Here is a 41,195-nt window from a genome sequence, read left to right as displayed (position 1 = left end):
TCTATCTCATTCTCTTTATCGACGGTAGTATTAAATCAATTGGATGCATTTATTGATCAAGATAAAGTAGTCTTCAAATTAAAGGAGTTAGGAGAGGCCACTTTCAGAGTAATGGCAACAGATCAAAATGGAGGAAGTGTTCTATTGGAAATTCCAGTAGTCGTTTTAGACAATGAATCAATTGAAAAGCCTACATCTTCTGAATTTGAAAAACTGATGTCAGTAAAGGTTTACCCTAACCCAGCAACAGGTATAATAAATGTAGAATACCCTGTACTGATTTCAGGCATAGAAAATATAAAACTAACATTATTGACTTTAGAAGGTAAAGTCGAAATGACAGAAATAATAAATAATGGAAAAACATCAATAGATGTGTCTAGCTTACCTCAAGGGATTTATATTTTGACTTTAGAGAATAATGCTCAGACCATTATTAAAAAGGTAATCATTAATTAAGTATTTTTTTGACAGCGTATAAGTCGTATTTATTAGTTTGTGTAACTGCTTAACATCCCGCTAAATAAGGTATTTTACCTTTTTAGCGGGTATTTTTTAGCTCTGTTAGTGAACTTTGGTGGAGATTTAATGATTAAATAATAAGACTTTTATGTTCATGTGGGAGTAGGTATAAAAAAACGAAAAGCCAAATTGGACATTTTTAGGTTCTTTTATATACTTTCTACTCAGGAATTGTCTTGTAATCAAATAGCTAGCCTTTCACCAAGATTTCCTTTATAAGATGATTTATTATTTCTCTTTTTTCTGAGAATAAATTCCCATCTTTTGTATGATGCAATACAATGAAGTAATTTAAAAATTTCCTTTAGAGGTAAAAGATACCATTGAACGCCTGTTTTAATTTTATAGAAAATAGCTTTCATTAACTTCCATAAAGGAACTTTAAGCTTTCTTTCTTTTCTATTTTTTGGAATATACTGAGTTACATATTTATTTAGTATTGCTTTATGCATGGTCTGAAGGGATTTGTTTTTTGTGGTAATTAAATATCTCCTTTCAGACCTTTATTTCTAAATGCAATATAAAATATTAAGATCTATTTTTAAATAGCTTTTATACGTTATGCATTGCAAAACAACGAAGACTAATAATTTCTTTTTAATTTTAAACGAAAAATTAAAAAGCTTCCCCTAATGTAAGATACAAACCAGAACTTCCATCAGGTCCTAATCCATAATCAGCTCTCAAAGTTGCCCGATCATCTTTATTTATAAGTAATCTGAATCCTGCTCCTCCTGCAAGTTTAAATTGCCCAATTTGAAAAGAGTTCCAATTTGGTGATACCTGTGCGATGGAAAAAAAAGCTGTCATTCCTATTCTCCAGAACAGATGCTGTCTAAGTTCACTCTGAAAAGCCATTATATGATTATCTCTAAACCTCCCTTGGTAAACTCCTCGCATCATAACAAACCCGCCCATTAGAGATAATTCCCTAAAAGGTACAGTACCATAACTTTGATTTAATATACCTTGAAATGCAAGAACTGTATTATGCGGTTTTCTTGGATTAAGCGAAAAATATTTTCTCATATCAAGTTCTATAGTATTGAATAAATAATTGCTTCCCAACCAATTCGTATAAGTTACTGCCCTTAATTCAATGAAATGACCTTTTGTAGGGGCTAGTACATAGTTTCTTTTATCCCATTTATATACTACTCCAACACCAGAGTTTACACCACCTTGGTACCCTGGTATCTCTTCTAAACTTCCTGTACCATCTGCTCGATTTTCTACACTAATTTCCCAAAAATTAACTATCCTGTATTGTAAACCTAAAAACATCTTGTCATGAAGTTTTTTTAGGAGTTGTTGTCTGAACTCTATTTTTGACCAACTCATTAGTTGCTCATTATCTATAGGTGTATTATTACCTACTCCATAGTATTTCTCTGGGTACTTGGCATAATCCGCCAATCCTTCAAATACCCAATTCTCATCTTTAGTAAATATTGTATGTCTAAGTCTAATGCGCATCTGGTTTTCTAATGTATAAAAACCAACGAAATCCAGATTAGAAGGCCTTGTATTAAAAGTTGCATTTGCTAGCTTAAATTGATAAATACTAACCGCTCCAAATTCCCAACTAGTTTCCTGAGCATAAGCCGGATAAGGGAATACTGTAAATTGGTGTCTGTATATTGTATCTATTTCTGATTGTGCGTTACATTTCACAAAAAAAGACAGTAATAATATTACAAAGGAGAATAGTTTGAAATTCATTTTTAAAAAAAATTATTAACAATATTACGATTAACGGTATTTATAGATGATACCGAAGCAATAGATTAAAAAATGTTGGTCTCATTAAGATGAAGTTTTTAAAGCATCACTTATTTACCGTGATAGTATGTAAAGAGAACATTCTTTAGTAAAGAATTATTGAGCTAGGATAAGTACTAAGACAAAAATAAACGGACATTTTATCTAATCTTTTTCATACTACTCTTCGTTAGATTATTATCGCTTAACTAAGGCTATGCTCTACAAATCTGCCTTGATTAGAATAAAAAATATTAAACTTAAATTAACCCTTTTCTTCTGTCCTAGTACATAAGTACTAGGACAAAAGTAATCGAACATTTGATCTTATCTTTTTTATCCTAATCTTCGTTAGATTTTTATCACGTAACTACGGTTATGCTCTGCAAATCTGCCTCGATTAGAATAAAAAATAACAACCTAAAATTGTCCCATTTCTTTTGTCACAGTACTTAAGCTTTAAAAAAGGACATCAAAAAATCACCTCAATGTATAAGTTAAGTACTTTATTTTTTATGAGTACTTAGCGAAAAAACATTAGACTTGTGTTTCTTCTATTGATCATTTTTTTATGGTAATCACAAAACAATAAAAAAATAGTATCAAATAGTTTTGTCTTTGTTCTTACTCTATACCAAGATTACTCTAAAATTAGAAAAAGTTGTAGTCATAAAATAAAACATATTTCACCTATATACATACAGTTATTAGACCTGTACTATGTTATTATCCACCACTTCCTAATGTTAACAAAGGTTAATTGCGTTATTGTTCTTTAATTTCAAATTACTCTTAGTTAAAATCTTTGAATCACCCATTACATGATAAAAAACTTTTATCCCTGTGGAACCATAAAATTTCGTTACTTATTACCATAGAATTGCTTTTTTCCTCAATTTCTTTTTTAGAATTTTTCCTGTAGCATTCATAGGTAAAGTTTCCAAAAATTCTATTGATCTTGGAGACTTATAAGATGCTATTTTCTGTTTTAGGAAAATTATTAGTTCTTCTTCATTCAGTTTCTGGTTATTTTTTAATACGACATATGCTTTAACATTTTCACCCATTATTTCATCTGGTACACCTATAACAGCCACCATACTTACTGCTTCATGTTTCATAATCACATCTTCAACTTCTCTTGGATAAATATTAACACCCCCACTAATAATAATATCTTTCGCTCTGTCGACAATAAAATAAAAACCATCTTCATCTTTTACCGCAATATCTCCAGAGTGCAACCAGCCGTTTGTAATTGTTTCTGCCGTTGCATTTTGATTTTTATAATACCCCTTCATTACATTATGACCTCGATACCAAAGCTCTCCTTTTGTTCCAATTGGGACTTCATTTCCAGCTTTATCAACAATCTTCACCTCTACTCCATAAACAGGTACTCCAATTGATCCCATTTTTCTTAATTCCTCATTTACATTAAATGTAACAACAGGAGATCCCTCTGACATACCATAACCTTCTATAATTGGCACATTAAATTTTTGTTCAAATTCTTCAATAGCACTAACAGGTAGTGATGCTCCACCAGAAATACATAAGCGTAGCTTTTTTGAAATTAATGCCAAATCTATCTGGCTTGGTTGATATGCTGTTAGCCTCAAATACATAGTAGGAACACCAGCAAAAACTGTCACTTCATGTTTTTGAAAAAGTTGAAGGATTGTTTCCTCTCTAAATTTTGGGACTAAAATATTACAACACCCTGATAAAACACCTGAATTCATCAATACAGTCATTGCAAAAATATGAAACAAAGGCAATACAATAAGCTGAGTATCATTTTCACTAATGTGAAAAAGTTCTTTACAAATTTTTGAGTTCATTAATAGGTTGAAATGGGTTAATTCAGCTCCCTTTGGATTACCTGTAGTACCAGAAGTATAAATAATTACTGCTGTATCATTACTGTGAGTTTCTGAAGTTTCAAAGATTGTTGATTCATCAGCAATTAACTCTTCAAAAGACAGAAAACTATAACTTTTTCTGCTTGGCATTATTGTTATAAACTCAAGGCATTCATCAACTTTCTTAAATGCTTCATAACCCATTTTAGCCATTTCTACTTCATCAGTGCCCGAGAAACAAAAATATACCTTAGACTCACTATTTTTAAGATGATAAATTATTTCTTCTGTTTTTAAATTTATATTTAGTGGAACGACTACTAAACCCGCTTTCAGAATACCGTAATAAATAATAGGAAAGTAGGGTATATTCACACAACTTAGTGCAACTTTATCACCTTTTTTTAAACCTAATTTTGAAAGAGCATTCGCTACTTTATTTGCTGTAGCATTTATTTCTGCAAATGAATATTCTTCATTTCGATATTTAAAAGCTATTTGATCGGGAAATTTTAAAGCTGATGACTCAATTATTGATGATAGATTTAGCATATTCTTTGATTTTATAAGATTAAGTTCATTTACAATTTATTATTTAGTTAGCAGAGTAAATCTTCAAACTTTATTCTAGAAAAATTAACTAGAGTCTAATGAAGAAGTACTCCAAACTATTTGAGTAGAAAATCAACTAGTACGAATGATAAGCATAAGCCATATTCCTACCATACAGGTCATCTTCTGCTAAAAGTAATTTTGGTATTAGGAAAAAAACTCATTGTTGATTTTTTATTTGGATATAAATAAAAATACAAGGAATTAAGTGTTGATAAGTCTGACCTTCATATTCTGAATTATATTATTTAGACTTTCATATTAATAATTACCACCACATAACATTGTTAACAATGATTAATAGTTGATACTATCCTTGAATCAATATATACTTTTTAAGCAAGGATTTACTCTACGGTGTTGATTTTAAACATAAAAGAAGCCCTCTCAGCTTTACATAAAAGACAAGAGGGCATTAAAATATTCGATTAGAAGTAACGTTGAACATTAAACGTTACTCTATTTAATCACTTTAAGGAAGAATAAAAGTTTACTCTCTGATAAATTTGACCACAGACACATTTCCATTACGATCAAAAACCCTTAAGATACCTGCTTTTTGATACTGGGTTTGTAGATTCTGCCATCTGAATAATTCACCATTTTGAAGAGTGAGTGATCCTCGATCAATTAGTTGACCACTAAAATCATACAATTTCCATTCTATTTCTCCAGCCAAATCTGAAATAGACGAACCAGATACGCCTTTTACAGTTTCTGAATTCAGGATTGATCGAGCATTTGCAGAAGAGCAGTGATTTGCTAAATCATTGATAATCCAATTGTAGTGATTTATCAAGTACTGTCTCTCTGCTTCTGCATCACAATACCCCGCTGATACACCTAATTGTACTCCATCTTCTAATTTCGGTAATGCACTCCATCCTTTTAATATGAGATCATAATTGTCCGTTAATAACCCACTGTCTATAAACATATAAGACATATCCGTTACGGAAGAGACATCCCAACTACTTAAATCTCTATTAAAGGAAGTCGCTCCATAAAACATATAAGACATCTCTGTTATGGAAGAGACATCCCAATTACTTAAATCGCTATTAAAGGAAGTCGCTCTATTGAACATCCAATTCATATTCACACCCTTAACGGAAGAGACATCCCAATTACTTAAATCGCTATTAAAGGAAGTCGCTCCATAAAACATAGAACGCATATCCGTGACCGAAGAAACATCCCAACTGCTTAAATCGCTATTAAAGGAAGTCGCTCCTTGGAACATCCAACTCATAATACTAACGGAAGAGACATCCCAATTACTTAAATCACCATTAAAGGAACTTGCATCTACAAACATTAAAGACATATTCGTGACTGAAGAGACATCCCAATTACTTAAATCACCATTAAAGGAACTTGCTCCTCGAAACATAGTGTTCATATCCGTGACGGAAGATAAATCAGGGACGTCTGTGGCTGTGAATTCTTCTATTTTATTGCATTCATAAAACGATGATGACATAGAAGTAAAATGAGTTGATCCCCATTGCACTACATCAATAATACTCTTAGGGGCTGCAAAGTGATTTAAATCGCCTTTGATACGTATTGTATCGGGAGTAGTTGTATAGGAATGTGATAAAGTCCCATTGGTTGTAATTGTTTCCCAATTGTCATTATTTTCCCAATCAATATCAAAGGATGATGCTGTACTCACTGAAGGAAAATTTATTTCGGTTGTGCTTCCATCAACTACAATGACAAAATCTTCTGCTGAAATATCATCTTCACAGAAAAAACCACCATCATTGATTATCCAGCCATAGTTATCAATCAATGACTGTCTTTCTGCTGATGCCTCACAGTACTCCACCGATACACCTAAGTTTACGCCATTTGTTAATACGGGTAATGCACTCCAACCCTTTAATATAAGATCATAATTATCAGTTGATAGCCCACTGTCAATAAACATATCGTTCATATATCCCACGGAAGAAACGTTCCATAAGCTTAAATCACCATTAAAAGAACTAGCTCCTTGAAACATACTATTCATTAGATATACTAAAGAAACATCCCAATTACTTATATCGCCATTAAAGGAACTGGCTCCATTAAACATATGGTCCATACGAGTGACAGAAGATGCATTCCAGGTGCTTAGATCACTATTAAAAGAACTAGCTCCATTAAACATAGAAGACAAATCCGTGACGGAAGATAAATCAGGGACATCTGTTGCTGTAAATTTTTCTATTTTAGCACAGTCCTTAAAACTTGCTGCCATAGAGGTAAAATTAGTCGATCCCCATTGCACTACATCAATAATACTTTTGGGAGCTTCAAAGTGATTTAATTCGCCTCTGATACGTATTGTATTAGGAGTAGCTGTATAGGAATGTGATAAAGTTCCATTAGTCGTAATTGTTTCCCAATTGCCATTATTTTCCCAATCAATAGCAAAGGATGACGCTGTACTCACTGATGGGAAATTTATTTCGGTTGTACTTCCATCAACTACAATGACAAAGTCTTTGGCTAAAACCTCTGAACATATACCTCCATCATTGATTACCCAGCCAAACTTATCGATCAATGACTGTCTTTCTGCAAATGACTCACAATACCCCACTGATACATATAAGTTTATGCCATTTTTTAATGCCGGTAATGCACTCCAACCCTTTAATAAAAGATCATAATTATCCGTTGATAGGCCACTTTCGGTAAACATTCTGTTCATATATCCTACGGAAGAAACGTTCCATAAGCTTAAATCACCATTAAAAGAAGATGCTTCTGAAAACATCCAACTCATACTCGTCACGGAAGAGACATCCCAGTTACTTATATCGCCATTAAAGGAAGCAGCTCTTTCAAACATACCCGCCATACTTACGACAGATGAGACATCCCAACTACTTAAATCACCATTAAAAGAAGATGCTTCATAAAACATCCAAGGCATATTCTCTACAGAAGATAAATCAGGAACATCTGTGGCTGTGAATTTCTCTATTTTGTCGCATTGATAAAATGAATTCGTCATAGACGTGAAATTAGTCGCCCCCCATTGCACTACATCAATAATACTTTTGGGAGCTTGAAAGTGATTCAACTCACCTCTTATGCGAATGGTATCTGGTGCTGTTGTATATGAATGGGATATTGATCCATTGGTTGTAATTGTTTCCCAATTACCATTATTTTCCCAATCAATATCAAAGGATGATGCCGTATTCACTGATGGAAAATTTATTTCAGTTGTACTGCCATCAACTACAATGACAAAATCTTTTGCTACAACCTCTGCACATAGGCCTCCATCATTGATTATCCAGTCAAACCTATCGATCAATGACTGTCTTTCTGCATATGATTCACAATACTCCACAGATACATCCAATTCTACTCCATTTTTTAATTCTGTCAGTTCACTCCAACCCTTTAATAAAAGATCATAATTATCCGTTGATAGGCCACTGTCGGTTAACATATTGACCATTGATGTTACCTTGGATACATCCCAGTTACTTAAATCACAATTAAATAAAGACGCTTGATGAAACATCCAGCCCATATATCCTACGGATGAAACATCCCAGTTACTTAAATCACAATTAAAAGAGGACGCCTGATAAAACATCCTTCCCATAGTGACGACGGAAGAGACATTCCAACTCCTTAAATCACAATTAAAAGAGGATGCTCCTGCAAACATACTTCCCATTTTTACGACAGATGAGACATCCCAAGTACTTAAATCACTATTGAAGGAGGATGCTTCTGCAAACATCTGAGTCATATCTGAAACAGAAGATAAATCAGGGGCGTCTGTGGCAGTGAATTTTTCCAGTTTTTCACAATCATAAAACGATTTTACCATAGAGGTAAAATTAGTCGATCCCCATTGCACTACATCGATAATACTTTTGGGAGCTTGAAAGTGATTTAACTCACCTCTTATGCGAATGGTATCAGGAGCTGTTGTATATGAATGTGCTAAAGTTCCATTAGTCGTAATTGTTTCCCAATTGCCATTATTTTCCCAATCAATAGCAAAGGATGATGCTGTGCTCACTGATGGGAAACTTATTTCGGTTGTGCTTCCATCTACTACAATGACAAAATCTTCTGCTAAAACCTCTTCGCATAGACCTCCATCATTGATAGTCCAGCCAAACTTATCGACCAATGACTGTCTTTCTGCAAATGACTCACAATACTCCGCTGATACATCTAAGTTTACGTTATTTTTTAATGACGGTAATGCACTCCAACCCTTTAATATGCGATCATAATTATCCGTCGATAATCCACTGTCGGTAAACATCCTACTCATACCCGTAACGGAAGAGACATCCCAATTACTTATATCGCTATTAAAGGCAGTCGCTCTATCGAACATATAAGACATATCCGTGACCGAAGAGACATCCCAGGAACTCAAATCTCCATTAAAAGAAGTCGCTAGATAAAACATATAAGACATATCCGTGACCGAAGAGACATCCCATAAGCTTAAATCACCGTTAAAATGGTAAAGAAAGACAAACATCGAGTTCATATCCGTGACCGAAGAAACATCCCAATTACTTAAATCACCATTAAAGGCAGTCGCTCCGCCAAACATCGAGTTCATATCCGTGACCGAAGAAACATCCCAATTACTTAAATCACCATTAAAGGCAGTCGCTCCTTGAAACATAGAAGACATATTCGTGACCGAAGAGACATCCCATAAGCTTAAATTGCCATTAAAGGACAAAGTCTCATAAAACATAGAAGACATATCCGTGACGGAAGATAAATCAGGTAAATCACTAGCTGTAAATTTTTCTATTTTATGGCATTCATAAAACGATGATGACATAGAAGTAAAATTAGTCGCCCCCCATTGCACTACATCGATAATACTTTTGGGAGCTTCAAAGTGATTTAACTCACCTCTTATGCGAATGGTATCTGGTGCTGTTGTATATGAATGAGATATTGTACCATTGGTTGTGATTGTTTCCCAATTACCATTATTTTCCCAATCAATAGCAAAGGATGACGCTGTACTCACTGAAGGGAAATTTATTTCGGTTGTGCTACCATCTACTACAATGACAAAATCTTCTGCTAAAACATCCTCTTCACAGAAAAAACCACCATCATTGATAATCCAGCCATAGTTATCTATCAATGACTGTCTTTCTGCTTGTGCCTCACAATACTCTACTGATGCATCTAAGTTTACGTTATTTTTTAATGACGGTAATGCACTCCAACCCTTTAATATGCGATCATAATTATCCGTTGATAGGCCACTTTCAGTAAACATATTACTCATATTTACAACTGAAGAGACATCCCAGGAACTCAAATCTCCATCAAAGGAATCAGCACCTGAAAACATAGAAGACATATCAGTTACAGAAGAGACATCCCAACTACTTAAATCTCTATTAAAGGAAGTCGCTCTATGAAACATATAAGACATATCAGTTACAGAAGAGACATCCCAACTACTTAAATCTCTATTAAAGGAAGTCGCTCTATGAAACATAAAAGACATATTTGTGACGGAAGAGACATCCCAACTACTTAAATCTCTATTAAAGGAAGTCGCTCCATGAAACATACCAGGCATTTTTATTACTGAAGAAACATCCCAACTACTTAAATCACCATTAAAAGATTTAGCTCCGTTAAACATAAAATACATAAGCGTGACTGAAGAAACATCCCAACTACTTAAATCACCATTAAAAGATGAAGCAACACTAAACATATTAGACATATTCGTTACTGAAGAGACATCCCAATTGCTTAAATTGCCATTAAAGGAAGATGCTCCAGAAAACATAAAATTCATATCCGTTACTGAAGAGACATCCCAATTACTTAGATCACCATTAAAAGAAGATGCCTCATAAAACATATAAGACATATCCGTGACGGAAGATAAATCAGGTAAATCACTAGCTGTGAATTTTTCTATTTTATCACAGTCACTAAATGATGAATTCATAGAGGAAAAATTAGTCGATCCCCATTGCACTACATCAATAATACTTTTTGGAGCTTGAAAGTGATTTAACTCACCTCTTATGCGAATGGTATCTGGGGGTGTTGTATATGAATGAGATATTGTACCATTGGTTGTGATTGTTTCCCAATTGCCATTATTTTCCCAATCAATAGCAAAGGATGACGCTGTGGTCACTGATGGGAAGTTTATTTCAGTTGTGCTTCCATCAACTACAATGACAAAATCTTTTGCTAAAACCTCCTCGCATAGACCTCCATCATTGATAGTCCAGCCATAGTTATCTATCAATGACTGTCTTTCTGCTGATGACTCACAATACTCTACTGATGCATCTAATTGTACTCCATCTTCTAATTTCGGTAATGCACTCCAACCTTTTAATATGCGATCATAATTATCCGTTGATAATCCACTGTCCGTAAACAAACCATTCATAAAATGGATAGAAGATACATCCCAATTACTTATATCGCCATTAAAGGATGTCGCTCCGTTGAACATATTAGGCATAAATGCTACTGAAGAAACATCCCATAAGCTTATATCACCATTAAAAGAAGTCGCTTCCGAAAACATTGAACCTAGGTACTTGACCGAAGATACATCCCATAAGCTTATATCACCATTAAAGGAACTTGCGTCTCGAAACATACTAGTCATATCAGTTACTGAAGAGACATCCCAATTACTTATATCCCCATTAAAAGATGAAGCTTCAGAAAACATACCCCGTATATCCGTGACGGAAGAGACATCCCAACTACTTAAATCGCCATTAAAAGAAGTCGCTTTATAAAACATAGTGTTCATATCCGTGACCGAAGATAAATTAGGGACATCTGTGGCTGTGAATTTTTCTATTTTATCACAGCGTCTAAATGATGATGCCATAGAAGTAAAATGAGTCGACCCCCATTGCACTACATCAATAATACTTTTGGGAGCTTCAAAGTGATTTAACTCACCTCTTATACGAATGGTATCAGGAGCTGTTGTATATGAATGTGCTAAAGTACCATTGGTTGTGATTGTTTCCCAATTGCCATTATTTTCCCAATCAATAACAAAGGATGACGCTGTGGTCACTGATGGGAAGTTTATTTCGGTTGTACTTCCATCTACTACAATGACAAAATCTTTTGCTAAAACCTCTTCGCATAGACCTCCATCATTGATAGTCCAGCCATAGTTATCTATCAATGACTGTCTTTCTGCTTGTGCCTCACAATACTCTACTGATGCATCTAATTGTACTTTATCTTCTAATTCTGGTAATGCACTCCAACCCTTTAATATGCGATCATAATTATCCGTTGATAGGCCACTTTCAGTAAACATATTACTCATATTTACAACTGAAGAGACATCCCAGGAACTCAAATCTCCATCAAAAGAACTCGCTCGATCAAACATATGTCTCATATTGGTTGCTGCGGCAACATTCCAATTACTTAGATCTCCATTAAAATGCCCTGCTCTATAAAAAGCTGACCGAAAGGTTTGGATTGTTGAAACGTCCCATTGACTCAAGTCTCCATTGAAGGATCTACATCCACTGAAAATATAATTCAGGTCGGTAACATCTGATAAATCAGGTAAGTCTTGTGCTGAAAATGATTCCAATAGTAAACAGTGGTGGAAGGCATATTCCATACTTGTAAAATGCACATCTCCCCACTGTACTACATCAATAATATTTTTGGGGGCTTTAAAATGATTCAATTCTCCTCTTATGCGAAGGGTATCCAATACTCCCTCAAATTCATGGGATATTTCTTCCAATCCTGCTGTTGTGATCGTCTCCCAATTCCCATCATTATGCCAGTCTATTTCAAAAGACGACTGGGTGTTTGCACTAAACGTAATCGGTGACTGATCTTGCTGAACTACAATAATAAATTCAGAACTGTTCTCTTGTGCTAAGAGAAATTTTGGTAAGAGGAATAACAAATAAATAAATAAATGTCTCATAGTCTTAGGTTATTTTAATTTAGGATATAAGTACCAAGACAAACATTATTGAATACTAATTCTTATTTACTGTTTCGAAAATACTGTCTTTAAAAAACTAGCAATAGAACCTCTATTCATACATTTTTTAAAGTTATACTTACAAAAAATAGTTACAGAATTATTTATTTTATTATTGTTGGCTTTAGTACTTAGGACAAAAATACCAATACATTAAATGTTGATAAGTTTGTTCTTAAATAGTTTAGATTGAGTTTACATTATTTAGACTCCTAGCATAATATTTATCACCACAAGTAATTGTTAATGTTAATCAACAAAGAAATACTCATTAATAACACATAATTATTTGAGTTGAGCACTTCAAAAAGAAGCCTTCTTGCCTTTGAATACAAAGGCAAGAAGGCTTTGGAATAGTTAATTACTAATAACGTAATTATTCAAACATCATTTATTTAATCAATTTAAGGTAGAATAAAAGTTTACTCTTTGATAAATTTGATCACAGACACATTTCCATTACGATCAAAAACCCTTAAGATACCTGCTTTTTGATACTGGGTTTGTAGATTCTGCCATCTGAATGCTTCCCCATTTTGAAGAGTGAGTGATCCTTTGTCAATTAGTTGACCACTAAAATCATACAGTATCCACTCTATATCTCCAGCCAAATCTGAAATAGACGAACCTGATACTCCTTTTAGAGCTTCTGAATTCATGATTGATCGAGCATTTGTAGAGGAGCAGTTTTCTCCTAGATCATTGATAGTCCAATTGTAGTAATCTATCAAGTACTGTCTTTCTGCTTGTGCAGTACAATACCCCGCTGATACACCTAAGTTTACGAATGTTTTTAATGCCGGTAATGTACTCCACCCTACTAATAAGCTATCATAATTATCCGTTGATAATCCACTACTTATAAACATATTGTCCATCACAGTCACTTTGGATACATCCCATAAGCTTAAATTGCCATTAAAAGAAGTAGCATTATAAAACATATACCCCATACCACTAACGAAAGAGACATCCCAATTACTTATATCGCCATTAAAAGAAGTCGCTCCTTGGAACATAGAACGCATATCCAAGACCGAAGAGACATCCCAATTACTTATATCGCCATTAAAGGAAGTCGCTCCTTGGAACATAGAACGCATATCCGAGACCGAAGAGACATCCCAATTACTTATATCGCCATTAAAAGAAGTCGCTGCATTGAACATAGAACGTATATCCGTTACCGAAGAGACATCCCAATTACTTATATCACCATTAAAAGAGCTCGCATAATCAAACATAGAACTCATATTCGTTACCGAAGAGACATCCCAATTACTTATATCACCATTAAAGGAAGTAGTTCCATAAAAGATAAAAGACATGTTCGTTACCGAAGAGACATCCCAATTACTTATATCACCATTAAAGGAAGTTGCTCCATTGAACATAGAACTCATATTCGTTACCGAAGAGACATCCCAATTACTTATATCACCATTAAAAGAAGTCACTGCATAAAACATAGAGCGCATATCCGTTACCGAAGAGACATCCCAACTGCTTAAATCGCCATTAAAGGAAGTCGCTCCTTGGAACATCCAACTCATACTACTAACGGAGGAGACATCCCATAAGCTTAAATCACCATTAAAGGAACTTGCATCTACAAACATTAAAGACATATTCGTGACTGAAGAAACATCCCATAAGCTTAAATCACCATTAAAAGAACTTGCTCCTCGAAACATAGTATTCATATCCGTGACGGAAGATAAATCAGGGACGTCTGTGGCTGTAAATTTTTCTATTTTATCGCATTCATAAAACGATGTTGACATAGAAGTAAGATGAGTTGATCCCCATTGCACTACATCAATAATACTCTTAGGGGCTGCAAAGTGATTTAACTCGCCTCTGATACGTATTGTATCGGGAGTAGTTGTATAGGAATGTGACAAAGTTCCATTGGTTGTAATTGTTTCCCAATTGTCATTATTTTCCCAATCAATATCAAAAGATGATGCTGTGCTCACTGAAGGGAAATTTATTCTGGTTGTGCTTCCATCAACTACAATGACAAAATCTTCTGCTGAAATATCATCTTCACAGAAAAAACCACCATCATTGATGATCCAGCCATAGTTATCTATCAATGACTGTCTTTCTGCTGACGCCTCACAGTACTCCACCGATACATCTAAGTTTACGCCATTTTTTAATGCCGGTAATGCACTCCAACCCTTTAATAAAAGATCATAATTATCCGTTGATAGCCCACTGTCGGTAAACATCCTGTTCATATATCCCACGGAAGAAACGTTCCATAAGCTTAAATCACCATTAAAGGAAGTAGCTTCTGAAAACATCCAACTCATACTCGTAACGGAGGAGACATCCCAGTTACTTATATCGCCATTAAAGGAAGCAGCTCTTTCAAACATACCCGCCATACTTACGACAGAGGAGACATCCCAACCACTTAAATCACCATTAAAAGAAGATGCCTCATAAAACATCCCAGGCATATTCTCTACAGAAGATAAATCAGGAACATCTGTGGCTGTGAATCTCTCTATTTTGTCACATTTATAAAATGAATTCGACATAGAAGTAAAATTAGTCGACCCCCATTGTACTACATCTATTATACTCACAGGAGCTTGGAAGTGATTTAACTCGCCTCTTAGGCGGATCGTATCAGGAGTAGTTGTATAGGAATGTGCTAAAGTTCCATTAGTTGTAATTGTTTCCCAATTATCATTATTTTCCCAGTCAATAGCAAAGGATGATGCAGTACTCACTGAAGGAAAATTTATTTCAGTTGTACTTCCATCAACTACAATGACCAAGTCTTTGGCTACAACCTCTGCACATATACCTCCATCATTGATTACCCAGCCAAACTTATCGATTAATGACTGCCTTTCTGAATATGACTCACAATACTCCACTGATACATCTAAGTTTACGCCATTTGTTAATGCAGGTAATGCGCTCCAACCCTTTAATAAAAGATCATAATTATCTGTCGATAGGCTACTACCCACAAACATACCAGACATATATCCCACGGAAGAGACATTCCAACTACTTAAATCATCATTAAATGATGTAGCACCATTAAACATAGAAGACATAAATACGACAGATGAGACATCCCAACTACTTAAATTGCCAATAAAGGTGGTGGCTTCACTAAACATATAACCCATCCACTCAACAGAAGAAACGTCCCAGCTACTTAAATCGCCATTAAAAGAGGTAGCTCGGTAAAACATAGAGGTCATATTCTTAACAGAAGAGACATCCCAGGTACTTAGATCTCCATTAAAAGAACTTGCTCTGTCAAACATATAAGACATATCTGTGACAGAGGAGACATCCCAAGTGTTTAAATCTGCATTAACAGAAGTAGCACCATTAAACATGGAAGACATATCTATAACAGAAGAGACATCCCAGGTGCTTAAATCTGCATTAATAGAAGTAGCACCATTAAACATAGAAGACATATCTATGACAGAAGATAAATCGGGTAGATCGCTCGCTGTGAATTTTTGTATTTTATCACAATCCTTAAAACTTGCTGTCATGGAGGTAAAATGGGTTGATCCCCATTGCACTACATCAATAATACTTTTGGGAGCTTGAAAGTGATTTAACTCACCTCTTATGCGAATGGTATCTGGTGCTGTTGTATATGAATGGGATATTGATCCATTGGTTGTAATTGTTACCCAATTACCATTATTTTCCCAATCAATAGCAAAGGATGACGCTGTACTTACTGATGCAAAATTAATTTCAGTTGTACTGCCATCAACTACAATGACAAAATCTTTTGCTACAACCTCTACACATAAGCCTCCATCATTGATGATCCAGCCAAACTTATCGATCAATGACTCCCTTTCTGAATATGACTCACAATATTCCACTGATACATCTAATTGTACTCCGCTTTTTAATTCTGGCAGTTCACTCCAACCTATTAATAAGCGATCATAATTATCCGTTGACAGGCCACTTTCGGTAAACATGTTGACCATCCCGGTTACTTTGGATACATCCCAGTTACTTAAATCACCATTAAATAAAGACGCTTGATGAAACATCCAACCCATATACCCTACGGAAGAGACATCCCAATTACTTATATCGCCATTAAAGGAGGATGCTTGATAAAACATCCTGCCCATAGTGACGACGGAAGAGACATCCCAATTACTTAAATCTCCATTAAAGGAGGATGCTTCAGCAAAAACACTTCCCATTTTTTCGACGGAGGATACGTCCCAATTACTTATATCACCATTAAAGAAGGATGCTTCAGCAAACATCTGGGTCATATCCGTAACATTGGATAAGTCAGGGACATCTGTTGCTGTGAATTTCTCTATTTTGTCGCAATCAAAAAACGATTTTACCATAGAAGTAAAATGGGTCGATCCCCATTGCACTACATCAATAATACTTTTGGGAGCTTCAAAGTGATTTAACTCTCCTCTTATGCGGATGGTATCAGGAGCTGTTATATAGGAATGGGATATTGATCCATTGGTTGTAATAGTCTCCCAATTGCCATTATTTTCCCAATCAATAGCAAAGGATGACGCTGTACTCACTGACGGAAAATTGATTTCGGTTGTACTGCCATCAACTACAATGATAAAATCTTTTGCTACAACTTCTGCACATAAGCCTCCATCATTGATGATCCAGCCAAACTTATCGATCAATGACTGCCTTTCTGAATATGACTCACAATACTCCACTGATGCATCTAATTGTACTCCATTTTCTAATTCCGGTAATGCACTCCAACCCATTAATAGACGATCATAATTATCCGTTGACAGGCCACTGGCCGTAAACATATCACTCATAATTTTAACAGATGAAACGTCCCATGAACTTAAATCGCCGTTAAATGAAGTTGCATTGTGAAACATCCACATCATAGTTGTAACAGAAGATACATCCCATGAACTTAAATCGCTATTAAATGAGGATGTAAAACAAAACATACCAGCCATATCAGTAACAGATGAAACATCCCACGTGCTTAAATCACTATTAAATGAGGAAGACACAAAGCAAAACATATCAGACATATCTGTGACAGAAGAGACATTCCATGAACTTAAATCCCCAGCAAAAGATGAAGCTCCACTAAACATCCCTTCCATAGTCGTAACAGAAGAGACATCCCATAAACTCAGATCGCCATTAAAAGATGAAGCATCCCTAAACATCCATTCCATTCTCATAACAGATGACACATCCCATGAGCTTATATTGCCATTAAAGAATAAAGCTGTAGAAAACATAAAACTCATATCTGTAACGGAGGAAACATCCCATAAACTTAGGTCTCCATTAAAAGAAGTAGCGTCACTAAACATTTCTTTCATTGTAGTGACAGAAGATAAATCTGGTAGGTCAGTCGCTGTGAATTTTTCTATTTTTTCACAATCATAAAACGATTTTGACATGGAAGTAAAATGAGTCGATCCCCATTGCACTACATCAATAATACTTTTGGGAGCTTCAAAGTGATTTAACTCTCCTCTTATGCGGATGGTATCAGGAGCTGTTGTATATGAATGGGATATTGATCCATTGGTTGTAATTGTTTCCCAATTGCCATTATTTTCCCAATCAATAGCAAAGGATGACCCTGTACTCACTGACGGAAAACTTATTTCGGTTGTACTGCCATCAACTACAATGACAAAATCTTTTGCAAAAAGATTCTCGTCACAATAAAATCCGCCATCATTAATAATCCAGCCAAAATTATCGATCAATGACTGTCTTTCTGCTTGTGCTTCACAATACTCTACTGATGCATCTAATTGTACTCCTTCTATTAATTCGGGTAATGCACTCCATCCCTTTAATAAGCGATCATAGTTATCAGATGATAGGCCACTATTCGTAAACATAACTCTCATATCTGCTACTGAGGATACATTCCATAAACTTAAATCATTATTAAAGGATGTGTTTCCTCGAAACATACCATACATATTCGTAACTGAAGAAACATCCCATGAACTTATATCTCCATTAAAGGATTCGGCTTTTTCAAACATCCATTCCATATTTGTGACAGAAGAGACATCCCAAGAGCTTAAATCTCCATTAAAAGAAATCGCTCTACTAAATAATCCACTCAGTTTACGGACTGAAGACACATCCCATAAACTCAGATCTCCATTAAAAGAAATCGCTCTATTAAACATTGAACGCATTTCTGTGACAGAAGATAAATCAGGTAGATCACTTGCTGTGAATTTTTCTATTTTAACACAATCCTTAAAACTTTCTGTCAATGAAGTAAAATTAGTTGCCCCCCATTGTACTACATCAATAATACTTTTAGGAGCTTCAAAGTGATTTAACTCACCTCGTATACGGATGGTATCTGGTGCTGTTGTATATGTATGGGATATAGTACCATTGGTTGTGATGGTTTCCCAATTACCATTATTTTCCCAATCAATATCAAAGGATGATGCTGTACTTACAGATGGGAAAATTATTTCATTTGTACTGCCATCAACCACAATGACAAAATGTTCTGATAAAACTTCTTCGCATTGGCCACCATCATTAATAACCCAGCCAAAGTCGTCTATTAATGTCTGTCTTTCTGTGGCCGCTTCACAATACTCAGCTGATGCATCTAATTGAACACCATTGGATAAATTAGGTAGTTTACTCCAACTCTTTAAAAGGCGATCATAATTATCCGTTGATAGACCACTGTCGACAAACATATCTATCATGTTTACAACTGAAGATACATCCCAAGAGCTTAAATCTCCATTAAAAGAAGTCGCTTGATCAAACATATGTCTCATATTGGTTGCAGAGGAAACATTCCAATTACTTAGATCTCCATTAAAATTCGTTGCTCTATAAAAAGCAGATCGAAATGTTTGGATTGTTGAAACATCCCATTGACTCAAATCTCCATTGAAAACTTGACTCCCACTGAAAATAAAATTCATGTTGGCAACATCAGATAAATCAGGTAAGTCTTGTGCCGAAAATGATTCCAGCAGTAAACAATGTTGAAAAGAATGTTCCATACTTGTAAAATGTACATCTCCCCATTGAACTACATCAACAATATTTCTAGGTGCATATAAATGATTCAACTCACCTCTTATGCGGAGGGTATCCAATATTCCCTCAAATTCATGGGATATTTCTTCCATCCCTGCTGTTGTGATCGTCTCCCAATTCCCATCATTATGCCAGTCTATTTCAAAAGACGACTGGGTATTTGCACTAAACGTAATCGGTGACTGATCTTGCTGAACTACAATAATAAATTCAGAATTGTTTTCATGCCCAAAGAGAAATTTTGGCAGGAGGAGCAACAAATAAATTAATAAATGTCTCATAGTCATGGTTATTTTAATTTAGGATATAAGTACCAAGACAAACATTATTGAATACTAATTCTTATATTATTGTTTCGCGTTTTCACCTTAAAAATATAAGAAATAGAACCTCTAATCATACATTTTTTTAAGTTATACTCACAAAAAATAGTTACAGAATTATTTATTTTGTTATTGTTGGCTTTAGTACTTAGGACAAAAATATCAATACGTTAAGTGTTGATAAGTTTGTTCGTAATAGTTAGATTGAGTTAACATTATTTAGACTCCAAGTATAATATTTATCACCACACACAACTGTTAATATTTTACAACACAACACGAATCGACACAAACAAGACGACACTCATTAACAACATTTGATTTATATTCTTGATTTGGGAACATCAAAGAAGCCCTCTTGCTTTTGAATACAAAGTCAAGAGGGCTTTAGAATAGTCCAATATTAACTAACGGTATTTAATATACATTAAATGTTTCATCATTTTAAACTAGAATAAAATTTTAGTCTTTAACAAATTTGATTACAGACACATTTCCATTACGATCAAAAACCCTTAAGATTCCTGCTTTTTGATACTGATTTTGCAGATTTTGCCACCTGAATAATTCCCCATTTTGAAGAGTGAGTAATCCTCTATCTATTAGTTGTCCGCTAAAATCATACAATTTCCACTCTATATCCCCTGCCAAATCTGAAATAGATGAACCTGATACACCTTTTAGAGCATCTGACTTCATGATTGATCGAGCATTTGAAGAGGAGTTAATTTCTCCATGATCATTAATCTTCCAATTAAAATCATCGATTAATTTTTGTCTTCCAGTCTCTCCACTACTACTATAATGTGACGGCACATCTAACTCAACATTATTCTGTAATCTAGACAACATACTCCATTCCTCTAACAACTTATCATAATTTTCGGTAGACAAATCACTTCCTTCAAACATACTGACCATAGACTTTACTTTAAAAATCTCCCACTGGCTTAAATCGTCATTAAAGGACGAAGCTTGATTAAACATCCAACCCATATACCCGACGGAAGAGACATCCCAATTACTTATATCACTATTAAAGGAATAAGCTTTAAAAAACATCCAACCCATATACCCGACGGAAGAGACATCCCAATTACTTAAATTGCCATTAAAGGACGACGCTTCAGCAAACATCCTACCCATAGTGACAACAGATGAGACATCCCAATCATTTAAATCGCCATTAAAGGACGACGCTCTAGAAAACATACTTCCCATTTTTACAATGGAAGAGACATCCCAATTACTTAAATCGCCATTAAAGGACGTTGCTCCATAAAACATCTGCGTCATATCTGTAACAGAGGATAAATCAGGTACATCTGTAGCTGAGAATTTCTTCAGTTTAGTACAGCTTTTAAATGTTTTAAACATCGATGTAAAATGAACACCCCCCCATTGAACTACATCAACAATATTTCTAGGTGCATAAAAATGATTCAATTCACCTCTTATGCGGATGGTATCCAATTCACCTTCAAATTCATGTGATATCTCTTCCATCCCTGTAGTTGTGACCTTTTCCCAAACTCCATCATTATGCCAGTCAACTTCAAAAGATGATTGGGTGTTTGCACTAAACGTAATCGGTGACCGATCTTGCGACACAACAATAATAAATTCAGAATTGTTTTCATGTGCCAATAGTGGTTTTGATATGAAGAGTACTAAAAAAAAGTATAAATATTTCATAGTCAAGGTTATTTAAAGTGTTAATTTATATAAACAAAATACATGACGCTCTCAATAAAAAGAGTTGAGTAAGTTTGTCTTTTTCTTTTAACATTTAGACTTCCATCATAAATATTTGTCACCATTTAAAATTGTTAATGTTGATTAACGGACAACCCAGCCCACAAACTACTAAATCATGCTGCACTGAAAATAGTGGCTATTTCTTTCCTAATCAAGGCAGTTGGATTTGCAATATTTTTCGGATAAAAAGTCAAGCCACCTTTTGATTATATAGTTCCATAAATTGTTTTGAGTGATCTTTATCCAACTTTTGTTGCTGTCCCAATTAAACTGTTACTGTAATAAGAAAAAGTAATGTTTTAATATATTAACAATACTATGTGGTTATGCTTTTAAGGTTTTATCATCTAAATAGATAAATAAGCTTGTATGCTAAAAAGTTATTTGGTTACTGCTTGTCAAAATTTATAATTTGACTAAGAGCATGTTTTAAAATATCTCTTTTGGTAATAACACCCTTTCAGAACGCGAGTTTATTAATTTCGTTGACTATAGAACCACTATTTTCTTTAAAATTAATTTCCTCAAGTACTAAGACAAAATTATATAACACTAATTCATATTATTTTTTCCGATTACTGCCTTTCAAAAACTTTAAATAGAACCACTATTTATACGTTTTTGAGGATTTTACTCACAAAAATAATTAAGAATTAATTATCATTTATTTTTGGCTTAGTACTTACTACCAAAAACAACTCCTTTTCTTCTGTCCTATTTAACATACATGCTTTAAGTAAAAGGTTAACGATAAGTACGAGTAAATTTATAAATCATATTAGTTAACCAAAATAAGATTTTCTTAGCAATTAATTAGTAACACTAGCTATTCATAGAAAAGCTATTATGTAAATAAGATCTTGAAAAGATACCAACATTAGCGTGTTGACAAACACATTATTGGGCTTGGTAAATTGATCCTTTACGAAGCTTAACCAACTAAGAAATTAAAACTATATTTTTTTTTAATATTTAAATTTCTATAAAAATGAGTAATCTATGGAGATTTGTACGATCCAAGTACAATCTTATTTTATTGATCAACTTAATTCTAACTTCTTCTTTGTACTCACAAACTTCGCAAGAAACTAAAAAAGGTACTATTAGAGTTAAAATTAAATCTAATGAGATTGATTTTTTTAATCATCAATTACAAAAAATCGACAACAAGCAACTTTCAATTTACTCCACAGGATATCAAAAATTTGATCGTTTAAATGATAAATTTCATACGACAAAAATCAGGAGAGTTTTTCGTAATGCAGGAAAGTTTGAAGAACGTCACAAATCATATGGTTTTCATCAGTGGTATGAGATCGAAACAGATTCATTAAATGAATTTGGAGAGCTTTTGACATCATACAGTGAATTAGATATCATTGAGTTCGCGGAGCCAAAAACGGTATATAAAGTATTTGGTGATACCTCGAAAGAGCCTCCCAATGATCCTTTTTTTGATTTACAGTGGCATTATCATAACACAGGACAAAATTATGGAACCGAAGGAGCAGACATAAGTTTATTGGATGCTTGGAAGATAGAAACGGGTTTGCCTGATGTAGTTGTCGGTGTTATTGATGGCGGAATTGACACAGAACATCCTGATTTAAAGAACCGTTTATGGATCAATGTAGGTGAAATACCAGGTAACGGGATAGATGATGATGGCAATGGATATGTTGATGATTATTATGGTTGGAATTATGCCGATAATATGCCAACAATAATTCCTGATTCTCATGGAACACATGTAGCAGGTACTATTGGTGCTGAAAATAATAATGGCAAGGGAGTGTCAGGTATAGCAGGTGGTTCTGATTCTGAAAACGGCATAAGAATGATGTCTTTGCAGGTGTTCTCTCATCATATGGGTACCCCTACAGCAGGAGGTTTTGAAGAAGCTTTTGTTTATGCAGCCGATATGGGTGCTGTCATTACAAACAACTCTTGGGGTGGAGGGGTTGAATCAGAACTTCAGAAGGAGACCATCAGGTATTTTGTAGAAAATGCTGGTAAAGATGAAAACGGGCAACAGGTGGGACCTGTTGATGGTGGTGTTGCAGTTTTCGCTGCTGGCAATTTCGGATCGCTAAGTAATATTTACACAAGTCCAGCATTTTCATTTCCAGCAGTAATGGATGAAGTAATCAGTGTTGCTAACACTGATAATACCGATAAAAAAGCACTTTCTTCTTACTTTCATGAAACAGTTGACATTGCCGCACCAGGAACAGAAATTTATTCTACACTTCCTGGAGGGAAATATGGATTAATGTCCGGAACTTCAATGGCTGCGCCTCATGTAACTGGTGTAGCAGCATTAATTGCTTCTAGCAATGCTTATTCAATTAGTGCTGACCAAATCAAAGATCGATTGATAAATTATTCTACGAATATAGATCATATAAATGCTTCAATCATTGGTTATATTGGTAAAGGAAGATTAAATGCTTATAGTTCCCTGTTAAAAGACATTGCAGCTAAGCCTCAGATCGTATCTGATTGGGGCTTTCAATATATACAATCTACTGAAGTTAGAATAGGATGGGCTTTTGTTAATGATAATTTTGGTTTGACAACAAAAAAATATGAAATTCTTTTAGCTGAAGGAGAGTTTGATACCAAAACTGATTTTGATTCAGTGGCTAGTACTCAGATATTCGAAGCGGTAACAGGTAATGAATTTGCAAACTATGTCATAAAAAATTTATCTCCTTCAACTAAATATTCTTTAGGTATAAAATCAGTGGATCAATTTGGTAATAGATCAGAATTATCGGAAGTTTTTGTATTTACCACTTTTGAAGTTACAGATTTAGAATGGACTAATGAAGAGGAAGCCGAATTAGAATTAGATGTTTCTAATTATAATAACCCTACGACTTCGATATCTATTGTAAATCATAGCTCAAAACTCACGCAACTACAATATGTACTTAATGATTATGAAAATGATGATAAGTTATTACCATTGTCTAATCAAAGAAGTTTTTCTACTGTTCTACCGTTTACTTCTAGTGGTAGTCTAACCTTAAAACCATTTAGGTCAACTTACGTCTCTACTGAACCGACAAATGAGGAAAAAGAGTTAACATTATTACCTAGCAGTAAAATTATTGATTCGGTTTATCATGAACTTGGAGCTCTACCCCATGAAATGGTGGGGTATGATGGAGTAAGCTCTGAATATGCTAATAAATTTGTTGCTGAAAGGGATATTGAAATTGGAATGGTAAAAGCGTTTCTTTCTAGTGAAATGTATGAAAGTGTTCCCTATAGTGCATCAATTTTCATTGGAGGAGAAAATCAGCCTTCTGGTAGAGCTTTATCAACAGTAAACTTTTATGTAACAGATAAAAAAGATGGAGGATGGGTTGAAATATATTTCAAATCACCTATAAAAGTAAATGCTGGAGAAACTTTTTGGATTTCAATAGCAGCTCCTCAGGGAATATTTTCCCCAATCGGTGCTGATGATAACCTATCATGGTTAAATTCAGGAAAATCATTTTCAAGAGCTACTGATCAAATTCATAAAGAATATACAGATCTAACAAAATTGATGAGAGTATTATTAAAAATTAGAGCTTATGAAATAACAGAGAAGGCGGAATTAATAAGCTTCTCAAAGTCAATACATACTATTTCTAATGGAGAAGAGGCCAAAACAGATATTGTTTTGACAAATTCAAAAAAATGGAAAAATGGGAGGTATAAATTGCAGGTGCTTGGTGTACATGACGAACCAAGCAAAAGCCCTTTAGTGAAAAATGTATTTGTAAATGTCACAGGTAATACTCCTGCACTGACTTATGATATTGATGAAGTTTATTTTGGAACTCTCTTTGAAAACCAATCTCAGAATCAAAAGATATATATTAAAAATGAGGGAAATGCATCTTCTGAGCCGTTTAATATCAATATTTCTGAAGAAGAATATTTTGAGGTGTACCCAAATGAAGTGCCATCGATTGAACCGGGAAGTAGGTTTGAGGTAACTGTAAGTGCTAAGGCAACTGATGAAGTAATAGAAGTGGAAGATGAGATTACTTTTACTAATTCTTCTAAAAAAATACCTCTGAAGGTTAATAGAAAAATAGGTCCTAAGATTATTTCAAGTATTAATACAATTCAGTTTTTGGGAGATAGTGCTTTTAATATTACAGAGACGAGAGTTGCGGAATTTAGTTTGACAAATACTGGTGATGAACCTACTTTAGTAGTCTTTGAAAGTATTGAAGAGAGAGGTTATACAAGTTTTGTGAAAAATATTATACCATCAAGAGCATACATTAATGTTGGAGATACGGTATCCTTTATTGCTAATATAAATCCACATGGACTGATAATTAAATCACCTTATCAATCTGTTACTTTATATGCTAATCATTCAGTAGAGAGCACACCTATACACTTTGAAATAGAATTATTAGGGTTAGATAAACCTATACCTATTTATGATAGTATTGTTGATTTTGGAGAGGCCTACTATAATGAAGATTTATTGCTGACTACATCGTTTAGAATTCAAAATGGGAGTAATATGCCTGGAGATTTTGAATTAATAGATATTTCAGAAGGATTCTCATTTGGTAATTCTTATCCTCCATCTAGATTGTGGCCCAATAGTATGTTTGATTTCAGCTTAATAGCAACACCTGAAACAACTGGAGACTTAGAAGGATCTTTTTCATTTAAATTGGGAGATGATATTTATGAAGTAAAGTTGCAAGTTAAAGTAACTCCACACCCGACAATTTCTGTTGATTCATCTTCATTGATTAAAAGCAATGAATTTGTATATGGTGAAATACCTGAGGATAAGAGTACTATTATGGTGAAAAATGAATCCGAAGATGTTGATTTGATTTATTCATCGAAAAAGCCTTCATGGTTGAGGGAAGAAAATGAAATAATCAATGATTCAGAAGGATCAGATGGATATGGATATGAATATACTTTGCTCGATACTCTTATTTGGGAAGATATAAAAGATATTGGGTATAATATTAATCATGAATTGTTTCCTCCAGAGTTTGCCTATCAATACAAACTAGAAGGTTTTAAAATACCATTTTATGGGCATTATTATGATCGATTTATCGTTACTTCAGATGCATTAATCAGTTTTAATCAAGAGAAAAACATCGAAGACTTTTTTTATACCCAACCTCCTATTGGTTATGACATCGATAAAATGAGTTTTCCTAATGAAAGGGATCATGGAATTATTTCTGCATTTTTGCTCAAAACAGCTCCTAGCGGGTTAGATGACTCTGGTATTTATATCTACGAGCACGATGACCGAGTAATTATACAATTTGAAAAAATGCTAGCATATTTAAGTGGTTCTGTGGGTTTAAGTACACTAACTACTCTTCAAATGGTTCTTTACAAAAATGGAGATATAGATATTGCTTATAAAACATTACCTGATGATTTCGTAGACCAATGGATAGGGATGAAAAATATTGAGGGTAATCATGCTTGGCAATATTTGGACCATAGTTCACTTTATTTAGATATCATATTAGGGAAAATATTGAGAATTAAGGCTCCAAAGTTACATTCTCTACCTCCATTATCATCAAAGGAAATTACTTTAGAATATTTTGATAGCAATACACCTGTTGGAGAACATTATCAGGATTTGATTGTTCATAGTAATGATCTTCAGAACCCAGGAGTAGCTACTAAAATGAGTTTGAAAATAAATGGAGAAGCAGATTTATCGATAAAAGAAGAATCACTCATTTTTGATCAAGTTCCTTACCTTGAGGATTCGGTAACTAGCCAGTCTTTAACTTTTCATTTAATAAATGAAGGAAGCTTACCTGTTTTTACAACAGGTAAATTAAGACATAATACCACTTTCGACTTCAAACTAGATACTTTATTGGGTGCATTTACTGAGTTATCTATACCTATATCCTATAATGTACATTCACCTCATGAGGTTACAGATACATTGGATCTCTTTTTCGATAATGGTGAAATGCTATCTTTACCATTAGAAGGAAACGCTAAACTTCCCGCTGTTATGAATTATAACTTAGGTACAACTTCTAGAAATGATACTTTAGATATTCTAGTTAACCAGGGGCAAGCACCAGTTCATGTTATTGAGCTTTCTAATATTGGAGAAGAGCAAGTACTTGATTATAACTTAACATTAGGAATAGCAAAATATGGATGGGGAGTTGATAAAACAAACAATATTTTGCCTATGTCAAAAGCAAAAAGTAATGAGGAATCAAAAGAATCAATTGTAATTAATCACAATACTTTTGAGACTTTTTCAATGATGCAAAGTTATGATTTCAATACGTCCAAAGGGGGTAATATTTCAACAAACACTTTTGAGAAAATGAATAACGAGATATCTATTACTTCTTTTTCAGATTCAATTTCTTATGATTTCCCAACTAACGAACCTATGAGATTGTTGGGAAGACCTAATTCCGAGATACAATATGCCGGTAAATTTGAAGTAGATTCCCCTCAAGGTTTCACATTAACTCATATTAAAAATTTCTTTTTAAAACAATCTGAATCGGAATGGAAATTTGAAGTGATAAGAGGAGATACACCGAGTTCAAATGATGTAATCACATCACAAGCTTATGTACCTACATCTTTGTTAGGTGACATGGAGTTGATTAAGTTGGATAAACCTCTGTTTTTTGAACAAGGTGAAACATTTGTGATAAAAGTAATAACACCAGAAGATGTTCATTACAGTTTACCTGTAGATCTTGGAGTCCCTTCTGTTTTAGGAAAATATTTTATTACGATTAATGGTGGTGAACTTTGGGAAGAGATGTCTGATAGTTTTTACTATACTTATGCCATTAAATTAAGAGCTATGGATGCTTATGGTCAAGAGTGGGTAGATATCTCGCCTAGAACAGGCCAAATCAATTCTACTGAGAGTGATAGTATTACAATCACAACGAAAATGGATAATTTTGAAACAGGTAGTTATGAAGGATATTTGTACATAGATACAAATGAATCTCTAAACAAAAAGACGATATTACCAGTAGCAATTACTTATAACGCCGCCCCAATATGTAAAGATTCAACCCATATGATTCTTTCTGAAGGGGATAGCGTAACATGGCAAATCGCAATATATGATGCTGAAAATCAAAAGTTAAGTGTTTCTGACACATCAAATATGGAATTTTTTGAGTATGATATGAAAAATGATTCACTTAGTCTAAAGATGATGCCAAGCTATACAATGAGTGGTGATTACTTCCCTTCAATTGAAATTAAAGATGAATTAGGTGCAAAAACAAAGATTGATTTTTCTATTCATGTTATAGATAAAAAAGTAGCTCCGATTGTAGTCCAACCTTTTGATACTTTGGAAGTATATACCGGAAGTGAAAATATACTAGATCTAGAGGGGTATTTTGAGACTTTAGATGGGGAAAAGTTGTCTTATTATGTAAAAGGATTAGACGAAACTACTATAGCATGGGTAAATGGTAGTTTATTAACTATTTCTTCAGTTGGAGAGAAAAGTCAAAAAATTAGTATTGTTGCTGAAAATGAGTCGGGTTTGAATGTAGAAAGCGAACTCACAGTTTCTATAATTGAAGAGCCATTGTCTATTAATGGTAATTTGATGAATCAAAAGGTTTATCCAAACCCTACAGCATCTAATATTTTTGTAAAATTACCAAACTCTTTAATAAATACATCTTTCAATATAGAGGTGATGACTATTTTAGGAAAACAACTACTTTCAAAAGAGGTGAAAACAGATAAACCTATGATTGAAGTAGATCTTTCGACTATACCAAAAGGGTTATACATCTTGAATTTGAATAACGAAAATGGTAATAAAATATCGTATAAAGTTATAAAAGAGTAATCTTGCTCAAACCGTATTACCATTTTATGAAGTAAGTGAGACCGACATCCACATTACATAAGCAGTTGTAAAATTAATATCCAGACCTTTATGATTTTAATTTTACAACTGCTAAATACAGTTTGAATAGGATAAAAACACCATTAAAACACAGTAAAATTGAGCTTTTAATTTCTAGCCTTATCCCATCCAAATCAAAAAAAGGGATATGATAGTTAATTTGAGTATAAGTACAAGTACCTGTTCAAAATTATCTATAGCTTAAATGCATTTGAATTAAACTCAGGTTTCGTTAAAATTTTTCGCCTTAGCTATGGCTAGGACTGTAAATTTTGCCTTACCTGAGATCAATTCATTCTACATTTATAAACTATATTTAATTATGATCAGCTACTTACTTCTATTATACAAATAATAACAGCGATTGTAATTGTAATCTATAAAAAATAGTAAAGGCAACAATTGATGCCTTTACTTCTCATTACTAAAAGTTTAAATATATATTAATTAGCTTGTTCTACATCATTCTAAGTATTTAGGTGAATTAATCTTTTGATAAGGTGATAAGTTATTCTTCACAAAAGTAAATTTCTTTTTTTTTGACTTCTGTTTATTGTAGCTTAAGTACTAAGACAAAATTATTTAATACTAATTCTTATTTAGCGATTACTTCAAAAAACTATAAATAGAACTACTATTCGTGTGCTTTGTAGCGTCGTACTCAAAAAAATAATTAAGAATTAAATATTTTTGGCTTAGTACTAACCTCGATTAAAATCAGATAACAACGTGAGAAATATCTCATTGAACTCACTTTAATTAAACAAGTTTGTATTTGAGATTGGAGCTTCTACTTAAAAGTTATAACTTGGTAAAACAAATAGATTGTTGGCTTTTCTCAATATGTATACTTTTTATCTGCTAATTATAGGGTCAGAGTTGCCATCTGGGTCTCCATTTACTGTACTCGAAACTAAGGGAGTGTCACCAAATAAATAGACACCTGCTGCATGAGGTGCGGCCATTGATGTTCCATTACTATAGGCATACCCTCCTCCCAAATAGGTTGAATAGATATTTACACCTGGTGCACACCAGTCAACAGGTGCTCCGTAATTAGAAAATAAAGCAAAATTATCATTGATATCTGATGCGGAAATTGTATATATATTTGTTCCATTTGCTCTAGCTGGAGAAACGTACGATGCATCCCAAGAATAGTTACCTGCTGATAGAAAAAACTTTACACCAGAATGAGAAGCAGCAAATTCAACAGCTTCATCTAGAGGAGGGAACTCAACAGGTAACCCTAAGCTTAGGTTAGCAACATCTCCGGGTTTACCATTGGCTGCAACAAAGTCAATACCTGCAAAAAGGGTAGAAAGAGTACCTGATCCACTGTAGTCTAGAACTTTCACAGGAATAACAGTTGCCCCTGCAGCGACACCAACAACTCCAATTGCATTATCAATGGCTCCTATTGTTCCAGCTACATGGGTGCCATGTCCATATTCGTCATTTAGAGAGCTACCATTTCTTGTGTCATGAAATGAATTAAATCCCATTGATTCATTTACATTCAGGTCAGGATGATCTAGATCTATGCCTGAATCAAGAATATAGGCGACGTTATTTCCATTGTAGCTAACGCCACCGTTTACACGTTTTATCCCCCATGGTATAGATTGAGAGGAGGATGAAGCCTCAACTTTATTAACGCTATGAGATTCAAGAGTCACAACCTCATCTTTTATCATCCTAAGTATTCTCGGGTCATTGCGAATTTGATCAAGTTTTTGCTTGTCGGAAATTTGAATAGAAAAACCATTAAAAATGCCCCCATAAACTTGATTCACTTTAAGTTTAGAAATTTTGTATTCTATTGCAAAGTTGTTAGCATCCTTCTTCATTAAGTCTTGTTTGACAAGATACGAGATGTTAGATTTTCTTGAGTTAGAAGATGGAGTTTCTTTTAAAAAAACAATATAATTGTCTTCAACACTAGTCGACAATTCTTTATCATTAGTTTTATTTAAAAAAAATTCTTCATTACTGGTACATGAAATTACAAACACGCCAATAATTAGCATGCAGTTTCGTTTAATGATTGAGATTTTCATTTTTTGTAGTTTTAAAGGTTTGGTTTAGTAATGAGCTCATTTAAATATTGCAATAAATGTTAAATAAATGAAATAAACAATAACATAGTTAACATAATAAATGTTAATGATTATTGCTATTGAAACTCAGGTTTACTATCTGAAAATACTGTGTTTTTGATAATGTACTAAACCCTCTCTTAAATTACCCCTTTTAAGGATTCATCTTTGATCATTCGTTTACACCATTTATTACCTTACAATTAAATATTGAATATGCACTTTTTTGAATATTAACATCAGATGATTTGATTTTTCTCAAAGTCCTTGTGCCATCTATTATTGACATCAACACTTTTAAGAAGTAAGCCATTTTGTGTTCTGTTCCTATTCCTTTCTTTTATGTTTAAAACAAGGGGAAATATCTATTTTGTACAAATACTTCCCAAATAGATAACACTATAAAATGTGTCGACTTTGATTTCGAAATTAGTATTACTGAAAAGCTAACTCGTTTGTTCATAGCATTATATGTTCGTTTATTTATATTAACAATAGTGCAATGTTATTTTAAATAACTTTAGTGAAAAGTTACGGTGTCCAGAATTCAGTCATAGGTTTTCTGGACACAAATTCACAGTAATCATGTGTTATAAAGGCTGTTTCTATTAAGGGCAGCTTTTTATTTTTTTAACAGTAATAACATTCTCAATTTTATACTGGATTGCAAGTGTAGAAATGAGAAATCTCAATTTATGAGTTGATTCATCTGCTAAATACTTAGAAAAGGCCATAAGAACGAAAAAGAAGCTATTTTAATTGAAATTCACAAAAAAGTGATTAGTATTATTTTTAGCTCTTTTCCAAGCCTTTAAAATCATTTTTTAAGCTATCATGTCTTCAAACATTGACATCCTACAATAGAGAGGTCAAAATGAGTTCAGATGCTAGTTAAATATAACCAATTTTGATTTGTTGGAATATTAAGTAAGATCAGACACCCATGCTTTTGTTTGTACATCTTTCTTAAAATTAGGCTCAGTATATTTAGAGCTACCTTATATTTGCAACTAGGACTTTTTATTTTTGTTTATTAAACATTATCACGGTTAATTATTTAAAGTCCTAAATTTAACTCTCAGGTTATGTAGTAAGCCTACACAACCTTTATTAAAAGGTCATATATATTAGGCGACCTAAGGTATATTTTTTGACTTAGAATTTTTAGTCTTTTTACTCCTGAAAAAGCATGTTCAACTTTGATTCTTAAACTTGATATCCCCTTATTTATCTGTTTCTGCAGACTAGATGTTTTTTTATATTTTGATGTTTTATAAGGGAGAATAACATTTTCATGCTTTTTATCTGCTCCTAAAAATCCTAAATCAACAAGTATATTTATAGAGGTTTTTTTAATCATTAGGTCATCCCATATACTTTTATCATGTACACTTCCTTCATAAGTATCACTAATGAAGTGAATAAAACCAGTGTGATCTGTAAAAGCCAGACTTTTAAGTGTGCGATTTCTTTTTCACGCTATAGTACTCTTTTTGAACATCATTGTCAATACTTCTAGTGATCTGTCTTTCTGTTACATCACACAGAATGTTATCTAAATTTTCAGGGATTTCAAAAGATTCATTCGAGTGAAAAACTAAAGAACATTTCTTTAGACTATGAAATAAAACGGGTAAAAGAAATGCTATCCATTCACTTACTTTTGATTGACTCATTTGAAAATGAGATGCCATAAAATGCAGATTAGGATACTCTTTTATATAAATCAATATGAACTCTAGTTTTTTAGAACTCCCATGTAAACTCGACAATTTTGATTCTTTAAATTTAGGATAGGATCTTCTTTTACCCTTCAGGGTGAAATGTAAAATCTTATCATCTACTTGTTTGGAAAATTCTTTCAATAAAAACTCAAACTCTACTTGAGTAAAGGAGGTTAATGGATTAAGTTTGTTCAAGGTGGCTTAGTTGTAATAGGTTTGTTTGGATTGGCGTCTAACAAAACAAATATATTAAGCCATTTTTTCTTCATAAGATATTAACCGTGATAAAGTCTATTATTGAACCTTATAAACGCAAAAGCACTACCAATTCAATTTGCTACTACTAACTATATACTTTGCAATAGGAAGTTAATGTTGTTCGAGGAATTGAAACTGATTAACAATGTTAATATACTGATATATAAGTGGTTAGTTTGTTTTGATATGTAAATGTAAGGGGGGGTGTATTAAAAATGTAATGAATACAAAGGTGTAGTTAAATTACAATTGTGCTAAAATTGTCAGCGTCAAAAAACAAACTTCAATGTTCTTGTGGATTTTTTTATGATTTACAGGTAAACATTTCTAATTATTTAAACTATTACAATATATCACAATGAAATTTCATCGTATAATTTTCATCTTTTTGATGATTTTATTGAGCGTCTTATCATATGCCCAAAATAAGAGTAGCTCAACTTTTATGAAAAGCGGAACGATAAAGGTAAAATTTAAGCCAGAAACAGCAGGAAAACTATCTTCATTACCTACATCCTTTTCAGCTTCACTATACAATAACGCTGCATTAGAAATTGTAGCCAAAAGGTATAAAGCTACCCCAATGAGAAGACTCTTTAAAAAGTCACCCAATGAAGCGCTTGAAGAAAGACACAGAAAGCATGGATTACATTTATGGTATATTTTTGAAGTTGACTCAACTGTGGATATTAATGAAGTAATGTCAGCTTATGGAGAAGTTGATCAGTTTTCTTTAGTAGAAGGAGAATATATCAAAACATTAAGCCCATATCAGGCAACTAAAGTAAATTTATTAGCGACATCAACTGATAACCTTCCTTTTGATGACGTACATTTGACTAAGCAATGGCATTATAAATATGATAATCAATTTGATACTATAAAAAACGGATTTGATATTAATTTATTCGAAGCATGGAAACTAAATACAGGTAGCCCAGAGGTAATAGTTTCAATACATGATGAAGGTGTTGATACAAGTCATCCTGATTTAGTGGAAAATATTTGGATCAATCTAGCGGAGTTGAATGGTGAGCCTGGAGTAGATGATGATAATAATGGTTATGTTGATGATGTAAACGGTTGGAATTTTACCGAAAATAAAGGTGAAATCTCTCCTCAAAATCATGGTACCCATGTAGCAGGAACTGTTTCAGCAACAAATAATAATGGAATAGGTGTAGCAGGTGTAGCAGGAGGTTCTGGAAATAGCGATGGAGTGCGTATTATGCCAATGCAATTTTTAGGAGGTGGAAGTGTAGCATCATCTTATGTTTATGCCGCTGATAATGGTGCCGTAATCTCACAAAACTCTTGGGGGTATACTGTTCCTGGTTTGTATGAGCAATCAGTATTAGATGCTATAGATTATTTTATCTCAGAAGCTGGGAACTACCCTGATTCTCCGATGAAAGGAGGTATTGTCATTTTTGCAGCAGGTAATGCTAATCATGATGGCGAGTGGTGGCCAGGTTACTATGATAAATGCTTGACGGTGGGAGCTATAGGTCCTGATGGAAAGAAAACATCATATTCTAATTATGGAGAGTGGGTGGACATTTCAGCACCAGGAGGTGAATTTAAATATGGAAGTGCTGCAGGTGTTTTGTCAACTTTTCCTAATGGTGAATATGGTTATTTAAATGGTACATCTATGGCATGTCCTCATGTTTCAGGAATAGCAGCTTTAGTTTTGTCGAATACTTCTGACGTAATAACTCCTGATCAATTACGTAAGATTTTACTAACTTCCAATCAGCCCATAGAACATATAAATAAGGAATATTCAGGAAAGTTAGGTACAGGAAATATTGATGCAAATTTAGCATTACAAGAAGATAATGGAATAGCACCTGATAAGATTAATGATTTATCAGTAAAAAAAATCTCTAATGATTTTGTTATATTAAAGTGGACAGTACCTTCAGATAAGGATGATACCACACCAGAAGAGTTTAAACTTTATTTTGATACTAAGGAATTGAATGGAGACAATTTAACTTCTGCAGAAGATCATATTACTATTCCTATTATTGAGAATATTGGTGATACAATCACTTTTGAAGTGAAAAAGTTACTTGGGTTGACAGATTATTTTTTCGCTGTTGAAAGTGTTGATCGTTGGGGGAATGTCTCAGAAGAGTCAAATATCCTTACAGTTACAACAAATGCAGGACCTAAAATAGTTTTATCAGAAGATGCAGACAATATTGAAATTATCACAAACTCAGGTAATGAATACCAAAATACTCATACTTTCAATATTAGGAACGAAGAAGAGGGGTTATTACGTTGGACATTTTCGTCACGACATGTAAATAGTAGCTTATCTTACTATCATCAGAAGTCAGATGTTATTTACAGCGGAGAAACAAAAGAAGCAAGGTTAGCAAACCTTGGCATTAATCCGGCAAGTGAAAAAGCACAACTAATTGCTAATGCACATGCAGTTGCTCCAATGTTTTTCGAAAGTGTAGAAAAATACTACGGAGATAGGAGAGTGGCAAGCCTTCTGGGAGACTCAGATACAACATTATCAAATTCAGCTGCAACAATTTATCATGTGACAGAAGAGGAAGGTTTTAATTTAACGGATATCAATTTTTGGTTGAGAAGTAATCCAGAGAGAAAAGATGTAATATTCGAAATTTATAGTGGAGAAATTTTAACACCTGAAAATTTACTTTTAACACAAGAATACAGAAGTCATACACCCAATCAGCATAATGCTGAAGTTCGTTTAAATGAACAATTGTATTTCAAAAAAGGAGAAACGTTTACTATCGTTTGTCATATACCAGCTGGCATATTATACCCATTAGGTGCTTCAAAAACAATGGAGCCATCAGAAGCATACAATTCTTTGATTTCGTTAGATTGGGGACAAACTTGGATATCGTTACCACAAGCTATGAAGGGTGATGAAAATTATGTTTGGAATATGATAGCGATTTCAAATTATGGGTATTTGGGTGAATATATTACACTAACACCAGCTTCAGGAGAAGTAGATGAAAAAAGTGAAATGGAGGTACAATTAGATATAAATGCCTCTAAACTGATTAATGGAAATTACCAATTAGTAGGGATTATTGAATCTAATGATGATCAACAATCTGAATTACGGATACCCATGAATGTAGTAGTATCGGATCAATTACCTGAGTTAGCCACTATACAGTTATTGGAATTCGGGAATGTTTTTGTAGGAGAGGAGAAAGAATTGGTTGTCACATTAGTAAATAATGGTTATGGTAATTTTAATGATGTTCAATTGATCTCGACAAATGATGATTTTGAATTTGAAACTTATCCTATTTCACAAGTTAAAGCGTTATCAAAAGTAGATTATTTGGTGAAGTTTAAACCTTCAATATCGGGAAATATCAATGCCATTTTAAAATTTGAGGGGAGTAATGGAATGCACTCAGTAAGATTGTTTGGAGTTGGAGCCGCTCCTTCAGAAATTGAGGTTACCCCAATGAGCCAAGAAGTAACAGATGTAACAATTGGTGATGAGATACAAGCATCAATTACAGTTTCGAATAAAGGAGAGTACCCATTGACGTACTTTATTCCAGGTTTTGGAGATGAAAAAGTAATTGAAGAATGGGACCTTGATTACCATTCTTATGGTTATCGTCCTAAAGTAAGCCATAAAGGAGAAACAGATTATGAGTGGATAGAAATAAGTGACACAGGTATTGACATTACTGATTTCATGAAAAAATATGATAGAAAGGAATTAGAAACTCAATTCTATCCTATAGAATTGCCATTTGAATTTCCTTTCTATGATAAAAAGTATACAACTTTATATTTCACCTCTTATGTGATAATGACCGTTAGTGATTCAATTAGACTATTAAACGATCCTATACTTGATTATTCTTTAGAGGGGATAGAAGGGATGGTTTCTGCAATTGGAAATATACATAGTTTTAGTGCCGGAGGTAAGGTTTTTTATCAGGTAACATCTGATAAGTTGATTGTTCAATATGAAGCAATTACACTCCAAAATAATTCACAAGAACAAGTAACACTTCAATTTGTAATATATGATAATGGTACCATTCGTTTAAATTATAAAGATGTTGAGAATAGATCAGAATCTATTCGATATCTATGGAATGTTTTAATTGAAAATCCAGAAAGGAATGACGGGTTTAGATTAGCAGGGTTTGGAGAAGAGAAATATGGTTATAAAAATCTGAATATGAAGTGGATGAATGAAATGTCAATTGAATTCTCTTATCCAGGTCCTGATATTATTAAGAACATCTCAAATGCATCTGGTATACTAATGCCAGGAGAGGCAAATATTCTTGATATTGCTATTAATACAGATGAGTTAAATCAAGGGGTGATTAATAAAAATATTAATATTATCCATAATGACCCTAATAGTGGATCACAGTTGCCAAACATTCAATTGGATATCACTAATGGAGGTACAGCTTCAATGAAACTTCAAAAAGATACAATTGATTTCGGTGAAGTATATCAAGAGAAAGAGTTTTTTGATCGTTTTAAAATAGAAAATATTGGTACTGCCAATTTAAATGTAAAAAGTGTTTCTTTAAACAGTGATCGTTTTGTTTTAGAAGGTTTGACTTCACCAGTTATCAAACCAAAACATTTTCAATTTTATACCATTTCTGCTCTATCAGATATAATAGGTAAAAATTCAGCAGAGATTCAAATTACCTTAGAGGATAATTCTGTGGAAACAATTACTGTGATGGCAGATATAAGGAAAGCACCAAAAATTGAGGTAGATACAACAGCAGTTGACTTCCTTTTAAGTCAAGGTTCTAAAGATCTTTTTGATTTAAAAATTGATAATGTTGGTGATACAACATTGGAAGTAGCAGTTTCAGCAACTGATTGGTTATATGAGAATAGAATGACAGCCGCAGGTCTGGATACCGTAAAAAACTTTACATATACTTATAGAAATTCCACCGACGAATTTGGAGGGCCAGAATATTCTTGGATTGATATTCTTGGTCTAGAAGGTACAGAACATATTCACTCTGACTCAATAGATATTAATACCCCAGAAAGGTGTTGGTTTCCTGTCGAATTACCTTGGGAATTTAACTATTATGGTAATAATTATACCTCAATGCATATTGGTTATAATGGAGTGATCACATTTGCAGGTTTACTTGATATAGAAATTTTTAATAGTAAATTACCTTCTGATCGGGTTCCAAACTCCATTTTACCAATGTGGTGTGGTGGAAATTATTATCCTAATAATGAATTGGAAGCAAAAAATATGGGGATATTTCACCATTCATTTGATGACAAGATGGTCATCACATTTCAATCCATAAGGGATATTTTTGGTACAGGAGATCCTATTTCTTTTCAAGTAATATTATACAAAGATGGTACTTTCAAATTTCAATATAAATTAGAAGGTTTAGGAAGAGAAAGCTTAACAATATATTCAACAATAGGTCTTCAAAATGAGGACTTGTCAGATTATATTTCTATCAGTTATCAAACTCATTTGAAAATTGAAAGTGGACTTGCAATATCGCTATCTCCATCATCAAAATTTAATGTAGAAGCGGGAGGTTCTATCACAAAAACAATGAGGTTAGATGCATCTAAAGTGTATGGAGGTTTACATGATGCTTCAATTATTATACAATCTAATTCTCCAAACCAGGAGTACCTTGAAAAAAAAGTAAGACTAAATGTAATTGGTATCCCAATAGTTGAGATACCTGACACATTGAGCTATGGAGAGGTAGTTGTAGAGAATTTGGGATCGAAGTATAAAAGTTACACCGAAAGTGTACTGATTAAAAATACAGGTACTCAAGAGGTCTTCATCAATTCAATTTCATTAGAAAATGGAGATGATATCAAAGGAGAACTTGAAGTTGATGATGGTATTGGTGGGACTTTTTGGATGGATATAGAGTACTTAAGAAATCCGATTAGTATTAAACCAAATATTGAAAGAGGATTGAGATTAATATTTTCACCTTCAACACATAAAGTAATAAATGAAAGAGTTAAAATTACTTTTTCAGATGGGACTGAACGTGCAATTATTGTTGATGGAGAAGCTTTATTACCTCCAGTTGGAGTAATTTCTGAAGAAGTATTAGTAGTTCAATTGAATACAAATACAGAGGAAAAAGAAGTGTCATTTAACCTTGCAAATAAGGGGGCATCAGTACTGAATTATGACTTAAAGGTGAATTACTTCCGTGATTCTACTGCAATTTCTTCATCTAAGTTAACAAATAAAGCTCTTGACTCAAATAAAATGGTATTAGCAAGAAAAGAAGCAGAAATGTCTAATCTAATGATTGCTGATACAAAGAATGAAGATTATAATAGAATTTTATATTATGGTTTTTCTGATCAGCCTAATACCTATGTTGGTTTTGTAGGTCAAGGTAATTTTGTAGCGTCGACTCATTTTAATGGGGGGGAAGAAGGATTTAATATTTCTCATGTAATGTCCTATTTAAATTACGAGACATTGTCAATTGGTGAAATAAAGGTTGAAATAAGAGCTGGAGGAGCGTCTATTTATGATGCTACCTTATTAACAGAAACCACTTATAGTTTTAACAATGATAAACCTAAGGAAAGTGAGTGGTTAGAAGTTCCGCTTGATGAAGTGGTTTCTATTTACCCTAACGAAGATTTTTATGTGATTTTTTCATATCCATTTGATATTAATTTTCCTCAAGGTATAACAAATGGAGAGCAATCTATCAATAGATTTATGTATCTATCCGAAGGAGTGTGGTATGATTTGCAAGCAGGAGGTTATGGTAGAGATGTTTTCATGATGAAGGTAGCAGAAAAAGATTATGAAGATAATTCTTGGGTAGTATTAGATCATAAAAATGGTGAAGTTCATGCAAACGCAAATGCTGATATTTCACTAATAATAAAAGGAGTAGAAAATGAGTCACAAAGTCACCGAGCTGAAATTATTGTACAAACTAATGACGTCAACACTCCTAAGCAAACTGTGGAGTTGATAAGAAATATGAATCGAGCTCCATATGCAGAGGGTATTGAAAATCATTATGAAGTAATGGAGAATGATACACTAAACCTTTCATTTGTTGTAAAAGATAGAGAAGGTCACACTTTCACTATAAGTACAAAACATGAAGAGCTGACATTAACCCAAAATGTTGATACAGTTTCCTTGAGTATGCCTACGGAT

At 33.5% G+C, this 41,195-nt stretch carries 12 protein-coding genes; 3 read left to right on the top strand and 9 right to left on the bottom strand.

What is annotated here, in order from left to right:
- A partial coding sequence (locus HHU12_RS23195; RefSeq protein WP_169659128.1) for a T9SS type A sorting domain-containing protein occupies positions 1-459 on the top strand: 459 nt, incomplete at its 5' end.
- Between the two features lie 245 nt (positions 460-704).
- On the opposite strand, the gene HHU12_RS23190 is transcribed toward HHU12_RS23195, so the two are convergent.
- From HHU12_RS23190 to HHU12_RS23165, 6 genes are all read right to left on the bottom strand, one after another.
- Positions 705-974 carry a hypothetical protein gene (locus HHU12_RS23190; RefSeq protein ID WP_169659127.1) on the bottom strand — a complete coding sequence of 90 codons (270 nt, stop codon included), beginning with the start codon at positions 972-974 and terminating at the stop codon, positions 705-707.
- A 163-nt stretch (positions 975-1,137) separates the two neighbouring features.
- Positions 1,138-2,244: a BamA/TamA family outer membrane protein gene (locus tag HHU12_RS23185; protein ID WP_169659126.1), complete on the bottom strand. Its 1,107-nt coding sequence runs from the start codon at positions 2,242-2,244 to the stop codon at positions 1,138-1,140.
- A gap of 908 nt (positions 2,245-3,152) precedes the next feature.
- Positions 3,153-4,700 carry a long-chain-fatty-acid--CoA ligase gene (locus tag HHU12_RS23180; protein ID WP_169659125.1) on the bottom strand — a complete coding sequence of 516 codons (1,548 nt, stop codon included), beginning with the start codon at positions 4,698-4,700 and terminating at the stop codon, positions 3,153-3,155.
- A gap of 550 nt (positions 4,701-5,250) precedes the next feature.
- Entirely contained in the window at positions 5,251-12,732 is a 7,482-nt protein-coding gene (locus HHU12_RS23175) for a BspA family leucine-rich repeat surface protein (protein WP_169659124.1), read from the bottom strand.
- 482 nt (positions 12,733-13,214) lie between these two features.
- Positions 13,215-20,156 (bottom strand): BspA family leucine-rich repeat surface protein, encoded by a 6,942-nt coding sequence (locus tag HHU12_RS23170; RefSeq protein ID WP_169659123.1) that lies wholly within the window; start codon positions 20,154-20,156, stop codon positions 13,215-13,217.
- Positions 20,157-20,660: 504 nt separating this feature from the next.
- Positions 20,661-21,893 (bottom strand): BspA family leucine-rich repeat surface protein, encoded by a 1,233-nt coding sequence (locus HHU12_RS23165; protein ID WP_169659122.1) that lies wholly within the window; start codon positions 21,891-21,893, stop codon positions 20,661-20,663.
- A gap of 1,051 nt (positions 21,894-22,944) precedes the next feature.
- On the opposite strand from HHU12_RS23165, the gene HHU12_RS23160 reads away from it, so the two are divergent.
- On the top strand, positions 22,945-29,841 hold the full coding sequence (locus tag HHU12_RS23160; RefSeq protein ID WP_169659121.1) for a S8 family serine peptidase: 6,897 nt from the start codon (positions 22,945-22,947) through the stop codon (positions 29,839-29,841).
- Positions 29,842-30,755: 914 nt separating this feature from the next.
- On the opposite strand, the gene HHU12_RS23155 is transcribed toward HHU12_RS23160, so the two are convergent.
- The 3 genes from HHU12_RS23155 to HHU12_RS35405 form a co-directional block, all read right to left on the bottom strand.
- Positions 30,756-31,931, bottom strand: a complete 1,176-nt coding sequence (locus tag HHU12_RS23155) for a S8 family peptidase (protein WP_240971090.1) — start codon at positions 31,929-31,931, stop codon at positions 30,756-30,758.
- A gap of 1,165 nt (positions 31,932-33,096) precedes the next feature.
- Positions 33,097-33,414, bottom strand: a complete 318-nt coding sequence (locus HHU12_RS23150; protein WP_394353204.1) for a transposase family protein — start codon at positions 33,412-33,414, stop codon at positions 33,097-33,099.
- A 40-nt stretch (positions 33,415-33,454) separates the two neighbouring features.
- Positions 33,455-33,730 (bottom strand): transposase family protein, encoded by a 276-nt coding sequence (locus HHU12_RS35405; protein ID WP_262889424.1) that lies wholly within the window; start codon positions 33,728-33,730, stop codon positions 33,455-33,457.
- Between the two features lie 697 nt (positions 33,731-34,427).
- Here HHU12_RS35405 and HHU12_RS23140 point away from each other — a divergent pair.
- Positions 34,428-41,195 (top strand): S8 family serine peptidase (locus HHU12_RS23140; RefSeq protein WP_169659118.1); only part of this gene is annotated, 6,768 nt, incomplete at its 3' end.

This window comes from Flammeovirga aprica JL-4, assembly GCF_012844305.1.
Lineage (GTDB): Bacteria > Bacteroidota > Bacteroidia > Cytophagales > Flammeovirgaceae > Flammeovirga > Flammeovirga aprica.
The sequence above is the reverse complement of the archived record's forward strand: the minus strand, read 5'-3'. Positions and strand labels throughout refer to the sequence as shown.

Bases quoted from the DNA above. Each gene is read 5' to 3' on its own strand.
- HHU12_RS23160 (WP_169659121.1), top strand. From the start codon at position 22,945: ATGAGTAATCTATGGAGATTTGTACGATCCAAGTACAATCTTATTTTA.
- HHU12_RS23175 (WP_169659124.1), bottom strand. From the start codon at position 12,732: ATGAGACATTTATTTATTTATTTGTTATTCCTCTTACCAAAATTTCTC.
- HHU12_RS23180 (WP_169659125.1), bottom strand. From the start codon at position 4,700: ATGCTAAATCTATCATCAATAATTGAGTCATCAGCTTTAAAATTTCCC.
- HHU12_RS23165 (WP_169659122.1), bottom strand. From the start codon at position 21,893: ATGAAATATTTATACTTTTTTTTAGTACTCTTCATATCAAAACCACTA.
- HHU12_RS23155 (WP_240971090.1), bottom strand. From the start codon at position 31,931: ATGCTAATTATTGGCGTGTTTGTAATTTCATGTACCAGTAATGAAGAA.
- HHU12_RS23185 (WP_169659126.1), bottom strand. From the start codon at position 2,244: ATGAATTTCAAACTATTCTCCTTTGTAATATTATTACTGTCTTTTTTT.
- HHU12_RS23190 (WP_169659127.1), bottom strand. From the start codon at position 974: ATGCATAAAGCAATACTAAATAAATATGTAACTCAGTATATTCCAAAA.
- HHU12_RS23170 (WP_169659123.1), bottom strand. From the start codon at position 20,156: ATGAGACATTTATTAATTTATTTGTTGCTCCTCCTGCCAAAATTTCTC.